The organism is Rhodoferax ferrireducens (genome assembly GCF_031458075.1).
In the GTDB taxonomy this organism is placed as follows: Bacteria; Pseudomonadota; Gammaproteobacteria; order Burkholderiales; family Burkholderiaceae_C; genus Rhodoferax_B; species Rhodoferax_B ferrireducens_A.
The window spans coordinates 738,321-794,861 of record NZ_JAVDXT010000002.1 but is presented as its reverse complement, the minus strand read 5'-3'; the positions used below and the strand labels follow the sequence as shown (position 1 = coordinate 794,861).

At 65.2% G+C, this 56,541-nt stretch carries 52 protein-coding genes (2 of these 52 running past the window's edge); 19 read left to right on the top strand and 33 right to left on the bottom strand.

The window, feature by feature from the left end; all coding sequences use genetic code 11:
* Positions 1-368: the beginning of a hypothetical protein gene (locus J2X19_RS12705; RefSeq protein ID WP_310373573.1), read on the bottom strand. It extends 1,216 nt beyond the left edge of the window; 368 of the gene's 1,584 nt are visible here — the first part of the coding sequence; it begins with the start codon at positions 366-368; its stop codon lies off the left edge, out of view.
* 324 nt (positions 369-692) lie between these two features.
* On the opposite strand from J2X19_RS12705, the gene J2X19_RS12700 reads away from it, so the two are divergent.
* Together J2X19_RS12700 and J2X19_RS12695 are read left to right on the top strand one after the other, a co-directional pair.
* The gene (locus J2X19_RS12700) at positions 693-2,747 is read left to right on the top strand and encodes a sodium-translocating pyrophosphatase (protein WP_116606175.1); all 2,055 of its coding nucleotides are present in this window, start codon (positions 693-695) and stop codon (positions 2,745-2,747) included.
* Between the two features lie 53 nt (positions 2,748-2,800).
* The gene (locus J2X19_RS12695; RefSeq protein ID WP_310373571.1) at positions 2,801-3,763 is read left to right on the top strand and encodes an isoaspartyl peptidase/L-asparaginase family protein; all 963 of its coding nucleotides are present in this window, start codon (positions 2,801-2,803) and stop codon (positions 3,761-3,763) included.
* 171 nt (positions 3,764-3,934) lie between these two features.
* On the opposite strand, the gene J2X19_RS12690 is transcribed toward J2X19_RS12695, so the two are convergent.
* Positions 3,935-4,429, bottom strand: coding sequence for an OmpA family protein (locus J2X19_RS12690; RefSeq protein ID WP_116606553.1), 495 nt, complete (start codon positions 4,427-4,429; stop codon positions 3,935-3,937).
* A gap of 116 nt (positions 4,430-4,545) precedes the next feature.
* Positions 4,546-5,598 (bottom strand): tRNA 2-selenouridine(34) synthase MnmH, encoded by a 1,053-nt coding sequence (gene mnmH / locus J2X19_RS12685; RefSeq protein WP_310373569.1) that lies wholly within the window; start codon positions 5,596-5,598, stop codon positions 4,546-4,548.
* 33 nt (positions 5,599-5,631) lie between these two features.
* On the opposite strand from mnmH, the gene selD reads away from it, so the two are divergent.
* From selD to moeA, 4 genes are read left to right on the top strand one after another with little or no spacing between them, the layout of a single operon-like run.
* Positions 5,632-6,693 carry a selenide, water dikinase SelD gene (gene selD, locus J2X19_RS12680; protein ID WP_310373567.1) on the top strand — a complete coding sequence of 354 codons (1,062 nt, stop codon included), beginning with the start codon at positions 5,632-5,634 and terminating at the stop codon, positions 6,691-6,693.
* A 2-nt stretch (positions 6,694-6,695) separates the two neighbouring features.
* Positions 6,696-7,814: a GTP 3',8-cyclase MoaA gene (gene moaA / locus J2X19_RS12675; RefSeq protein ID WP_310373565.1), complete on the top strand. Its 1,119-nt coding sequence runs from the start codon at positions 6,696-6,698 to the stop codon at positions 7,812-7,814.
* A 1-nt stretch (position 7,815) separates the two neighbouring features.
* The gene (gene mobA, locus J2X19_RS12670; RefSeq protein WP_310374534.1) at positions 7,816-8,418 is read left to right on the top strand and encodes a molybdenum cofactor guanylyltransferase MobA; all 603 of its coding nucleotides are present in this window, start codon (positions 7,816-7,818) and stop codon (positions 8,416-8,418) included.
* The gene (moeA, locus tag J2X19_RS12665) at positions 8,415-9,758 is read left to right on the top strand and encodes a molybdopterin molybdotransferase MoeA (protein WP_310373563.1); all 1,344 of its coding nucleotides are present in this window, start codon (positions 8,415-8,417) and stop codon (positions 9,756-9,758) included. Before mobA ends, moeA begins: the two co-directional genes overlap by 4 nt.
* A gap of 4 nt (positions 9,759-9,762) precedes the next feature.
* Here moeA and J2X19_RS12660 read toward each other — a convergent pair whose 3' ends face one another.
* Positions 9,763-12,069, bottom strand: coding sequence for a putative bifunctional diguanylate cyclase/phosphodiesterase (locus tag J2X19_RS12660; protein WP_310373561.1), 2,307 nt, complete (start codon positions 12,067-12,069; stop codon positions 9,763-9,765).
* A gap of 132 nt (positions 12,070-12,201) precedes the next feature.
* On the opposite strand from J2X19_RS12660, the gene J2X19_RS12655 reads away from it, so the two are divergent.
* From J2X19_RS12655 to J2X19_RS12645, 3 genes are read left to right on the top strand one after another with little or no spacing between them, the layout of a single operon-like run.
* Positions 12,202-14,646 (top strand): VanZ family protein, encoded by a 2,445-nt coding sequence (locus J2X19_RS12655; RefSeq protein WP_310373559.1) that lies wholly within the window; start codon positions 12,202-12,204, stop codon positions 14,644-14,646.
* A gap of 57 nt (positions 14,647-14,703) precedes the next feature.
* Positions 14,704-15,396 (top strand): DUF1345 domain-containing protein, encoded by a 693-nt coding sequence (locus J2X19_RS12650; protein ID WP_310373556.1) that lies wholly within the window; start codon positions 14,704-14,706, stop codon positions 15,394-15,396.
* The gene (locus tag J2X19_RS12645; RefSeq protein ID WP_310373554.1) at positions 15,393-16,499 is read left to right on the top strand and encodes an enoyl-CoA hydratase/isomerase family protein; all 1,107 of its coding nucleotides are present in this window, start codon (positions 15,393-15,395) and stop codon (positions 16,497-16,499) included. Before J2X19_RS12650 ends, J2X19_RS12645 begins: the two co-directional genes overlap by 4 nt.
* Here the strand turns inward: J2X19_RS12645 and ygiD are convergent.
* Positions 16,496-17,407 carry a 4,5-DOPA-extradiol-dioxygenase gene (gene ygiD / locus J2X19_RS12640; protein ID WP_405048644.1) on the bottom strand — a complete coding sequence of 304 codons (912 nt, stop codon included), beginning with the start codon at positions 17,405-17,407 and terminating at the stop codon, positions 16,496-16,498. The genes J2X19_RS12645 and ygiD overlap by 4 nt on opposite strands.
* A gap of 192 nt (positions 17,408-17,599) precedes the next feature.
* Here ygiD and J2X19_RS12635 point away from each other — a divergent pair, with 192 nt between their 5' ends.
* Positions 17,600-19,114: a polyhydroxyalkanoate depolymerase gene (locus J2X19_RS12635; RefSeq protein WP_310373553.1), complete on the top strand. Its 1,515-nt coding sequence runs from the start codon at positions 17,600-17,602 to the stop codon at positions 19,112-19,114.
* 19 nt (positions 19,115-19,133) lie between these two features.
* Positions 19,134-19,784, top strand: coding sequence for an RnfABCDGE type electron transport complex subunit B (locus J2X19_RS12630; RefSeq protein WP_310373551.1), 651 nt, complete (start codon positions 19,134-19,136; stop codon positions 19,782-19,784).
* A gap of 113 nt (positions 19,785-19,897) precedes the next feature.
* Here J2X19_RS12630 and J2X19_RS12625 read toward each other — a convergent pair whose 3' ends face one another.
* The 8 genes from J2X19_RS12625 to scpA are packed head-to-tail and all read right to left on the bottom strand — an operon-like array spanning position 19,898 to position 28,979.
* Complete coding sequence (locus J2X19_RS12625) at positions 19,898-20,371, bottom strand: VOC family protein (protein ID WP_310373549.1); 474 nt, start codon at positions 20,369-20,371, stop codon at positions 19,898-19,900.
* Positions 20,371-21,390, bottom strand: a complete 1,020-nt coding sequence (bioB, locus tag J2X19_RS12620; protein ID WP_310373547.1) for a biotin synthase BioB — start codon at positions 21,388-21,390, stop codon at positions 20,371-20,373. Before bioB ends, J2X19_RS12625 begins: the two co-directional genes overlap by 1 nt.
* Positions 21,391-21,399: 9 nt before the next feature.
* Positions 21,400-23,448 carry an acetyl/propionyl/methylcrotonyl-CoA carboxylase subunit alpha gene (locus tag J2X19_RS12615; protein ID WP_310373545.1) on the bottom strand — a complete coding sequence of 683 codons (2,049 nt, stop codon included), beginning with the start codon at positions 23,446-23,448 and terminating at the stop codon, positions 21,400-21,402.
* Between the two features lie 8 nt (positions 23,449-23,456).
* Complete coding sequence (locus tag J2X19_RS12610; RefSeq protein WP_116606157.1) at positions 23,457-23,747, bottom strand: helix-hairpin-helix domain-containing protein; 291 nt, start codon at positions 23,745-23,747, stop codon at positions 23,457-23,459.
* A 2-nt stretch (positions 23,748-23,749) separates the two neighbouring features.
* A complete protein-coding gene (locus J2X19_RS12605) occupies positions 23,750-25,282 on the bottom strand; it encodes an acyl-CoA carboxylase subunit beta (protein WP_310373542.1) in 1,533 nt (510 codons plus the stop codon).
* Positions 25,283-25,318: 36 nt separating this feature from the next.
* Positions 25,319-26,302, bottom strand: a complete 984-nt coding sequence (gene meaB / locus J2X19_RS12600) for a methylmalonyl Co-A mutase-associated GTPase MeaB (protein WP_310373540.1) — start codon at positions 26,300-26,302, stop codon at positions 25,319-25,321.
* Complete coding sequence (locus J2X19_RS12595; RefSeq protein ID WP_310373538.1) at positions 26,299-26,805, bottom strand: GNAT family N-acetyltransferase; 507 nt, start codon at positions 26,803-26,805, stop codon at positions 26,299-26,301. Before J2X19_RS12595 ends, meaB begins: the two co-directional genes overlap by 4 nt.
* A complete protein-coding gene (gene scpA / locus J2X19_RS12590) occupies positions 26,802-28,979 on the bottom strand; it encodes a methylmalonyl-CoA mutase (protein WP_310373536.1) in 2,178 nt (725 codons plus the stop codon). Before scpA ends, J2X19_RS12595 begins: the two co-directional genes overlap by 4 nt.
* A gap of 88 nt (positions 28,980-29,067) precedes the next feature.
* On the opposite strand from scpA, the gene J2X19_RS12585 reads away from it, so the two are divergent.
* A complete protein-coding gene (locus tag J2X19_RS12585; protein WP_310373534.1) occupies positions 29,068-29,703 on the top strand; it encodes a GntR family transcriptional regulator in 636 nt (211 codons plus the stop codon).
* Positions 29,704-29,766: 63 nt separating this feature from the next.
* Here J2X19_RS12585 and J2X19_RS12580 read toward each other — a convergent pair whose 3' ends face one another.
* From J2X19_RS12580 to J2X19_RS12570, 3 genes are all read right to left on the bottom strand, one after another.
* Entirely contained in the window at positions 29,767-30,456 is a 690-nt protein-coding gene (locus J2X19_RS12580) for a VIT1/CCC1 transporter family protein (protein ID WP_310373532.1), read from the bottom strand.
* 102 nt (positions 30,457-30,558) lie between these two features.
* Positions 30,559-30,690, bottom strand: a complete 132-nt coding sequence (locus tag J2X19_RS12575) for a hypothetical protein (RefSeq protein ID WP_310373530.1) — start codon at positions 30,688-30,690, stop codon at positions 30,559-30,561.
* 31 nt (positions 30,691-30,721) lie between these two features.
* Entirely contained in the window at positions 30,722-31,471 is a 750-nt protein-coding gene (locus tag J2X19_RS12570) for an SDR family oxidoreductase (protein ID WP_310373529.1), read from the bottom strand.
* Between the two features lie 116 nt (positions 31,472-31,587).
* On the opposite strand from J2X19_RS12570, the gene J2X19_RS12565 reads away from it, so the two are divergent.
* Positions 31,588-32,481: a LysR family transcriptional regulator gene (locus J2X19_RS12565; protein ID WP_310373527.1), complete on the top strand. Its 894-nt coding sequence runs from the start codon at positions 31,588-31,590 to the stop codon at positions 32,479-32,481.
* Here the strand turns inward: J2X19_RS12565 and dusA are convergent.
* Entirely contained in the window at positions 32,451-33,455 is a 1,005-nt protein-coding gene (gene dusA / locus J2X19_RS12560; protein ID WP_310373525.1) for a tRNA dihydrouridine(20/20a) synthase DusA, read from the bottom strand. The genes J2X19_RS12565 and dusA overlap by 31 nt on opposite strands.
* Positions 33,456-33,596: 141 nt before the next feature.
* Here dusA and J2X19_RS12555 point away from each other — a divergent pair, with 141 nt between their 5' ends.
* Positions 33,597-35,360: a M14 family metallopeptidase gene (locus tag J2X19_RS12555; protein WP_310373523.1), complete on the top strand. Its 1,764-nt coding sequence runs from the start codon at positions 33,597-33,599 to the stop codon at positions 35,358-35,360.
* A 36-nt stretch (positions 35,361-35,396) separates the two neighbouring features.
* On the opposite strand, the gene J2X19_RS12550 is transcribed toward J2X19_RS12555, so the two are convergent.
* The 13 genes from J2X19_RS12550 to J2X19_RS12490 all read right to left on the bottom strand — a co-directional run bounded on the left by J2X19_RS12550 (position 35,397) and on the right by J2X19_RS12490 (position 49,518).
* The gene (locus J2X19_RS12550; RefSeq protein ID WP_310373521.1) at positions 35,397-36,047 is read right to left on the bottom strand and encodes a hypothetical protein; all 651 of its coding nucleotides are present in this window, start codon (positions 36,045-36,047) and stop codon (positions 35,397-35,399) included.
* Positions 36,044-37,141 carry a cell division protein ZapE gene (gene zapE, locus J2X19_RS12545; RefSeq protein ID WP_116606147.1) on the bottom strand — a complete coding sequence of 366 codons (1,098 nt, stop codon included), beginning with the start codon at positions 37,139-37,141 and terminating at the stop codon, positions 36,044-36,046. Before zapE ends, J2X19_RS12550 begins: the two co-directional genes overlap by 4 nt.
* An 85-nt stretch (positions 37,142-37,226) precedes the next feature.
* On the bottom strand, positions 37,227-38,645 hold the full coding sequence (gene lpdA / locus J2X19_RS12540) for a dihydrolipoyl dehydrogenase (RefSeq protein WP_310373519.1): 1,419 nt from the start codon (positions 38,643-38,645) through the stop codon (positions 37,227-37,229).
* Positions 38,646-38,655: 10 nt separating this feature from the next.
* Positions 38,656-39,021 carry a 5-carboxymethyl-2-hydroxymuconate Delta-isomerase gene (locus J2X19_RS12535; protein WP_310373517.1) on the bottom strand — a complete coding sequence of 122 codons (366 nt, stop codon included), beginning with the start codon at positions 39,019-39,021 and terminating at the stop codon, positions 38,656-38,658.
* A gap of 82 nt (positions 39,022-39,103) precedes the next feature.
* Positions 39,104-40,369 carry a 2-oxoglutarate dehydrogenase complex dihydrolipoyllysine-residue succinyltransferase gene (odhB, locus tag J2X19_RS12530; RefSeq protein WP_310373515.1) on the bottom strand — a complete coding sequence of 422 codons (1,266 nt, stop codon included), beginning with the start codon at positions 40,367-40,369 and terminating at the stop codon, positions 39,104-39,106.
* A gap of 72 nt (positions 40,370-40,441) precedes the next feature.
* Positions 40,442-43,312: a 2-oxoglutarate dehydrogenase E1 component gene (locus J2X19_RS12525; protein ID WP_116606144.1), complete on the bottom strand. Its 2,871-nt coding sequence runs from the start codon at positions 43,310-43,312 to the stop codon at positions 40,442-40,444.
* 271 nt (positions 43,313-43,583) lie between these two features.
* On the bottom strand, positions 43,584-44,186 hold the full coding sequence (locus J2X19_RS12520; protein WP_116606143.1) for an isochorismatase family protein: 603 nt from the start codon (positions 44,184-44,186) through the stop codon (positions 43,584-43,586).
* A gap of 29 nt (positions 44,187-44,215) precedes the next feature.
* Positions 44,216-44,782, bottom strand: a complete 567-nt coding sequence (locus tag J2X19_RS12515) for an RBBP9/YdeN family alpha/beta hydrolase (RefSeq protein WP_310373512.1) — start codon at positions 44,780-44,782, stop codon at positions 44,216-44,218.
* A 165-nt stretch (positions 44,783-44,947) separates the two neighbouring features.
* On the bottom strand, positions 44,948-46,837 hold the full coding sequence (locus tag J2X19_RS12510; protein ID WP_310373511.1) for a family 2A encapsulin nanocompartment cargo protein cysteine desulfurase: 1,890 nt from the start codon (positions 46,835-46,837) through the stop codon (positions 44,948-44,950).
* A 15-nt stretch (positions 46,838-46,852) separates the two neighbouring features.
* On the bottom strand, positions 46,853-47,773 hold the full coding sequence (locus J2X19_RS12505; RefSeq protein WP_092755799.1) for a family 2A encapsulin nanocompartment shell protein: 921 nt from the start codon (positions 47,771-47,773) through the stop codon (positions 46,853-46,855).
* Between the two features lie 79 nt (positions 47,774-47,852).
* On the bottom strand, positions 47,853-48,122 hold the full coding sequence (locus J2X19_RS12500) for a helix-turn-helix domain-containing protein (RefSeq protein WP_092755801.1): 270 nt from the start codon (positions 48,120-48,122) through the stop codon (positions 47,853-47,855).
* On the bottom strand, positions 48,119-49,045 hold the full coding sequence (gene epsC, locus J2X19_RS12495; RefSeq protein ID WP_116606138.1) for a serine O-acetyltransferase EpsC: 927 nt from the start codon (positions 49,043-49,045) through the stop codon (positions 48,119-48,121). The genes J2X19_RS12500 and epsC overlap by 4 nt, the downstream gene beginning before the upstream one ends.
* Positions 49,045-49,518 (bottom strand): rhodanese-like domain-containing protein, encoded by a 474-nt coding sequence (locus J2X19_RS12490; protein ID WP_116606137.1) that lies wholly within the window; start codon positions 49,516-49,518, stop codon positions 49,045-49,047. The genes epsC and J2X19_RS12490 overlap by 1 nt, the downstream gene beginning before the upstream one ends.
* A gap of 144 nt (positions 49,519-49,662) precedes the next feature.
* On the opposite strand from J2X19_RS12490, the gene J2X19_RS12485 reads away from it, so the two are divergent.
* Positions 49,663-50,661, top strand: coding sequence for a GlxA family transcriptional regulator (locus J2X19_RS12485; RefSeq protein WP_310373503.1), 999 nt, complete (start codon positions 49,663-49,665; stop codon positions 50,659-50,661).
* A 6-nt stretch (positions 50,662-50,667) separates the two neighbouring features.
* Here the strand turns inward: J2X19_RS12485 and gfa are convergent, their stop codons facing one another.
* From gfa to cysK, 3 genes are all read right to left on the bottom strand, one after another.
* Positions 50,668-51,237, bottom strand: a complete 570-nt coding sequence (gfa, locus tag J2X19_RS12480) for an S-(hydroxymethyl)glutathione synthase (RefSeq protein ID WP_310373501.1) — start codon at positions 51,235-51,237, stop codon at positions 50,668-50,670.
* Between the two features lie 175 nt (positions 51,238-51,412).
* Positions 51,413-52,531 (bottom strand): S-(hydroxymethyl)glutathione dehydrogenase/class III alcohol dehydrogenase, encoded by a 1,119-nt coding sequence (locus J2X19_RS12475; RefSeq protein ID WP_092756767.1) that lies wholly within the window; start codon positions 52,529-52,531, stop codon positions 51,413-51,415.
* 290 nt (positions 52,532-52,821) lie between these two features.
* The gene (cysK, locus tag J2X19_RS12470; protein ID WP_310373499.1) at positions 52,822-53,796 is read right to left on the bottom strand and encodes a cysteine synthase A; all 975 of its coding nucleotides are present in this window, start codon (positions 53,794-53,796) and stop codon (positions 52,822-52,824) included.
* Between the two features lie 227 nt (positions 53,797-54,023).
* Here cysK and J2X19_RS12465 point away from each other — a divergent pair, with 227 nt between their 5' ends.
* From J2X19_RS12465 to J2X19_RS12450, 4 genes are all read left to right on the top strand, one after another.
* Positions 54,024-54,851: an ABC transporter substrate-binding protein gene (locus J2X19_RS12465; protein ID WP_207776212.1), complete on the top strand. Its 828-nt coding sequence runs from the start codon at positions 54,024-54,026 to the stop codon at positions 54,849-54,851.
* Positions 54,852-54,917: 66 nt separating this feature from the next.
* Positions 54,918-55,613, top strand: a complete 696-nt coding sequence (locus tag J2X19_RS12460; protein ID WP_310373496.1) for an amino acid ABC transporter permease — start codon at positions 54,918-54,920, stop codon at positions 55,611-55,613.
* Between the two features lie 12 nt (positions 55,614-55,625).
* A complete protein-coding gene (locus J2X19_RS12455) occupies positions 55,626-56,321 on the top strand; it encodes an amino acid ABC transporter permease (RefSeq protein WP_310373494.1) in 696 nt (231 codons plus the stop codon).
* On the top strand, positions 56,318-56,541 hold the 5' end (the start) of the coding sequence (locus J2X19_RS12450; RefSeq protein WP_310373493.1) for an amino acid ABC transporter ATP-binding protein. Its footprint extends 520 nt past the window's final position; 224 of the gene's 744 nt are visible here — the first part of the coding sequence; the start codon lies at positions 56,318-56,320; its stop codon lies beyond the right edge, outside the window. The genes J2X19_RS12455 and J2X19_RS12450 overlap by 4 nt, the downstream gene beginning before the upstream one ends.

The window sequence follows — 56,541 nt, the reverse complement described above, 5'->3', positions numbered from 1 at the left end:
CCTACCGGGATCAAGCGGGCCTGGACATCGGTGGTGGTGTCGGCCACCACGTTCGCCACGCGCGCGCCTTCGGCATAGGCCGTGGACTCGAACACCACGGTCACGCGGCTCCCCGCCGTGACGCCGGACAAAGTGAAGCTGCCATCGGCCGCAGTGGTGGTGCTCAGCGAGCCCACGCGCACCGTCACACCAGCAATCCCCAGGCCGGTGCTTTCATCCAGCGCCTTGCCCGAGACTGCTGTCATCGACGTTGCCGGAGGCGGGGTACTGGCCGTACCGCCGCTACCGCCGCCGCATGCCAGCAAGCTGACCGCCGTGAGCAAACCCAGTCCCCACATGCGACAGGATCGCAGTGCATTTTTAGCCATAAGAAAAGTCCCTTGAAAGAAGCCATACGGCCCCCGGATGGACTCCATCCAGGGGGATCAATCTGCACCTACGCCGCGCTCCAGGGCGAGCCCTCGTAAAGCAATCTGGGGTGCGCTGCGGAATGTAGGGTGATCCCTTAGGCTTTACGTACGCTACACAAAGTGTTACCGCAGTTTCCGCCCGATTTATCCTTTATATTGAGGACGTTGGCCAATCGTCTCCGCCCTTTCAAATGTCGGATCCGCGAGGAAGCAACGCAGCGGGAGCCTCGCTAGCGTTGCGCTCCCATCTCGCGAAACAACGACTAAAAAGGAGACCTCCCTATGGCAAGCAACTCAGCGCTGATTCTGGCGCTCGTGTGTGGATTCATCGCGGTGGCTTACGGGTTCTGGGCCCGCAGCTGGATACTGTCCCAAGACGCAGGCAATGCGCGCATGCAGGAAATTGCCGGCGCCATCCAGACGGGCGCTGCCGCCTATCTGGCCCGCCAATACCGCACCATCGCCATCGTCGGCCTGGTACTGGCTATTCTGATTCTGTTTTTTCTGGACGCTCTGTCGGCCATCGGCTTCGTGATTGGCGCAGCCCTGTCGGGCGCCTGTGGCTTCATTGGCATGAATGTGTCGGTACGCGCCAATGTGCGCACCGCGCAAGCGGCCACCAAGGGCATAGGCCCGGCGCTCACCGTGGCGTTCCGCGGCGGTGCCATCACCGGCATGCTGGTGGTCGGCCTGGGCCTGCTGGGCGTGACGGGTTTCTACTGGTTTCTGGTGCCGGACGGCGCCCCCACCGCAGCCCGGTTGAACCCGCTGATCGGCTTTGCCTTTGGCTCGTCGCTGATCTCCATCTTCGCCCGCCTCGGCGGCGGCATCTTCACCAAGGGGGCCGACGTAGGCGCGGATCTGGTGGGCAAGGTCGAGGCCGGCATCCCGGAAGACGACCCGCGCAACCCGGCGGTGATCGCCGACAACGTGGGCGACAACGTGGGCGACTGCGCCGGCATGGCCGCCGACCTGTTCGAGACCTATGCGGTCACGCTGATCGCCACCATGGTGCTGGGCGCCTTGCTGGCCACCGGCGGCGGCGCCAGCACCGTGGTCTATCCGCTGGCGCTGGGTGCGGTGTCCATCGTGGCCTCCATCATCGGCTGCTTCTTCGTCGTCGCCTCACCCGGCATGAAGAACGTGATGCCGGCGCTGTACAAGGGCCTGGCAGTGGCCGGCGTGCTGTCGCTGATCGCCTTCTACTTCGTCACCCAGGCCCTGGTGCCCGACAACGCGCTGGGCGGCACGGGCGCAGCCATGAAGCTGTATGGCGCCTGCGCCGTCGGCCTGGTGCTGACCGCCGCGCTGGTGTGGATCACCGAGTACTACACCGGCACGCAGTACGCACCGGTGCAGCACATCGCCCAGGCATCGACCACCGGCCACGGCACCAACATCATTGCCGGCCTGGGTGTGTCCATGCGCTCCACCGCCTGGCCGGTGATCTTTGTCTGCATCGCCATCTGGACCGCCTTCCATCTGGCCGGCCTGTACGGCATTGCGATTGCCGCCACATCGATGCTGAGCATGGCCGGCATCGTGGTGGCCCTAGACGCCTACGGCCCGATCACCGACAACGCCGGCGGCATTGCCGAAATGGCCGAGATGCCCAAGAGCGTACGCGACGTGACCGACCCGCTGGATGCCGTGGGCAACACCACCAAGGCCGTCACCAAGGGCTATGCCATTGGCTCGGCCGGGTTGGCCGCACTGGTGCTGTTTGCCGACTACACGCACAAGCTTGATGCCTATGGCAGCAAGATCACCTTCGACCTGAGCAATCCGATGGTCATCATCGGCCTGTTCATCGGTGGGCTGATCCCCTACCTGTTCGGGGCGATGGCGATGGAGGCCGTGGGCCGCGCCGCCGGCAGCGTGGTGGTCGAAGTGCGCCGCCAGTTCCGCGAGATCAAGGGCATCATGGAAGGCACAGCCAAGCCCGAATACGGCAAGGCGGTCGACATGCTGACCACCGCGGCGATCAAGGAAATGATGATCCCGTCGCTGCTGCCCGTGGTGGTGCCGATCCTGGTCGGCCTGCTGCTGGGGCCTGCGGCCCTGGGTGGCCTGCTGATGGGCACCATCGTCACCGGCTTGTTCGTCGCCATCTCCATGTGCACCGGTGGCGGCGCCTGGGACAACGCCAAGAAATACATCGAAGACGGCCACCACGGCGGCAAGGGCAGCGAAACCCACAAGGCCGCCGTCACCGGCGACACCGTGGGCGACCCGTACAAGGACACGGCCGGCCCGGCGGTGAATCCGCTGATCAAGATCATCAACATCGTGGCCCTGCTGATCGTGCCGCTGGTGATGCGCATCCACGGCGGCTGATCGCCGTGGGTGGCTGGTAGCATGCCAATCGCACACTACCTGCCACCGACACAATGACACAGCCTACAGCCTTCACCCTCGCCGTCCACGGCGGCGCGGGCACGATTCTGCGCAGCAGCATGAGCCCCGAGCGCGAAGCCGCCTACCACGCCGGCCTGCGCCGGGCCCTGGAAGCCGGGCGCCTGGTACTGGCGGCCGGCGGCGCGGCGCTCGACGCCGTCACCGCTGCGGTGATGGAACTGGAGGACGAGCCGCTGTTCAACGCCGGCCGCGGCGCGGTCTACACCAGCGCCGGCCAGCAGGAGATGGACGCCGCCATCATGGACGGCCGCAACCACGCAGCCGGCGCCGTGGCCGGCATCTGCGGGCCACGCAACCCCATCCTGGCCGCGCGTGCGGTGATGGAGCAATCCGAACACGTATTGCTGATCGGCGACAGCGCCCTCGCCTTCTGCCAGGCCCAGGGCATCGCCATGGAAGATGCCGCCTACTTCTTCACCCAAGCGCGCTGGCAGGCCTTGCAAGAGACTCTGGCCATGCGCCGCAGCGGTACGCAAGACCAGGACGAATCACGCAAGCACGGCACGGTGGGCGCGGTGGCGCGCGACAGGCACGGCCACCTGGCGGCCGCCACCTCCACCGGCGGCATGACCGCCAAGGCGCCGGGGCGCGTGGGCGACAGCCCGGTCATCGGCGCCGGCACCTGGGCCGATGATGCGACTTGCGCGGTATCAGCTACCGGCCATGGGGAAATATTCATCCGCTATGCCGCAGCACATGAAATCGCTTCGCGGCTGCGCCACGCCGGGCAGTCGCTGGATGTGGCTGCGCACGCAGTGGTGGTGGATCTGCTGGCGCCGCAGGGCGGCTCGGGCGGCGTCATTGCAGTAGACAAGGATGGCAATTTTGCACTGCCATTCAACTGCGCGGGCATGTACCGCGGCGTGGTGACTGCCGACGGTGTATTGCGCACCGCCATCTACGACGAACCGTTAGAGGATTACGGGCAGGTTTGATGGTCTGCGGAGCGGGCCGCCGGACACCGTTGGCGAACCCAATTCCAAAACAGCCTCACAGCGCGAATCGACACCTCTTCCAGAGATACCGTGGAACCGGCTTTGCCGGGCCACTGGTATCGCCCCCTGCAAGGGGGTTGGCGAAGACACGAAGTGCGTAGCCTGGGGGTGTTACTGAATCACTACGACTTCGACGCGGCGGGCTTCGGCGTTGCTGCCGCTGCCGGTCAGCATCTCGGGCTTGACCAGCTCGATCTTGTCGGCCACCACACCCAGGCCGACCAGGGTGTCGCGCACTGCCAGGGCGCGCTGCTTGGCCAGTTCTTCGTTCTTCGCCTGGTCGCCCGTGGCGTCGTGGAAGCCGCTGATGCGCAGCGACTTGCCCTCCGAACCCAGCTTCACCACGTCGGCCAAAGCTTCTTTGGCGCCGGCGGCTATATCGGCCTTGGCGGTAGCGAAGTAGAACTTGACCACGCCGTTTTCCACCTTGACGCTGGCGCCATCGATCTCCACCACTTCCGCCGCTGCGGGCGCGGCTTGCTTGGGCATATGGGTTTTGTAGATGCCCAGGCCGATCACCAGGCCAATGACGGCCGCAACCACGCCAAACAAAATCGCCAGTACTACGCCAGGGCCGGTATCGTCGTCAGAAGAAAACATGTTCAGGTCTCCAAGAAAAGAATCGGCCGATTGTAGAGGACCAAGGTGACAGGCCAAAGCCCGCCAGAATTTAGAAGAATAATGGCTCTGGCGCAGGTACTACCTGCGCCAGCAGCTAGCAATTATGTAGCATTTTGTAAGCCCACCACCGCCTGTGCCAGGGCGTCCACGCCAGCCGGCGTCAGATCCTGCGTCTCCAGGCTCTGCCGGGCCGTCCAGGCGCTGAAGTTATTGCTCTGCGAACGGCCATAGTGCGGGTCGTAGTGCAGCGCCATCAGCTCGGCAAACAAGGCTGGCAGATTACCCTCCAGCGCCCAGGCCTGCCAGCGCGCGATCACCTGCTTGCCGTGCAAGTCCTTCAGGTAGCCCAGCTTGTCGGCCAGCAGCTGCGGGGCGTCGCCCAGGTAGGCGTAATCGCGCAGCAGGTAGTCGAGCCGGGCGGCCGGCGTGGCACGGATCTCGATGCAGGGGCTGGCGCGCAAGCGCAGCAGCAGCGGTGTCGGCAGGGTCAGGCGACCGATCTTGCGGCTTTCGCCCTCCACATACAGCGGGCGCGCCGGGTCCAGGTTTTCCAGCACATGGGCGATGCCGGTCTCGAAAGCGGTTTGCGAGGGCTGGGCCTGGCCCGGCACCGCACCCAGGATCGAGCCCTTGTGCACCGCCAGGCCTTCCAGGTCCAGCACCTGGTGGCCTTGCGCGGCCAGCGCCTGCAGCACCCGGGTCTTGGCGCTGCCGGTGGCGCCCACCAGCACCCGCAGCGGCAGGGTCGGGCATTGCGCTTCCAGCGTGTCGATCACATAGCGGCGCCAGGACTTGTAGCCGCCGGCCAGCTGCTGCGCGTCCCAGCCGACCAGGCGCAGCCAGGTCACCATGGAGCCGCTGCGCAGCCCGCCACGCCAGCAGTAGACCAGCGGCTTCCAGTTGGCCGGCTGCTCGGCAAACTGCCCGCGCAAATGCCTGGCCAGGTTCTCCGCCACCATGGCGCCGCCGACCCGCCGCGCCTCGAAAGCGCCCTGCTGCTTGTACAGGGTGCCGACGATGACGCGCTGGGCGTCGTCCAGCACCGGACAGTTGATCGCGCCGGGGATGTGGTCGATGGCGAACTCGGCCGGCGAACGCGCGTCGATCAGCGTGTGGAAGCCATGCCGGTCCACGACCCGGGTAGGGGCTCTCATGCTGTCACCCCCGCTGGCACAATCGGAGTCTCCATGAAACCAACATCAGAACCCATTGCATTGACCCAGTTTTCGCACGGTGGCGGCTGCGGGTGCAAGATTGCGCCCGGCTTGCTGGCGGAGATTTTGGCACGCGCACCCCAGGGCCTGGTGCCGCCCGAGCTGCTGGTCGGCACGGAAACCAGCGATGACGCGGCCGTCTACCGCCTGAACGACACCCAGGCGCTGGTGGCGACCACCGACTTCTTCACCCCCATCGTCGACGATGCTTTTGATTTCGGCCGCATCGCCGCCACCAATGCGCTGAGCGACATCTACGCCATGGGCGGCACGCCCATCATGGCGCTGGCCCTGGTCGGCATGCCCATCGCCAAGCTGCCACCCGAGGTAATCGGCCAGGTGCTGGCCGGTGGCGCCGCGGTCTGCCGCGAAGCCGGCATTCCGATTGCCGGCGGCCATTCCATCGACGTGCTGGAACCGATCTACGGCCTGGTCGGCCTGGGCCTGGTGCACCCCGACAAGGTACGCCGCAACGCCGATGCCCAGGCCGGCGACGTGCTGGTGCTAGGCAAGCCGCTGGGCGTGGGCATTCTGTCGGCGGCGCTGAAAAAAGGCCTGCTGGATGCCGACGGCTATGCGCAGATGGTCCACCACACCACCCAGTTGAACAAGGTCGGCATCACGCTGGCGCAAATCGATGGCGTGCACGCCATGACCGATGTGACCGGCTTCGGCCTGGCCGGCCATTTGCTGGAGATCTGCCGCGGTTCGGGCCTGTCGGCCCAGGTGGATGCCAACACACTGCCGCTGATCGCCAGCGCGGTAGCGTTTGCCCAGCAAGGCATCGCCACCGGCGCGTCGGCGCGCAACTGGGACGGCTATGGCGGCCAAGTGCAATGGACCGGCAGCGACTGGCTGAAAGCCCTGGTCACCGACCCGCAAACCAGCGGCGGCCTGCTGGTCAGCTGCAGCGCCGACGCGGCACCGGCCGTGCTGGCGGCGTTCCACCAGGCCGGCTTTGCCCAGGCCGCGCAGATCGGCCATATGCAAGCCGCAACGCAAGCCACCACCCAGGGGCAGTTGCTGTCGTTTTAAACGTGAACCACCGCGTCATCCCCCTGTTCGACCAGCGCCTGCAGGCGCTGCACACTGCCATGCCTGCGACCATGGCCGACGGCCCTTTGGCCGACCAGTTGGGCCGGCCGCTGCACGACCTGCGCATCAGCGTCACCGACCGCTGCAACTTCCGCTGCAGCTACTGCATGCCGAAAGCGGTGTTCGACAAGGACTACCCCTATCTGCCGCACAGCGCGCTGCTGAGCTTCGAGGAAATCACCCGCGTCGCCAGCGTGTTTGCGGCCCAGGGCGTGCGCAAGATCCGCCTGACCGGCGGCGAGCCGCTGCTGCGCAAGAACATCGAAGTGCTGATTGCCCAGCTGGCCGCGCTGCGCACCCCCGACGGCCAGCCGCTGGACCTGACCCTGACCACCAACGGCGCACTGCTGGCACGCAAGGCCCAGGCCTTGAAAGACGCCGGCCTGCAGCGCCTGACGGTCAGCCTGGACGGGCTCGACGACACGGTGTTTCGCCGCATGAACGACGTGGACTTCCCGGTGCGCGACGTGCTCGACGGGCTGGAGGCCGCGCACAAGGTCGGCCTCGGGCAGAACGGTGGCTTGAAAGTGAACATGGTGGTGCAGCGCGGCACCAACGAGCATGAAATCCTGCCCATGGCCGAACGCTTCAAGGGCACGGGCATGGTGCTGCGCTTCATCGAATACATGGACGTGGGCGCCACCAATGGCTGGCGCATGGACCAGGTCGTGCCCTCGGCCGAAGTCATCCAGACCCTGCAAAACCGCTGGCCGCTGCGCGCGCTGGCGCCCACCGCGCCCGGCGAAACGGCCCAGCGCTGGGCCTATGCCGACGGCAGCGGCGAGGTCGGCGTAATCAGCAGCGTGACCCAGGCGTTTTGCGCCGACTGCAGCCGTGCCCGTCTGTCCACCGACGGCAAACTCTTCCTCTGCTTGTTCGCCAGCCAGGGCCACGACCTGCGCGGTCTGCTGCGCAGCGGCGCCGGCGACGCGGAGCTGGCCAACGCCATCCGCGCCATCTGGCAGGGCCGCAGCGACCGCTACTCCGAGCTCCGCGCCGCCATGGCGCCAGACACCGGTGGCGGCGCGCGGCGGGTGGAGATGAGCTACATCGGTGGCTGAGATGGACCTGCACAGCATCACCGGCCTGGTGCTCGCAGGGGGCCAGGGCACCCGCATGGGCGGGCTGGACAAGGGCTTGCAAAGCTACCGCGGCCAGCCGCTGGCGCTGCACGCGCTGCAGCGGCTGCGGCCGCAGGTTGGCAGCCTGCTGCTCAGCGCCAACCGCCATCTGGACGCCTACGCGGCCTTCGGCGTACCGGTCTGGCCGGATGCGGACAATGACTTCGCCGGCCCGCTGGCCGGTCTGCTGGCCGGGCTCAGCCACTGCACCACGCCCTACCTGGCCAGCGTGCCCTGCGATGCCCCCCTGTTCCCCACCGACCTGGTGGCGCGGCTGGCCGCAGCCCAGAGCGCTGCCGATGCCGACATCGCCATGGCCAGCGCGCCCGACGCCCACGGCGTGTTGCGCACCCAACCGGTGTTCTGCCTGCTGCGCACCAGCCTGCGGCGCAGCCTGGCGCAGTTTCTGGCCGTAGGCGGCCGCAAGGTCGGGCTCTGGACGGCGCTGCACCATTGCGTGACCGTGCCGTTCACCGAGACCCAGGATACCCAGGCCTTTTTCAACGCGAATACGCTGGCCGAACTGCACGGCCTCGAACCATGAACACCCTAGCCCAGATCGCCGCCAGCCTGCCCGGCTACCAGCCGCAGAACCTGTCCGTCAGCGCCGCCAGCGCCTTTCTGGCGGCGCTGGCCACACCAGTGGACGGCGTGGAAAGGGTGGGTATTTGGGACGCCCTGGGCCGGGTGCTGGCGCAAGACATCGTCTCGCCCATCAGCGTGCCGCCGCACGACAACTCGGCCATGGACGGCTATGCCTATGCATCCGCCAGCAGTACCCTGCCGAGCAGCGCCCCGGTCCTGCTGCAGGTGGTCGGCAGCGTGCTGGCCGGCCAGGCCTGGCAAGGGGCGCTGCAGGCCGGGCAGTGCCTGAAGATCATGACCGGCGCCGCCCTGCCCGCCGGGCTGGACACGGTGGTGCCGTTCGAAGCCGTCACGCTGCAGGGCGAACACATCAGCTTCGCCCCGCTGCGCCCCGGCGCAAACCGGCGCCGCGCGGGTGAAGACCTGCTGCAAGGCCAGGCCGCGCTACGCCAGGGTGACCGCCTGACGCCCGCCGCGCTGGGCCTGCTGGCCAGCCTGGGCCTGGCCACGGTGCCGGTGCTGCGCCGGCTGCGCGTCGCCTATTTTTCCACCGGCGACGAAATCCTCAGCCTGGGCGAGGCGCCGCGCGCCGGCGCGGTGTTCGACAGCAACCGCTACACCGTGACCGGCCTGCTCCGCCAGCTGGGCGTGGAGGTGCTGGACCTGGGCGTGGTGCGCGACGACCCGGCCCTGCTGCAGGCCGCGCTGCACAGCGCCGCCCAGCAGGCCGACGCCATCCTGACCAGCGGCGGCATGAGCGCCGGCGACGCCGACCACACCCGCAGCATGCTGGGCACACTGGGCGAGGTGGTGTTCTGGCAGCTGGCGATCAAACCCGGGCGGCCGATGGCGGTCGGCCGCATGGCGGCCAATTTACAAACCAAAACCGGCTCTAGCGCAGATTCCACCAGCGCAAGAAGCTACACAAACCATAGCAAACCACCCGCCGTGCTGTTCGGCCTGCCGGGCAATCCGGTGGCGGTGATGGTGGTGTTTCTGGCCCTGGTGCGCCCGGCCCTGCTGCAGATGATGGGCTGCAACGCGGCCAGCAGCGCCGCCGCGCCGTTGCAGCAGGTACGCAGCGCCCAGGCGATCCGCAAGCGGCCGGGCCGCACCGAATACCTGCGCGGCATCGTCGAGACTGCGGCCGATGGCAGCCTGTGGGTGCGGCTGACCGGCCACCAGGGATCGGGCATGCTGAGTTCCATGGTGCAGGCGAATGGCCTGCTGGTGCTGGCCGAGGCCCAGGGCGATGTGGCCGAGGGCGATACCGTCAGCGTCATGCCGCTGAACGCTTAGGCGCCTAGGCCCGTAAAGCCTGCTCGGCCCGCTGCTCCAGCCAGGCCAGCACCTGGGCCAGCGGCATAGGCCGGGCCAGCCAGTAGCCCTGCATCAAATAGCAGCCCAGCGCCCGCAGCTGCTCGTACTCCTGTTCGGTTTCTATGCCTTCGGCAATCACGTCCAGGCCAAGTTCGGCGCCCAGCGCGATGATCACCTTGGCGATGCGGGCGTCGCCGTGGCCGAGCTGGATGACGAAGGAACGGTCGAGCTTGAGGGTGGAAAACGGCAGGCTCTGCAGCCGGTGCAGCGACGAATAGCCAGTACCGAAGTCGTCCAGGTGCAGATGGAAGCCGGCCCGCGCCAGCGCCTGCAGCTGCAGCTGGGCCAGCTCCGAGTCCTTGGCCACTGCGGTTTCGGTCAGCTCGAAATGCACGCAGGAGCGCGGCAGATCGGCCTGGTCGACCAGCGCGCACATTTCCTCGACCAGGGTGGTGCTCATCAGTTGCTTGGCCGACAGGTTGATGTTGACCACCTGCCGCGACTCTAGCTCCAGCAGCGCGGGCAAGGCCACCACCACCTTGCGGGCAATGGCCATGCCCAGGGCCATGATCAGGCCCGATTCCTCGGCTATCGGGATGAACTTGTCGGGCGGGCAGAAACCGCCGTCCAGCGGCCAGCGGGCCAGGGCCTCGAGCATGGGCGTGGCGCCGTTGCGCACGTCGACGATGGGCTGGAACCACACCTCCAGCTGGTCGTTCAGCAGGCATTCGCGCAGGCGCTGCTCCAGCAGCATGCGCTCCTGCACATTGCCCAGCATGGTGTCGGTGTAGTAGCTGCAGCGGCCTTTGCCAGCGCGCTTGGCGTCGTACATGGCCAGGTCGGCATTGCGCATCAGGCTGTCCTTGTCGGCCTGGCCGCTTGCAAAACTGACGCCAATGGAGCAACTGACGGTGAGGTTCGAGCCCTGGTACTGGCGGGTCCGGGCAATGGTTTCCTGCACCCGCTCGGCAAAATGCCGTACCCCCAGCGCATCCGAATGGCCGACATACAGCAACGCGAATTCGTCGCCGCCCAGGCGCACCACCAGGTCGCTGCCGCGGATCAGCTGCTCCAGCGAGCGGGCAATCGCCACCAGCAGAAAGTCGCCGGCCTCGTGGCCCAGCGAGTCGTTGATGAGTTTGAAGTCGTCCAGGTCGACCAGCAGCACGGCCAAGGTCAGCTCGGGCTGGCGGGCCTGCTGGGCCAGCAGGCGATCGAGTTGCTCGTACAGCAGGCGGCGGTTGCCCAGGTCGGTCAGCGCATCGGTGCGCACATCGCGCTCCAGCCCCTTACGCGCCACCCCCAAGGCCGAGACCATGGTGTTCAGCGATACCGCCAGCGCATCCAGCTCGTCTTCGCCGTGCACCGGCCACTGCCGGGTGGATGCCAGGTCGCTGCTGCGCTGGCTGCGGGCCAGCCGGGCGAACAGGCCCAGGCGCTTGAGGATCAGCCGGTCCAGCAGCACCACCACCGCCACCGCGCCCAGCAGCGCCATCACCAGGGCGTTGGCCAGCAACAGCAGTTTGCTGGTGGTTTTGTGCTCGCCCAGCACATGCGGCGCCTCGACCAGCAGACGCACCGCGCCGGGGCCGCGCACATCCGCCAATGTGGCGGGCGCGGGCTGGGGCAGCTCGCCCGCAATCGCCGGACCCACCGCGCCCGGGCCCAGCAAGTGGAAGCGGCTGCCGGTGAGCTGCATCATCCGCGACAAGCGGGCCGACTGCCATTCGCGGCCCATCAGCATCCAGCCCACGACGGGCGCGCCCGGCTGGCGCATGCGCACCGGGCTGAACACCACCAGCACCGGCTGGCCGTCCAGCCAGAGCTTGAAGTCGCCACCGCTCTCGCGCTGCTCCACCGGGATGGCCATCAGCGCGGGAATAGTCTCGACCAGCACGGGATCGCTGGCCCGCAGCGGCTCCACCAGGCCCCGCCGCACGTCCACGCTGGAATGCAGCCGCCCCTCGGGGGTCAAGAAAGCGATGTAGTCGACATCGAGGTTGTGCAGCGCTTCGACGGTGAAGGTCTGCCACAGGTACTGGGCCAGAAAGCTCTGCAGGTGGGCGGCCGTGTCGTCCCAGATGCCGTAGTCGAGCACCGTGCGCTGCAGCGACGCCACCTCTTCGCGCAAACCCAGGTCTACCCGCAGAAACTGGTCGTGGGCCGCACGCTCCTCGTAGGCCGCCAGGCTGCGGTCCATCAGTGCCGCGCTCACCATGAAGCTGACCGCCCCCACTACAAACAGCAGCAGAGCCAGTAGCCCCAGAATTCGGGCACGCAGGCTGTTCATGGGTTCATGCGGTGATCGCCGTCGAGGAAAACGAGTTGCGCCTATCGTAAGGGCAAACCCCAAAGCATGCCGCACAATTGTCGACATTGGTAGAGCCCCCGATGCGGGCCATTTTTTAAGAGGATTCAGCGCATGGCAGCACGGCATAGCACCCAAGGCCAGTCGGCCATCACCCTGCAGCGGTGGTTGTTCCTGGGGTATCTGGTGTTCGTCATCTACGGCAGCCTGGTGCCGCTGGACTTCGTAGCCCACCCGGTGGATGCCGCGCTGGCCGATCTGCTGGCGCTGCGCGACCTGCCGCTGGACTTTTCCTCGCGCTCCGACTGGGCGACCAATCTGGTGCTGTTCATCCCGCTGACCTTTCTGGCCTTGCAAAGCCTGGGCCTGCGCGGCCTGGGTCGCCTGCCGGCCGGGGTGCTGGTGGCGCTGGCGGCCAGCGCGCTGGCGGTGGCTATCGAGTTCACCCAGATGTTCTTTCCGCCGCGCACGCCGTCGCAGAACGACATCGTGGCCTTGAGCATCAGCGGCGCCATCGGCGTGCTGGCGCAGTGGGCGGCTGGCGCGCGGGTGCAGGCCTGGCTGACCGGCTACTGGCACTACGAGAAGCAAAGCGACAAGATTTCGCGCCTGCTCAAGGCCTATTTGTTCGTGCTGTTCGCCTTCAATGTGATGCCGCTGGACCTGGCGATCAGCCCGGTGGAGATCTTCCACAAATGGCGCGACGGCCACCTGATTTTGCTGCCGTTTGGCGGGCTCAAGGGCTCGCCCGCCGAGATGCTGTACCAGGTGCTGAGCGACATCCTGATCTGGGTGCCGGCCGGCGCGCTGTGGGCCTTGCGGCCCGGCCATGGCATCTGGCGGGTGGCACGCAAAGGCTTGCTGGCGGCGGCCACGGTGGAGTTTCTGCAGCTGTTCGTGATGTCGCGCACCACCGATGTCACCTCGGTCGGCCTGGCAGCGCTGGGCTGCGCGCTGGGCGCCGTCGGCGTGCTGCGTGTGGCGCACAAGACCCTGGGGCTATCGCATGTGGCCTCGAATACCTGGCTGGCCTGGTGGGGCGGCTGGCTGCTGGCCACCCTGGCCGTGTTCTGGCTGCCCTTCGACTTCGACACCGCCCGCCTGAGCTGGGCCGCGGTGGTCGAGGCCTTTACCCGCACGCCGTTGAACAACTACTACTTCGAGTCCGAGTTCATGGCGCTCAACGAGGTGCTGCGCAAGATCGGCTTCTTCATCCCCGGCGGGCTGCTGCTGGCGCTGTCCGGCCTGGCACCGCATACCGGTGGGCGCAAGCCCTCGGCACGGCCGGTATGGGTGTTGTTTCTGTGTGCCTTGCTGATCGAATCCGGCCAATTGCTGCTGCCCGAACGGGTGGCCGACCTGACCGACTTTTTATTGGAGTCCCTGGGCGGCCTGATAGGGTACAAAATAGCCTACTGGATCGGTCAACCTCGTATACACCCCACGCCCATGACCTCTACACCCGCCCCCCATACCGCGCCCGCCGCGCTGGCGCCGCACAGCGCCTCGACCCCCTTGTCACCCCTGGACAGCGGACACATGGCGCTGTACGCCGTGCCCAAGCCGCCCATAGGCTACAAGACGCATCTGCTGTGGTGGGCCTTGACCGCGGTGCTGCTGGGCGTGCTGCTGAACCTGCCGTTCGTCCCCTACAACCTGCGCGAACTGGTGGAGCCCGGCGCCTGGGGCGTGGTGTCGGTGGCCGGCCTGGCGCTGGCCCTGCACTGGATCGCCAATGCCCCGTTCCTGCTGCTGCCGGCCCAGCGCCGCCCCTACCTGCTGGCGCTGCCGCTGACACTGCTGGGGCATGGCCTGGTCACCTGGGTGCTGCTGCGGATTTCCGTGCCGCTGGAGAGCATTTACGACGTTGCCGGCTCGCCGGTGCTCGGCTGGCCCTGGGAATGGGAGCTGATGGGCCGCTACCTGGGCCTGCACGTGGCGGTGATGCTGCAGGTGCTGGGCGCGGTGCTGCTGGTGCGCACGCTGCAGCGCACCAGCACCTTGTCCGACGTGGTGTACTGGCTGATGGTCAGCCTGATACTGGCCTGGCCGCTGTACACGCTGAACGTCACCTGGGCCGATACCGACAACCTGGTCGAGCTGATGGGCGACCACGCCAGCTTCAGCGCCGCATCGGCCATGGCCGCCGGCCTGCTGATGGCCTGCCTGGCGGGTACGGCGCTGTCGGCCGCTGCAGTGCGCGGCTGCCCCAAGCGCTGGCGCCTGCTGGGCGTATCGGTGTTTTCCGCCGGCACCGCCACCCTGCTGTTCTGGGCCGGCGCCGAGCACCTGATCGTCAAGTACGGGCAGGCGTTCTCGGCCTTCCAGTTCCTGCTGAGCAGCGACCGCGAACACTACGCCCATGGCCTGAACCTGGCGCTGCGCTATGCGCTGGCTTTTGCCGGTGTCACCGGTGGCCTGGCCATGGTGCAGTGGATGGCCTGGCGCGACTGGCTACGCCAGGACCTGGCCCGCGCCATGGCCCGGCGGGCCAAGCAGAGCGGTGCCACCCGGCCGATGCCGCTGCAAGCCAGGGATTCAAGCCAAATCGGCCTCTAGCGCTTATAAAACTTGCGCGAGCAGCTATTTAAAACATAGCGCTCGCGGTTCTACTGCATGCCCAAAACCTCGATCGCGCACGCTGTGCAGCACTTTTTTCTGGTCCGCCATATCCGCATCCGGCCACGCCTGTTTGCGGCGGCGCTGTTCGGCACCGTGGTGGCGCTGCTGCTCTGCAACTGGCCCGAGGTACTGACCGTGACCCGCCTGGTCATAGGCTGGAACAGCTTTGCCTGCCTGTACCTGCTGCTGACCGCCCACATGGTGCTGCAATCCGACCACGACCGCATGCGCAGCCGGGCCCCACAGCAGGACGAAGGCCGCCGCACCGTGCTGGCCCTGGTGGTGCTGGCCGCGCTGGCCACGCTGGGTGCGATCCTGGCCGAGCTGTCGGTGGTGAAAGACCTGCAAGGCGCCGAACGCTATGTCCACATCGGCCTGGCCGGTCTGACCATCGTCACCTCCTGGGCGTTTACCCAGGTGATGTTCGCCCTGCACTATGCCCATGACTACTACTCGGCCCAGGTCCGCGGCCAAGACGCCGGCCTGCAGTTCCCCGGCACCGACAAGCCCGACTACGGCGACTTCCTGTACTTCGCCTGCATCATCGGCACCTCGGCCCAGACGGCGGACGTCAGCTTCAGCTCGTCGGCCATGCGGCGCACCGGCTTGCTGCACTGCGTGCTGGCCTTCTTCTTCAACACCACCCTGGTGGCGCTGACCATCAATATCGCGTCGGGGCTGCTGTGAACGCACCCGTGCTGCTGGACAGCCTGGCGACCCGCAGCGGCCTGCGCTGGGGCGTGGCCACCCTGCATGCGCCAAGCCGGCTGAACGCGCTGTCCCTGCCCATGCTGCAGGCGCTGGCCCCGCAGCTGGCCGTCTGGGCCGCCGACCCGGCTATCGCCGGTGTGCTGCTGCAGGCCAGCGGCGACAAGGCCTTTTGCGCCGGTGGCGATATCCGCGGCATGTACCACAGCATGCAGGCCAGCGGCACCGGGCCGAACCTGGAGGCGCAGGCCTTTTTCGCCACCCAGTACCGGCTGGACCATGCGGTCCACAGCTACCCCAAGCCCATGCTCTGTTGGGGCCACGGCGTCGCCATGGGCGGCGGCCTGGGGCTGATGGCCGGCGCCTCGCACCGGGTCGTCACCCCGGCCAGCCGCCTGGCCATGCCAGAGATCAGCATAGGCCTGTACCCGGACGTCGGCGGCAGCTGGTTTCTGCGCCGCCTGCCGGGCCGGGTCGGCCTGTTCCTGGCACTGACGGGCGCCCCGCTGAACCCGGCCGACGCGCTGTTCTGTGGCCTGGCGGACTACGGCATCGACCATGCAGACAAGCCCACGGTGCTGGCGCAGCTGGCGGATGCCGATTGGACCGGCGATGCCCCGCAGAACCGCGCCACGCTGTCGCGCCTGTTGGCCACACACAGCTGCAGCCTGCCGGCATCACCGGTACGCGCGCATTTCGACAAGATCCAGCAGCTGCTGACCGGCGACGACCTCATGGACATGGATACCAGACTGCGCGCCCTGCATAGCGGCGACGCCTGGCTGGACAGCGCCGCCGCCAGCTACGCCCAGGGCTCGCCGACCAGCGCCGCGCTGGCGTTCGCGCTCTGGCAGCGCGTGCCGCGCATGTCGCTGGCCGAGGTGCTGCGGCTGGAATACCAGGTCTCGCTGGGCTGCTGCGCACACCCCGACTTTGCCGAAGGCGTGCGCGCCCTGCTGATCGACAAGGACCGCCAACCACGCTGGTCGCCGGCCCGGCTTGCCGATGTCAGCCCGGAATGGATAGCGGATCACTTCCAGCCCCGGCATACGGGCGTGCACCCGCTGGCCGACCTGGTTTAGCCCCAGACCACCGAGCGCATCGAAATGGATGCCGACTGGAAGCTGGTGTTGAAAAAGCGCGGTGCCTCGCTGGCGTCGACCGCACCCGCCGCGTACAGCAAAGGCAGGTAGTGGTCATGCGAGGGATGGGCCATCTGGGCCACCCGGCCCAGCGACTGGAAGCCGGCCAAGGCGGCCAGATCGCCCTTTTGCAGATAGCCGCCAATGGTTTGGTCGAATTCCAGCGCCCAATCGTAGGCCTGGTCGGCCGCCGCCTGGCGCTGGGTGGCGCGCAGGTTGTGCACGATGTTGCCACTGCCGACCACCAGCACGCCGCGTTGGCGCAAAGCTTTCAGCTGCTGGCCCAGCTGGTAGTGCTCCGCCGGCAGCCGGCCGTAGTCCATGCTGAGCTGCAGCACCGGGATCTCGGCCTGCGGGAACATGGGCTTGAGCACCGACCAAGTGCCGTGGTCCAGGCCCCATTCCTCCTTGTCCAGGCCCACCGCCACGGGCCCAGCCGGGCGCAAACCGGCGGCGATCTGCTGGGCCAGCTGGGGCGCGCCGGGCGCCGGGTACTGCTGGTCAAACAGCGCCTGGGGGAAACCGCCGAAGTCGTGGATGGTCTTGGGTTGGGCCATGCCGGTAAGCCACCAGCCGCGCGTCAGCCAGTGGGCCGAGATGCACAGGATCAGCTGCGGCCGCGGCAAGGTCTTGCCGAATTCCTGGCCCAGCGCCTGCCAGCTGCGGCGGTAGGCGTTGTCGTCGATGGCGTTCATCGGGCTACCGTGGCCCAGAAACAGCACCGGCATGCGTGGCGACGGCTGCAGCGTCGCCAGCAGGCTGCGGGCATCGGCTACGGGCGAGAAATTCACCAGGGTTCCGGCTGCGGCGGCCGTTCCGCCCAGGCTTAAAAGGGTTCTACGTTGCATGGCGTGGCAGATTCCATAAAAACGCCAAAAGTTTCTACATTGGTGCGGATTTCGAACAATATGCCAAAATTCTGTGCGAAGGGGCACAGACTGAACGCCCTATCGCGGCGCATATTGGTGTTTCCTCTCCATTTATATGCCGTCTACAACTGCTATATTGCACTGCAACATTTTCCCCACGTTTAGGTCGCCATGCTTTACCAAATCTACGAAACCCAACGCTCGCTGATGGAGCCTTTTGCGGATTTTGCGCAAGCTGCCGCCAAACTCTACGGTAGTTCACAGTCTCCATTCGGCAAGAACACCTTGTCGCAGCGCATGTCAGCCGGCTACGACCTGCTGTACCGCCTGGGCAAAGACTACGAAAAGCCCACCTTCGGCCTGCAAACCATCAACGCCGACGGCGTCGATATTGCGATCCAGGAACGTGTGGAGATTGACAAGCCCTTCTGCGAGCTGCGCCGCTTCAAGCGCTTCACCGACGATGTGAACACGCTGACCAAGCTCAAAGGCCAGCCCGCGGTGCTGATCGTCGCCCCCTTGTCAGGCCACTACGCCACCCTGCTGCGCGACACGGTGAAAACCATGCTGAAAGACCACAAGGTCTACATCACCGACTGGAAGAATGCGCGCCTGGTCCCGTTGAGCGAAGGCGAGTTCCACCTCGACGACTATGTGAACTACGTGCAGGAGTTCATCCGCCACCTGCAAGGCATTTACGGCAACTGCCATGTGATGAGCGTCTGCCAGCCCACGGTACCGGTGCTGGCCGCTGTCTCGCTGATGGCCTCGCGCGGCGACCTCACGCCCCTGAGCATGACCATGATGGGTGGCCCGATCGACGCCCGCAAATCGCCCACCGCGGTGAACAACCTGGCCATGAACAAGAGCTACGAGTGGTTCGAGAACAATGTGATCTACAAGGTGCCGGCCAGCTTCCCGGGTGCCGGCCGCAAGGTCTACCCCGGATTTCTGCAGCACACCGGCTTCGTGGCCATGAACCCGCAGCACCACGCCAAGAGCCACTTCGACTACTTCAAGGATCTGATCAAGGGTGACGACGTGAGCGCCGAAGTGCACCGCAAGTTCTACGACGAATACAACGCCGTACTGGACATGGACGCGCATTACTACCTGGAAACCATCGCCACCGTGTTCCAGGACTTCAAGCTGGTCAATGGCACCTGGGAGGTGCGCGGCATCGACGGCAAGATCGAGCTGGTCAAGCCGCAAGACATCACCGCCAGCGCCTTGCTAACGGTGGAAGGCGAGCTGGACGACATCTCGGGCTCGGGCCAAACCCGTGCCGCGCACGACCTGTGCACCGGCATCGTGGCCAAGGAACAGCACCACATGGAAGTGCCGGGCGCAGGCCATTACGGCATCTTCAGCGGCCGGCGTTGGCGCGATCTGGTCTACCCGCATGTCAAGGCCTTCATCCAGGCGCACAACACCGTGGCGGCAGCCCCCAAGGCCGAGGCGGCCACTCCCGCACCCGTGGCAGCCGCCCCGGTAGCGGCCAAACCCAAGGAAGCGCCTGTAGCGGCCGCAAAACCCAAAGCCGTGCGCGCCAAACCCAAGGCTGTGGCAGCTAAACCGGCTGTGGTGGTGGTTGCTGCGCCCACTGCCCCGGCAGTCAAGCTGACGGCGGTTGCCAGCCCCGCGCCCAAAGCAGTGGCCACCAAGCCCGTCGTACGCAAGGCCTGAGACCGGGCTAGAGCGCAACTTGCTGTCTGTTCCAAGCCTGGCCGAGCGCATCAACGCGGCACTGCCGCAAACCCAGTGCACGCGCTGCGGCTACCCGGATTGCGCGGCCTACGCCGAGGCCATCGCCAGCGCTGCAGCGCCGATCAACCAGTGCCCACCCGGCGGCGCCGAAGGCATACAGCGGCTGGCACAGATCACCGGCCGGCCCGCACTGCCACTGAGTGCCGAGCACGGCGTGGAGGCGCCGCGCATGCTGGCGGTGATCGACGAAGCCTGGTGCATAGGCTGCACGCTGTGCATCGCTGCCTGCCCGACCGATGCCATCCTGGGCAGCAACAAGCGCATGCACACCGTCATCAGCGCGCACTGCACCGGCTGCGAGCTGTGCATTCCTGTGTGCCCGGTAGACTGCATCCAGCTGGAAAATGCCAGCGGCGTGCGGACCGGCTGGAGCGCCTGGTCAGACGCGCAAGCCGACAAAGCCCGCGAACGCTATGAATTTCATAGCTTGCGGCACAATGCGGACGAGCGCCAGGGGCTTAAAAAGCTGGAAGAATTAGACGATGCCGACAGCAACACCGCTGACAGCCCGGCACCCGACGCCAAGAAAGCCCTGATCGCCGCCGCCCTGGCCCGCTCGCGCGCCCAGCGCGCGGCCAAGCCGTCCTGAGCAAGCCCTTATTCCAATTTCAGATCCATACGAGATTAGGCGCGAAGCCGCAGACAGTGCTTTAGCACGGCAAGGCGAAGCAACGACATATTCGGATGGATCTGGAAATGGAATTAGCCTGCAGCCAGACGGCTGAACGCGTCCACCACCGCCGGCGGCGCCTGCACCAGCTCCACCAGCACGCCCTCGCCGGCAATCGGAAACTCTTCGCTGGCCTTGGGGTGCAAGAAGCAGATGTCAAAACCCGCCGCACCCGGGCGGATACCGCCGGGCGCAAAGCGCACGCCCTGGGCCGTCAGCCATGCCACCGCCGCCGGCAGATCGTCGATCCACAGACCGACGTGGTTTAGCGGCGTGGTGTGCACCGCCGGCTTCATCGAAGGGTCCAGCGGCTGCATCAGATCGACCTCCACCTTGAACGGGCCGCTGCCAATCGCGCAGATGTCTTCATCGACGTTCTCGCGTTCGCTTACATAGTTGCCGGTGACCTCCAGGCCCAGCATGTCGACCCACAGCGTACGCAGCCGCTGCTTGTCCAGCCCACCAATGGCGATCTGCTGGACGCCCAGCACTTTGAAGGGCCGCATCAGGCTGCCAGCATGCCGCTGGTCGGCAAGCCCAGCTTGGCCAGCAGCTGGCGATCCGCCTCCACATCCGGGTTGCCGGTGACCAACAGCTTGTCGCCGTAGAAGATCGAATTCGCGCCGGCCAGGAAGCACATGGCCTGCACGGCTTCGCCCATTTGCTGGCGGCCGGCGGACAGGCGTACGCGGGCGGTCGGCATGGTGATGCGGGCCACGGCGATCACGCGCACGAACTCCAGCGGGTCCAGCGGTGGCGCATCGGCCAGCGGCGTGCCGGCCACGCGCACCAGGTTGTTCACCGGTACCGATTCGGGATAGCTGGGCTCCAGATTCGCCAGTTGGGCCACCAGGCCGGCGCGCTGGGCCCGGGTTTCGCCCATGCCGACGATGCCGCCGCTGCAGACCTTGACGCCGGCGCCGCGCACGCGGTCCAGCGTGTCCAGCCGGTCCTGGTAGACGCGGGTGTCGATGATGTCGCCGTAGAAGTCGGGCGCGGTGTCCAGGTTGTGGTTGTAGTAGTCCAGGCCGGCGTCGCGCAGCTGGGCGGCGTGGCCGTCTTCCAGCATGCCCAGGGTGGCGCAGGTTTCCATACCCAGGGCCTTTACGGCCTTCACCAGCTCGGCCACGTTGTCCACGTCGCGGTCCTTCGGGCTGCGCCAGGCCGCGCCCATGCAGAAACGCGTGGCACCGGCCTCCTGCGCGGCCTTGGCGGCGGCCACCACCACGTCCACGCCCAGCATCTTGGTGGCGGTGACGCCGGTGTCGTAGTGCACCGACTGCGGGCAGTAGCCGCAGTCTTCCGGGCAGCCGCCGGTCTTGATCGACAGCAGGGTCGACAGCTGCACGTCGCCCGCCGGGAAGTTCTCGCGGTGCACGGTTTGCGCACGGTGCATCAGCTCCAGGAAAGGCAGCTCGAACAGCGCCTCGACTTCGGCCAGCGGCCAGCGCTCGTCGGGATTCGCAACCGGCTTGGGAGTGGCGCGGTGCAAGGTGATCGGCTGTTCTAGGGTCGCAGTATTCATGGATATTTCTTATGCAAAACGGACAATGGGCTGGTCTACCGACAGGGATTCTCCCTGCTTGGCCAGCACCTCGGCAACGACGCCATCATTGGTGGCGAACAGCGCATTTTCCATCTTCATGGCCTCGATCACGGCAACCCGCTCGCCGGCCTGCACTTTTTGCCCGGCCACCACCCCCACATGGACCAGCAAACCCGGCATCGGCGACAACACAAAACGGCTCATATCGGGCGGCGCCTTGTGCGGCATCAAGGCATGTAGCTCGGCCGCGCGCGGCGACAGCACCAGCGCATCCAACTGGCGGCCGTTGTGGGCAATGCGCAGCGCCAATGGGTTCTTGTGCGCGGCCCGTTCCACCTGGGCGGTGAACGGTAGGCCGTTGCATGTGCCGTGGATGCGGACCGATCCCAAGCGCGATCCGCTACACAATTGATAGCTCTTAGCGCCCACAGATACTGCGCTGGAGCCGGTTTTTTCTTGAAAATCAACCACGCTGACTGCCGTCTGCGCATGCTCGCCGTCCGCGCCCAGCGCCACCACGGTGAAGGCTTCGCCGACTTCCATCTCATGGCCGGCGACCTGGCCGCTGATGCCGCTGGCCCGGCTCAGGTAGCGGCGGTGCACAAAGGCCGCCAGCGCCAGCAGGAAGGCGGGGTCGTCGTGCGGCACATCCTCGGCATGGAAGCCCTGGCCGTAGTTTTCGGCGATGAAGCCGGTATTGAAGTCGCCGGCCACAAATTTCGGATGCGCGAGCAGCGCCGCCTGGAACGGGATATTGCTGGACACGCCACGGATCACAAAGCCGTTCAGCGCCTCGCGCATCTTGGCAATCGCGTCCAGCCGGTCTGTGCCGTGGACGATCAGCTTGGCGATCATCGAGTCGTAATACATCGGGATCTCGCCGCCATCCTGCACGCCGGTGTCGACGCGCACGCCATACAGCTCCTGCGTGTTCGCCTGGAACATGGTTTCCTTCGGCGGCTGGAAGCGCACCAGGCGGCCGGTGCTGGGCAGAAAGTTGCGGAACGGGTCTTCGGCATTGATGCGGCACTCTATCGCCCAGCCATTGCGCTGCACCTCGGCCTGCGCCAACGGCAGCTTCTCGCCCGCCGCCACGCGGATCATCAGTTCCACCAGGTCCAGGCCGGTGATGGCTTCGGTCACCGGGTGCTCGACCTGCAAACGGGTGTTCATCTCCAGAAAGTAAAAGCTCTGGTCCTTGCCGACCACGAACTCCACCGTGCCCGCGCTCTGGTAGTTGACCGCCTTGGCCAGCGCCACCGCCTGCTCGCCCATGGCTTTGCGCGTGGCATCGCTGATGAAGGGGCTGGGCGCTTCCTCGATCACCTTCTGGTGCCGGCGCTGGATCGAGCATTCGCGCTCGTTCAGATAGATCACGTTGCCATGGCTGTCGCCCAGCAGCTGGATCTCGATATGCCGCGGCTCTTCGACAAACTTCTCGATAAACACCCGGTCGTCGCCAAAGCTGTTGCGCGCCTCGTTGCGGCAGCTGGTGAAGCCCTCAAAGGCTTCCTTGTCGTTGAAGGCCACGCGCAAGCCCTTGCCGCCACCGCCGGCACTGGCCTTGATCATCACCGGGTAGCCTATGCCTTTGGCGATCTCGATCGCGCGCTCAGCGGTGTCAATCGCGTCGTTCACCCCGGGGATACAGTTCACACCGGCCGCGCCGGCCAGCTTCTTGGATTCGATCTTGTCGCCCATGGCCGCAATCGAATGGTGCTTGGGTCCGATGAAGACGATACCCTCCTCTTCCACCCGCTTGGCAAAGCCGGCGTTTTCGCTGAGGAAGCCATAACCCGGGTGCACCGCCTGCGCGCCCGTGGCCTTGCAGGCGGCAATGATCTTGTCGGCCTGCAGATAGCTGTCGCGGCTGGGTGCTGCGCCGATGTGCACGGCCTCATCGGCCAGCCCCACATGGCGGGCTTCCTTGTCGGCGTCGGAGTAGACGGCGACGGTCAGGATGCCCATCTTCTTGGCGGTGGCAATCACCCTGCAGGCGATCTCGCCGCGGTTCGCAATCAGTATTTTGGTGAACATGGATCGTCCTATTTTTGTGTTTTCAGCAGGGCTTTGCGCTGCGCGGTGAAGTTCCACCAGGGCTGGCGCGGCCCGCCTTGCATGAAGGCGTGGGCGGCCATGAAGGTGTCCAGCACGCAAGGGTCATGGCGCTGGCCCATCGGTCCGCGCAACGCCTCGTAGACCTGCAGCGGGTCCATCTTCGCCACGTCCGCGGGGGTCTGGATGCCCAGGCCACGAAGGTCTTTGGCGATGGAAGCACCGATATTCGGAATATCGGTCAGCACGCGGGCCTGGGCGGCGGTGTCGGCTTTGGGCATGGCTAGAGCGGGATATTGCCGTGCTTGCGCCACGGGTTTTCCACCTTCTTGCTGGCCAGCATCACCAGGCTGCGGCAGATGCGCTTGCGGGTCTCGTGCGGGAGGATTACGTCGTCGATGTAGCCGCGGGCGCCGGCCACGAAGGGGTTGGCGAAGCGCGCCTTGTACTCGGCCTCTTTGGCGGCCAGCTTGGCCGGGTCGCCCTTGTCTTCGCGGAAGATGATTTCCACCGCGCCCTTGGCGCCCATCACCGCGATCTCGGCGTTCGGCCAGGCGAAGTTGACGTCGCCGCGCAGATGCTTGGAGGCCATCACGTCATACGCGCCGCCGTAGGCCTTGCGGGTGATGATGGTGACCTTGGGCACGGTGCATTCGGCGTAGGCAAACAGCAGCTTGGCGCCGTGCTTGATGATGCCGCCGTACTCCTGGCTGGTGCCGGGCATGAAGCCGGGCACGTCAACAAAGGTGATCACCGGGATGTTGAAGGCGTCGCAGAAGCGGATAAAGCGCGCGGCCTTGATGCTGGACTTGATGTCCAGGCAGCCGGCCAGCACCAGCGGCTGGTTCGCCACGATACCGACCGTCTGGCCTTCCATGCGGGCGAAGCAGATGACGATGTTCTTCGCGTATTCGGGCTGGATCTCGAAGAAGTCGCCATCGTCCACGGTCTTGGCGATCAGCTCCTTCATGTCGTAGGGCTTGTTCGGGTTGTCGGGCACCAGGGTGTCCAGGCTGTAGTCCATGCGGTCGGCGCGGTCGCCGCTGGGGCGCACCGGGGCTTTTTCGCGGTTGTTCAACGGCAGGTAGTTGAACAAGCGGCGCAGCATCAGCAGCGCTTCCACATCGTTGTCAAACGCCAGGTCGGCCACGCCGCTCTGCGTGGTGTGGGTGATGGCGCCGCCGAGTTGCTCGGCCGTTACCTCTTCGTGCGTCACAGTCTTCACCACCTCGGGGCCGGTAACGAACATATAGCTGCTGTCCTTGACCATGAAGATGAAGTCGGTCATCGCCGGGCTGTACACCGCGCCACCGGCGCACGGCCCCATCACCATGCTGATCTGCGGCACAACTCCACTGGCCATGGCGTTCTTCAGAAACACGTCGGCATAGCCGCCCAGGCTGGCCACGCCCTCCTGGATGCGCGCGCCGCCCGAGTCGTTCAGGCCGATGATGGGCGCGCCGACCTTCATGGCCTGGTCCATGATCTTGCAGATCTTCTCGGCATGGGCCTCGCTCAAAGCGCCGCCGAACACCGTGAAGTCCTGGCTGAAGACGAACACCAGCCGGCCGTTGACCATGCCGTAGCCGGTGACCACGCCGTCGCCGGGAATCTTGTTGTCGGCCATGCCGAAATCGGTGCAGCGGTGCTCGACGAACATGTCCCATTCCTCGAACGTGCCCTCGTCCAGCAGCAGCTCCAGGCGCTCGCGCGCCGTCAGCTTACCCTTGCTGTGCTGCGCGTCGATGCGCTTTTGCCCGCCGCCCATGCGGGCCTGTTCGCGCTTGGCTTCCAGCTGTTCCAGAATATCTTGCATAGGTGATAACGCTCCGTTATTGATAGCTGCTTGTGCTTATGGATACTGCGCTGACAGTAGATTGCGTGCCGCAGTCGAAGCCGGGATTCGGCCGGCCGCCACGTCTTGCAACAGCTGCGGCAGCAGGGCCTGCACCTGCGGATGCTGGCGAAACGCCTGCTTCAGGCCGGCATCGACCCGCTCCCACATCCAGGCCAGCGACTGCTGCTGGCGCCGCGCCTGCCAGTTGCCGTTGGCCGTCTGTAATCTTTGGAACTGCTGGGCCGCGGCCCAGAAGCCGTCTATGCCCTGCCCGCCCAGCGCGCTGAGCAGCAGCGCCTGCGGCCGCCAATGTGCGTCGTCATGCGGGCCGAACAGGCCCAGCAGCTGCATCGCCGAGGTGATCTGCAGCTGCGCGCGCTGCGCCGCCAGCGCATCGATATCGGCCTTGTTGATTGCCACCAGATCGGCCAGCTCCATCACACCCTTCTTGATCGCCTGCAGGTCGTCGCCGGCATTCGGCAGCTGCATCAGCACGAACATATCGGTCATGCCGGCCACTGCCGTTTCGCTCTGGCCCACACCCACGGTTTCCACAATCACCACGTCGTAGCCCGCGGCCTCGCAGACCAGCATCGCCTCGCGGGTCTTCTCTGCGACTCCGCCCAAGGTGCCGCTGCTGGGGCTGGGTCGGATGTAGGCCTGCGGATGCACCGACAGCTGTTCCATGCGCGTTTTGTCGCCCAGGATGGAGCCGCCGGACACGGTGCTCGACGGGTCGATGGTCAGCACCGCCACGCGGTGCCCCAGGGCGATCAGGTACAGGCCCAGCACCTCGATGAAGGTCGACTTGCCCACGCCGGGCACGCCGCTGATGCCCAGGCGGAACGACTGCCCGGTGTGCGGCAGCAAGGCCGTCAGCAATTCATCCGCCTGCGCGCGGTGCTCGGCACGGGTGGATTCGAGCAGGGTAATGGCTTTCGCAATGGCGCGGCGCTGGCTGGCGCCTGGTGGCCCGATCACATCTGGGTAGAGATTCATCCCACAGCCTCCACAGGAGCGCGCTCGAAAGACGGGCTCCAGCGGTATTCCAGATCGAACTCCTGCTCTTCCACCAATTGGAAGCCGTGGCGCAGGTAAAACCGGTTGGCGGCACTGCCCCGCAAGGCTCCCAGCGTGATGTCGCAGGCCTGCGCAATGGCCTGCGCTTTTGCCCATTGCAGCGCCCAGGCCCCAGCGCCGCGTCCTTGCTGGCCGGGCCGGATGTAGAGATGGTGCAAGCGCATGGCTGAAGCCTGAGCCTGGGGAGCCAGGGTCAGGTAGCCAATGCGCTGGCCAATCCACACGATGTGCCGCATGCACGTGGGTACAAAGGCGCTGCGCAGGCGCTCGCGTACGCGCACCGGGTCGAAGCGGCCCAGCTGCTCCAGGCTTTCCCGCAGGGCCTCGGCACGCAAGTCGGCCATGGCCTCGAAGTCCGTCTCCTGGACGGCTTCCAGCCGCAGCACAGGGGTCGAGGTCCGCGGAAATCCCGCCATCTTCATGCAGCGACCGCCTTCTTGATCTGCTCCAGCACGTCCCTGGCGCTCACCGGAATCGGCGTGCCGGGGCCGTAGATGCCCTTCACGCCGGCCGCGTACAGCATGTCGTAGTCCTGCCGTGGGATCACGCCGCCGACGAAGACGATGATGTCGTCCGCGCCCTGCTTCTTGAGTTCTTCGATGATGGCCGGTACCAGGGTTTTGTGGCCGGCCGCCAAGGTCGATACACCCACGGCATGCACATCATTTTCAATCGCCTGGCGCGCGCATTCCTCGGGGGTCTGGAACAGCGGGCCCATGTCCACGTCGAAGCCCAGGTCGGCGAAGGCGGTGGCCACCACCTTGGCGCCGCGGTCGTGGCCGTCCTGGCCGAGCTTGCTGACCATCACCCGGGGGCGGCGGCCGTATGCATCGGCAAAGGCGGCGATGTCGGCCTTCAAGGCGTTCCAGTATTCCATGGTGTCCCCTTCGTTGGCCGAATCGTAAGCCGCAGCGTAGATGCCGGTGACCTTTTGCGTATCGGCGCGGTGCCGGCCGAAGGCTTGTTCCAGTGCGTCGCTGACTTCGCCCACCGTGGCGCGCGCGCGGATCGCTTCCACGCTCAGCGCCAGCAGGTTGCCGGAACCATGGCCTGCTGCAAAAGTGATAGCTGCCAGCGCACGCTCCACCTGCGCGGAGTCGCGTTTTTGCTTGATAAGCTGCAAGCGGGCAATCTGGCCGTCGCGCACTGCCACGTTGTCGATGTCGCGGCTTTCGATCGCGTCCTCGGTCTGCAGCTTGTACTTGTTAACGCCGACGATCACGTCCTGGCCCGAGTCGATGCGCGCCTGCTTCTCGGCCGCGGCAGCCTCGATCTTCAGCTTGGCCCAGCCGCTGTCCACGGCCTTGACCATGCCGCCCATGGCGTCGACTTCTTCGATGATTTTCCAGGCGGCATCGGCCATGTCCTGGGTCAGCTTTTCCATCATGTAGCTGCCGGCCCAGGGGTCGATCACACTGGTGATGTGGGTTTCTTCCTGGATGATCAGCTGGGTGTTGCGGGCGATGCGGGCGCTGAACTCGGTGGGCAGCGCGATGGCTTCGTCGAAGCTGTTGGTGTGCAGGCTTTGGGTGCCGCCAAACACCGCGGCCATGGCCTCGATGGTGGTGCGCACCACGTTGTTGTACGGATCTTGCTCGGTCAGACTCCAGCCGCTGGTCTGGCTGTGGGTGCGCAGCATCAGGCTCTTGGGGCTCTTGGCGTCAAAGCCTTGCATGATGCGGCACCACAGCAGGCGCGCGGCGCGCATCTTGGCGACTTCCAGGTAGAAGTTCATGCCCACGGCCCAGAAGAAGCTCAGGCGACCGGCAAATGCGTCCACGTCCAGGCCCTTGGCCAGCGCGGTCTTCACGTATTCCTTGCCGTCGGCCAGGGTGAAGGCCAGCTCCAGCGCCTGGTTGGCGCCGGCTTCCTGCATGTGGTAGCCGCTGATGCTGATGGAGTTGAACTTCGGCATGTGCTCTGCCGTGTACGCAATGATGTCGCCAATGATGCGCATGCTGGGCGCGGGCGGGTAGATGTAGGTGTTGCGCACCATGAACTCTTTGAGCACATCGTTCTGGATGGTGCCGCTGAGCAGGGCCTGGGCCACGCCCTGCTCTTCGGCCGCCACGATGTAACCGGCCAGCACCGGCAGCACGGCGCCGTTCATGGTCATGCTGACACTCACCTTGTCGAGCGGAATCTGGTCGAACAGGATCTTCATGTCCTCCACCGAATCGATGGCGACGCCGGCCTTGCCCACATCGCCGGTCACGCGCGGGTGGTCGCTGTCGTAGCCGCGGTGGGTTGCCAAGTCAAACGCCACGCTGACGCCCTGGCCGCCGGCCGCCAGCGCCTTGCGATAGAAGGCATTGGACTCTTCGGCGGTGGAAAAGCCCGCGTACTGGCGGATGGTCCAGGGCCGCACCGCGTACATCGTGGCCTGCGGGCCGCGGATATAGGGCGCGAAGCCGGGCAAGGTATTGGTGTGCGGCAGGCCCGCCGTGTCTTCGGCGGTGTACAGCGGCTTGACGGTGATGCCGTCGGGCGTATGCCAGTCAAGTGCCGACACATCGCCGCCCGGCGCCGACTTGGCGGCGGCTTTGGCCCATTGTGCGAGGTTGGCGGGGCTGGATTCAGGTGCGTTGGGGCTCATAAAACTTCGGGCTTGGCTGTGTTGCTGGGCAGTTTACTGCATTCATAATTATAAATTCAGAATTATTTCCTGGCGTAGAATCCGCTCCATGGCTGTCACCACCCTCACCCCTCGCGCGCTCTACGAAGAAGTGGCCGAGCTGCTGCGCCAGCGCATTTTTGCGCGCACGCTGGAGCCCGGCAGCTGGATCGACGAGCTCAAGCTGGCCGAGGAATACGGCATCAGCCGCACCCCCCTGCGCGAGGCGCTGAAGGTGCTGGCGACCGAAGGCCTGGTGACGATGAAGGTGCGGCGTGGCGCCTATGTGACCGAGGTGTCGGAGACCGACCTGGCCGATGTCTACCACCTGCTGGCCTTACTCGAATCCGATGCCGCCGGCGTGGTGGCCACCCGCGCCACGGCCGAGCAGCGCGCCGAGCTGCAGGCCTTGCACGATGCGCTGGAAGCCGCGGTGGACAACCGCGAGCAGTTCTTCGCCATCAACGAGCAGTTCCATATGCGCCTGCTGGCGATTGCCAACAACCGCTGGCGCGACCAGATGGTGGCCGATTTGCGCAAGGTGATGAAGCTGAACCGGCACAACTCGCTGCTGAAGGCCGGCCGCATCCAGGAGTCGCTGCAGGAGCACCGGGCGCTGATGGCCGCGCTGGCCGCGCAAGACGCGCCTGCCGCCGTGCAGCGCATGCGCGAACACTTCAGCAACGGGCTGGAAGCCGCGGCCTGATCCCTGTTTACAGGTAATTTAGGTCTCTAGCGCAGGTACTGCCTGCGCAGGCTGCTATCAATTTTATAAAACAGCACCAAAAATACTGCCCACGCCGGCCGTCACCGCCATGGCCAGCGCGCCCCAGAAAGTCACCCGCCAGGCGCCCAGCAGCGGGCTGGCACCACCGACCCGCGCGGCCACACCACCCAGGCTGGCCAGGAACAGCAGCGAGGTCAGGGCGATCCACAGAATCAAATCCTTCTCGGGCGCCAGCGCGGCCACCGCCAGCGGCAGCACCGCGCCCAGTGCAAAGCTGCCGGCCGACGCCAAGGCCGCCTGGATCGGACGCGCGCTGACCACCTCGGAGATGCCCAGCTCGTCGCGCGCATGGGCGCCGATGGCGTCGTGCGCCGCCAGTTGCTCGGCCACCTGGGACGCCAGCTGGTACGACAGACCGCGGCCCACGTAGATGGCGGTCAGCTCGCGGTGCTCGGCGGCCGGGTCGGCAACCAGCTCGGCGCGTTCGCGCGCCAGGTCGGCCTCTTCGGTATCGGCCTGGGAATGCACCGACACATATTCCCCCGCCGCCATCGACATGGCGCCGGCCACCAGCCCGGCCACGCCGGTCACCAGAATGCTGCCGTGGCTGGCCTGGGCCGCGGCAATGCCGACGATCAGGCTGGCGGTAGAGACGATGCCGTCGTTGGCGCCCAGCACCGAAGCGCGCATCCAGCCTATGTGTTGTGTTCTGTGTCGCTCGATATGCCGCATCCGCACCCTTTTGGCTAAAACTGTCTCAGACCGCTGCATGCAACTTCGCTGAATATGGATGAAATACGAGTTTTACGCATATTTCATCAGCGCAGGCAGCTATTAAATACGCAGCATTTCGGTCGTCCAACAAAGCACGCCGGCCAACGCCGCAAGCACACCATACACCAGCAACCGGGCCGCACGGTGCACCACAGCGCCATGGCGCGCTATTGCCAGGATGGTGGATGGCATGCTGCGTCCTTGGTACGTTGGGAGCGAAAAGTCAGGCCAGTCCGCCATTGGCGCGCAGCACCTGGCCATTGACCCAGGCGGCTTGCGGGCCGGCCAGGAAGGACACTACCCGGGCAATGTCGTCGGGCTGGCCCAGGCGCTCCAGCGGCGGCATCTTGGAGAAAGCCTGGATCTGCTCGGGCGTCTTGCCGTTCAAAAACAGCTCGGTCGCCACGGGGCCGGGCGCGACCGCATTCACGGTGATGTTGCGGCCGCGCAGCTCCTTGGCGAACACGTGGGTCAGGGCCTCCACCGCGGCCTTGCTAGCGTTGTAGACCGCGTAGCCCGGCAGGTTCAGCGCCAGGGCGGTGCTGGAGAAATTGACGATGCGCCCTCCGTCGTTCATGCGCCGCGCGGCTTCGCGCAAGGTGTTAAAGGTACCCCGGGTGTTGATCGCCAGGGTCTGGTCGAACAGCTCGTCGCTGGTATCGGCCAGCGGCATGGTCTTCAAAATGCCGGCGTTGTTCACCAGCACGTCGACCTTGCCCAGGGCTTGTTCGGTGGCGTCGAACAGGGCGCGCACTTCGGCCGAGTGGGCCACGTTGGCCTGGATCGCCACCGCCTGGTGGCCCTGGGCCTGCAGTGTGGCCACCAGGGCGTCGGCCTCGGCGGCGCTGCTGGCGTAGTTGACGGCGATGGCAAAGCCGTCTTCGGCCAGGCGCTGGGCGATGGCGGCGCCGATGCCGCGCGATGCGCCGGTGACGATGGCAACTTTTTGTGCGGTGCTTTGGGTGGTGTTCATGCTGGTTCCTTGGGGTTCAGTGGTTGGGATGGCTGGATCATGAACCCCTGCTCAACAAAGATAATCACCCTAAAATTGCCATCACTATTCGATAAACACCAACAATCAAAGAACCCATGGACCGACTGGAAGAAATGCGGGTGTTTGTGCGCATCGTCGAGCGGCGCAGCTTCACCCAGGCCGCCGACGACCTGCAGCTGCCGCGCGCCACCGTGACCAACGCCATCCAGCGGTTGGAAACCCGGCTCGGCGCACGCCTGCTGGAGCGCACCACACGCCAGGTCAGCCCGACCCTGGACGGCGACAGCTATTACCAGCGCTGCCTGCGCCTACTGGCCGACATGGAGGAAGCCGAGGAATCCTTCCGCAACACCACGCCCAAGGGTTTGCTGCGGGTGAACCTGCAGGGCACGCTGGCACGCAATTTCGTCGTCCCCGCCCTGCCGGCTTTTCTGCAGCGCTACCCGGGCATAGAGCTCCATATCGGCGAGGGCGACCGGCTGGTGGACCTGGTGCGCGAAGGCGTGGACTGCGTGCTGCGCGCCGGCACGCTGCAGGACTCATCGATGGTCGGCCGGCGGGTGGCGAATCTGGAGCAGATCACCTGCGCCAGCCCGGCCTATCTGGCGCAGTTCGGTGTGCCGGCCGACCTGCAGGCGCTGGCCCGGCACCGGGCGGTGAACTACCTGTCCACCGCCACCGGCCGCGCGCTGCCACTGGAGTTCATGGTCGACGGCAAGCTGCAGACGCTGAACCTGCCAGGCAGCGTGTCGGTGACCGGCGCCGATGTGTACACCGCGTCGGCGATTGCCGGTCTCGGCCTGGTGCAGGTGCCGCGCTACCGGGTGACCGCCGAGCTGGCCGCCGGCAGCCTGCAGCAGGTGCTGCCCGAGCTGCCACCGCCCGCCCTGCCGGTGTCGGTGCTGTATCCGCAGAGCCGCCAGCTATCGGCACGGGTGCGGCTGTTTGCCGACTGGCTTCAGGCGCTCTTCGCCTCGTCGAAGCCGTAGCGGATGTGCGCCAGCGCCATCACCTCGCGCGGTGGCGTGGTCTTGAGCCGGTGGTCGCTCCACACCTGGCGCCAGCGGCGTGCGCCCGGCAAGCCGTGGCGCAAGCCCAGCATGTGGCGGGCAATGCCGTACCAGCCCGTGCCCTGCTCGGCCGCCATGCGCTCCATGTAGACCACCATCTGCTCTTCTATGCTTTCGCGCGTGGCCTCGCTGGGTGCGGCGCCGAAGAAGGCCTGGTCCCAGCCCGCCATGGTCCAGGGGTTGTGGTAGGCCTCGCGGCCGACCATCACGCCGTCCACATGCACCAGCTGTTGCGCCACCTGTTCGTGACTGGTAATGCCGCCGTTGATGGCGATGGTCAGCGCCGGAAAGTCCTGTTTCAGCTGGTGCACCAGCTCGTAGCGCAGCGGCGGGATCTCGCGGTTTTCCTTCGGGCTCAGGCCTTTGAGCCAGGCATTGCGCGCATGCACGATAAAGGTAGAGCAACCGGCCTCGGCCACCGTGCCCACAAAGTCGCGCACGAACGCATAGCTCTCGACCTTGTCCACGCCGATACGGTGCTTGACGGTGACCGGCACCTCCACCGCGTCGACCATGGCCTTCACGCAGTCGGCCACCAGCGGCGCCTCGCTCATCAAACAGGCGCCAAACGCACCGCGCTGCACCCGCTCGCTCGGGCAGCCGCAGTTGATGTTGATCTCGTCGTAGCCCCAATCCTCACCCAGCTTTGCGCAGCGCGCCAGATCCGCGGGCTCGCTGCCACCCAGCTGCAGCGCCACCGGGTGTTCTTCGGTGTTGAAGCGCAGATGCCGCGGCACGTCGCCGTGCAGCAAAGCGCCGGTAGTCACCATCTCGGTGTAGAGCAAGGCGTGGCGGGACAGCAGGCGGTGGAAATAGCGGCAATGCGCATCGGTCCAATCCATCATGGGCGCGACAGACAGCGTCCAGGGGTTGGTGGTTAATGTCGGGGTCATCCCAGGATTATCCCAGCCCGGCTGCAGCCAAGGAGTTCACCTGCCAGCCCGTGGGCGCGGGTAACATGCCGTCTCTTACTCCAACGGATGAGCACGACCGCTATGCCGCACACCACGCCCCCTCAGCCCCGTCCTGTACGCATGCGCTCCGCCCACTCGCTACCCAGCTGGACCAGCGTGGCCGCGGCCATCCTGCTGCTGACGGCCTGCAGCTCCACCCCGCTGCCGCCCTGGCGAGCCCCGGCCGCCACCGCGCCGGTGCCCAAGCCCGCAGTCGTTGCGCCCGCACCCAAGGTGGAAGCACCGGCGGCCGTAGCCCAAGCCGTGCCGCAGGCCAGCATCACCCCGCAGGAGGCAGGTAGTGCAGCCCCCTACAGCGCGGCGGTGGCAGCACGCTTCCCCGACCCGGCCATCGCCTACAGCACACCTGGCCTGCAAGCCGGGCGCACCAGCTATAGCTCGAACGCCGAAATCTCCACCTGGCTGCGCAACCTGGCGGCCCACCCCAACGCCGGCGCCAAGGTCAGCGTGCTGTCCATCGGCCAGTCGCAACAGGGCACGCCGCTGGAGGCGCTGTTGCTGACCCGCGCCACCAGCCCGGATGCGCCCAGCGTGCTGGCCACCGGCCGGCCCACCGTCTTGCTGGTTGGCCAGCAGCACGGCAACGAGCCGGCGGGCAGCGAAGCCTTGCTGGTGGTGGCCCGCGAACTGGCCCAGGGGCTGCTGGAGCCGCTGCTGGACAAGGTCAACGTGCTGGTGGTGCCGCGCGCCAACCCCGACGGTGCGGCTGCCGACCAGCGCGCCACCGCCAACGGCATCGACATGAACCGTGACCACCTGCTGCTGCAAACCCCCGAGGCCCGCGCCCTGGCCCAACTGGCGCGCGACTACCAGCCCACGGTGGTGCTGGACGCCCATGAGTACACGGTGGTGGGCCGTTATCTGCAAAAGTATGGTGCGGTACAGAAGTACGACGCGCTGCTGCAGTACGCGATGACGGCCAATATGCCGGAGTTCCTGACCCGTGCTTCCGAGGAGTGGTTTCGGCGCCCGCTGATCACCGCGCTGAAGAACCAGAAGCTGAGCAGCGAGTGGTACTACACCACATCGACCGCGCTGGACGACCTGCAGGTCTCCATGGGCGGCACCCAGCCCGATACCGGGCGCAATGTGAATGGCCTGAAGAACGCGGTCAGCATGCTGATTGAAACCCGGGGCGTGGGCATAGGCCGCATGCACTTGCAGCGCCGGGTCCACACCCAGGTCACCGCCATGGTCAGCATGCTGCAAAGCACCGCTACCCGCGCCGAGCAGCTGGGCCAGTTGCGCTCATTTATCGACCGCGAAACCAGCAGTCTGGCCTGCCGCGGCAAGGCCACCATTGCCGCCGGCCCGACCAAGGTGCAGTACGAGCTGACCATGCTCGACCCCGCCACCGGCAACGACAAACAGCTCACCGTGGACTGGAATTCGGCGCTGGAGCTGCAAACCCTGAACAGCCGCCCGCGGCCCTGCGGCTACTGGTTGTCGGCCAACTCCACCAGCGCGGTCGAGCGGCTGCAGCTGCTGGGCGTACAGGTGCTGCGGATAGCCGAGCCCGGCTCGCTGCTGGGCGACCTGTACAAGGAAACGGCCCGCTCCTCGGGTACCCGGCAAGATGTGCGCGGCGGCATCAGCGATGCGGCCCTCATCATCAAGACCGAAGTGGCGCTGACGCGCAGCCTGGTGGATATCTCTGCGGGCAGCTTCTACGTGCCGCTGGGCCAGCCGCTGGGCAATCTGGTGCTGGCCGCGCTGGAGCCGGACACGCAGAACAGCTACTTCGCCAACCACCTGCTGGGCACGCTGGACGACACCGTGCGGGTGATGACCGAACCCACCGTGCGGATGGAAAGGCTGCCCTGACCGCCGTGGGCCGCGAACTGCCTAGAGGGCTTGGACCTAAGGCTTGGGCTCTGGCAGCGGCGCCGCCTTGGGCTTGCTGGCGGCATTGCGTTGGCGGGTCTGCTCCTTGTGGGCAGCCGCTTCCTGCAGCTTCTTCTCGTAGCGGGCGCGTTCGTCCGGGGCGGTAGCCTCGCGGGTGGCACGCGCAGCCTGTTCCTGCTGGTTGGCGCGGCTCTTTTTCTCCAGCGTGGCCTTGCGCTCGGCCTGGGCGCGGGCCGCCTGGGCCGGATCGTGCGGTTGGCGCGGCGCGGCCGGGGTGCGTACACGCACAGCGGGCTTAGGCTCGGAGCTGGCGGCACTGGCCGCGGGCGCGGGGCTGTCGTGGGCCTGGCTTTGCTCCATGCGCTGTAGCTGCAGCGCGCCCTTGCGCTTGCGTTCCGCATCGTTGAGCAGGATTTCCTGGCGCCGCAGATCGGCCAACTCGGCCCGGCGCCGCGCGCGGCTTTCGTTGCGGCAGTCGTTGACGGCAAACTTCTGGAAGCAGGCCGCTTCTTCCTGGTTGAAGCGTTGTTCGATCTGCTGGCGCTCGGTGGCGATGCGCTGCTGCTCGGCCTGCACGGCCAGGCCGCCATCTTCGGTTTGCGCCTGCGCGGCGGCGCTGCCGAACTGAGCCAGCAGGCAACACAGGGCGATCAAATGCTTGTTCATGTCAGGTGGGTATCCACAACGCGCCGCTCCAGCGCCAAAAACTCGGCCGATTGCATTTCGTTCAAACGCGACACCGTACGCGGGAACTCATGCGCCATCGGACCCTCGGTATATAACTCTTCAGGCTGCACAGCGGCCGACATGATGAGCTTGACCCGGCGGTCGTACAGCACGTCCACCAGCCAGGTAAAGCGCCGCGCCTCGGAGGCCAGCCGGATCGACATCGCCGGCACATCGCTGAGCAGCACGGTATGGAACTGGGTGGCGATCTCCAGGTAGTCGTTTTGCGAGCGCGGCCCGCCGCACAGCGCCTTGAAGTCGAACCACACCACCCCGCCGGCCTTGCGCCGGGAGCGGATCTCGCGGGCCTCGATGTGCAGCACCGGGTCTTCGTCCTGGGTTTCGGCCAGGCGGTTGAAGGCCTCGGTCATCTCCTGGTCGGCCTGCGGGCCCAAGGGCGTGTGGTAGATCTTGACCTGCTCCAGCGTGCGGCGCCGGTAGTCGGTGCCGTTGTCCACGCTCAGCACTTCCAGCTTCTGGTTCAGCAAGGCAATCGCCGGCAGGATGCGGTCGCGGTGCAGGCCGTTCGGGTACAGGTCGTCAGGCTTGAAGTTGGAGGTGGTGACAAAGCCCACGCCGTTGGCAAACAGCGCATCCAGCAGCCGGTGCAGGATCATCGCGTCGGTGATGTCGGCCACATGGAATTCGTCGAAACAGATCAGCCGGTAGCGCTTGGAGATGCGCAGGCCCAGCTCGTCCAGCGGGTTCACCGTGCCCTGCAGGTCGGCCAGCTCGCGGTGGACTTCGCGCATGAACTCATGGAAGTGCAGCCGCACCTTGCGCTTCAAAGGCACGGCGTTGAAGAAGCAGTCCATCAGAAAGCTTTTTCCCCGCCCCACCCCACCGTACATATAGACGCCGCGCGGGATCTCGGGCCGGTTGATGAGTTTCTTGAAGGCGTTGGAACGCTTTTCTTTGAACGCTGCCCACTCCGAAGCACAGCGCTCCAGCGCATCGACGGCACGCAGCTGCGCCGGGTCGGCGGTAAAGCCGCGCTGGGCCAGCTCGGCCTCGTAGGCTTGTTTGACGCTCAAAGCAAAGAACTCCAGATGCTACAAATTAAATAGCTGCTAGCGCAGGTAGTACCTGCGCTAGCAGCCTATTTTTCATAAATTTCGTTTAGAAATTCAGAGTGCGCTTGTCGACCGCCAGAGCAGCTTCCTTGGTCGATTCGCTCAGCGACGGATGGGCGTGGCAGATGCGGGCGATGTCTTCCGCGCTGGCACGGAATTCCATGGCCATCACGCATTCGGCGATCAGCTCGCTGGCCTGTGGGCCGACGATGTGCACGCCCAGGATTTCGTCCGTGGTCGCATCGGCCAGCATCTTCACCATGCCGGTGGTGTCGCCCAGGGCACGCGCACGGCCGTTGGCCAGGAACGGGAAGGTACCGGCCTTGTAGGCACGGCCTGCGCCCTTGAGCTGCTGCTCGGTCTGGCCGACCCAGGCGATCTCGGGGTTGGTGTAGATCACCCAAGGCACGGTGTTGAAGTTCACATGGCCGTGTTGCCCAGCAATACGCTCGGCCACGGCAACGCCTTCTTCCTCCGCCTTGTGCGCCAGCATCGGGCCGCGCACCACGTCACCGATAGCCCACACGTTAGGCAAGTTGGTCTTGCAGTCGCCGTCGACCACGATCGCACCGCGCTCGTCCAAGGCCAGGCCGACCGCGTCTGCGCCCAGGCCAATGGTGTTGGGCACGCGGCCGATGGAGACGATCAGTTTGTCCACGTCCAGCGACTGGGCTTCGCCCTTGGCATCGGTGTAGGCGATATTCACACCCTTCTTGCCTGTCTTGATCTCGCCGACCTTCACGCCGAGGTTGATCTTCAGGCCTTGCTTGTCGAAAGCCTTCTTGGCTTCTTTGGCGATCTGCTCGTCCACCGCGCCCAGGAAGGTCGGCAGACCTTCGAGGATGGTGACCTCAGAACCCAGGCGGCGCCAGACCGAACCCATTTCCAGGCCGATCACGCCGGAGCCGATCAGGCCCAGCTTCTTGGGCACCGCGCCGACGCGCAAAGCGCCGTCGTTGGACAGCACCAACTCTTCGTCGAACGGCGTGCCGGGCAGTGCACGGGCGTTGGAACCCGTGGCCACGATCACGTGCTTGCCGACCAGCGACTCCTCGCCCACGGTCAGCTCATAGCCGCCGTCCTTGGCTGCGACAAACGTGCCGCGGCCATGGAAAAAGGTGACCTTGTTCTTCTTGAACAGGTACTGGATGCCGTCGTTGTTCTGTTTGACCACGATGTCCTTGCGGGCGATCATCTTGGCCACATCCATCTCCAGGCCGGAGACGGAAATACCGTGGTCGGCGAAATGGTGGCTGGCCTGGTCGAAATGCTCACTGGACTGCAGCAGCGCCTTGGAGGGGATGCAGCCGACGTTGGTGCAGGTACCGCCCAGAGCGGGGCCGCCCTTGGCGTTCTTCCACTCGTCGATACAGGCCACGTTGAAGCCCAGCTGGGCTGCACGGATGGCGGCAATATAGCCACCGGGGCCTCCGCCGATGACAATCACGTCAAAATTCTTGCTCATAAGTTTCTTTTCATTCAATGTAAATTGCTTTGGAATAGCAATCGCGGTTCATCTCACGGATATCGCAGCTAACTTGCACAGGAAAACCAATTCCGCGCGGCAACGCAGCAACCAATGCAGCTACCACAGCCTGAGATAACTGCTGTCGGACAAGCTCGGTCCGACCTGCCAAGAGTTCCAGAGAGGCATGCACAAAACCTTCGGGTTGGGTACCGACTCCGATGCGAAATGCAATTTGCTGCACCACCCGGCTCTTAACGTCCGGTCCATCGAAAACACCAGACGCCAAGAGGGCTTGGTGCGTAGCGTTCAATAACTCAGACGCAGCCACCCGCAACTCAAGATTTGCACTTACTTCTATCGTCAGATGCGGCATGGTTTAAATCAGGAGGTAAAGCGCATGGAGAGCATCAAGTCCAGTTAGTCGGTGACCGCAATCAACTTGATGCAGGCGAGGCTTAGATATCGAACAGCAAGCGGGCTGGATCTTCCAGCGCTTCCTTCATGGCGACCAGGCCCAGCACGGCTTCGCGGCCGTCGATGATGCGGTGGTCATAGCTCATGGCGAAGTAGTTCATTGGGCGCACCACGACCTGGCCGTTTTCGACCACAGCGCGGTCCTTGGTGGCATGGATGCCCAGGATGGCCGATTGCGGTGGGTTGATGATGGGGGTCGACAGCATGGAGCCAAAGGTACCGCCGTTCGAGATGGAGAAGGTGCCGCCGGTCATGTCTTCGATGCCCAGCTTGCCGTCACGGGCCTTCTGGCCGTATTCGGCGATCTTCTTCTCGATGTCGGCAAAGCTCATCTGGTCGGCGTTGCGCAGAATCGGCACCACCAGGCCACGTGGCGAACCCACAGCGATACCGATGTCGAAGTAGCCGTGGTAGACGATGTCGTTGCCGTCCACGCTGGCGTTCAGCACGGGGAATTTCTTCAGGGCGTGCACTGCCGCCTTGACGAAGAAGCTCATGAAGCCCAGCTTCACGCCGTGTTCCTTCTCGAAACGCTCTTGCATGCGCTTGCGCATGTCCATGACCGGGGCCATGTTGATTTCGTTGAAGGTGGTCAGGATGGCGTTGGTGGACTGCGATTGCAGCAGACGCTCGGCCACGCGGGCACGCAGGCGGCTCATGGGCACGCGCTGCTCAGGGCGGTCGCCCAGGTCAGGAGCCAGGGTGGCGACTTGCGGCAGCGACTTGGTCGGCACGCCGGTCGGGATCACGGCAGCAGGCGCAGTCTTGGGTGCGGCCACGGCAGCCAGCACATCACCCTTGGTGACGCGGCCGTCCTTGCCGGTGCCGGCCACGGAGCCAGCCGCCAGGGCGTTGTCGGCCATCAACTTGGCAGCAGCAGGCATGGCCACGCCAGCCATCGAGCTGCTGGCAGCAGCAGGCGCAGGAGCCGGTGCGGCGGCAGCGGCGGTGGTTGCGGCAGCAGCAGCCACCGAACCGGCGACAGGCGCAGCGGCCCCGGCCTTGCCTTCGGTATCGATACGGGCAATCAGTTGCTCAGCTTTGACGGTGCCGCCATCGGCGACCAGCAGTTCGGTGATCACGCCGCCGGAAGGCGCGGGCACTTCCAGCACCACTTTGTCGGTTTCGATCTCGATCAGGATTTCGTCCACCGCAACCACGTCACCCACCTTTTTCTTCCACTGCAACATGGTCGCTTCTTCGACGGACTCGGACAGTTGCGGAACCTTCACTTCTACGATAGCCATTTAGTTTTCTCCAATTCTTCCAACGAGGGGTGCGGCCGCCGCGCTCCCGCGCAGCGGCTCGGCACTGCTTATTTATTTCGACAGAACAAAGCCCTTGAGCTTGCCAAACGCGCCGTCCACCAGCGCCTTTTGCTGGTCCTGGTGCAGGTGCGAATAGCCGGCTGCCGGCGAGGCCGAAGCCGCGCGGCCCGAGTAGCCCAGCTTTTGGCCTTCGACCATGTTTTCATGCAGGTAGTGCTGCACGAAGAACCAGGCGCCCTGGTTCTGCGGCTCGTCCTGGCACCACACGACCTCGGTAGCATTGGGGTACTTCTTGAGCTCGGTGGCAAACGCCTTGTGTGGGAACGGATAGAGCTGTTCCACACGCAGGATCGCCACGTCGTCGGCGCCCTTTTCTTCGCGCTTCTTGGCCAGGTCGTAGTAGACCTTGCCCGAGCAGGCGATGACGCGCTTGACCTTGTCGGCCTTGAGCTCCTTGCTCTCTGGAATCACGGTCTGGAAACCGCCCTTGGTGAATTCGCTCAGCGGAGAAGCTGCATCCTTGGCGCGCAAGAGGGACTTGGGCGTCATGATGACCAGTGGCTTGCGCAGGTTGCGCACCATCTGGCGGCGCAACAAGTGGAAGATCTGGCTGGCGGTGGTGGGCTGCACCACTTGCATATTGGTGTCGGCGCTCAGTTGCATGAAGCGCTCCAGGCGCGCCGAGCTGTGCTCGGGGCCTTGGCCTTCGTAGCCGTGCGGCAGCATCAAGGTGATGCCGTTGACGCGGCCCCACTTGACTTCGCCGGAGGCGATGAACTGGTCGATCACCACCTGGGCGCCGTTGGCGAAGTCGCCGAACTGGGCTTCCCAGATTACGAAGGTGTTGGGGTCGTTCGAGGCATAGCCGTATTCAAACGCCAGCACCGCTTCTTCCGACAGGATGGAATCGATAACGGTGAAGGGAGCCTGGTTTTCCGCCACGTTCTGCAACGGGGTGTAGGTGCCTTCGTCGAACTTTTCACGGTTCTGGTCATGGATCACCGCATGGCGGTGGGTGAAGGTACCGCGGCCGCAGTCTTCACCGCTCAGGCGCACGGGGTAGCCACTGGCCACCAGCGAGGCAAACGCCATGTGCTCGCCCATGCCCCAGTCCACCGGAATGTCGCCACGGCCCATCGCTGCGCGGTCGTCGTACACCTTCTTCACCAGTTGGTGAGGGGTAACGCTGGCGGGGATGGTGGTGATCTTCTCGGCCAGGCGCTTCCACTCCACCAGGGGAATGGCTGTGTCGCCGGCGTCGGTCCACTTGCGGTTCAGGTACGGCGACCAATCCACCGCGTACTTGCCCTTGAAGTTGGTCAGCACGGGGTTGAAGGTGTTCTTGCCGGCGTCGAGTGCGGCGCGCATGGCCTTGACCATGTCGTCGCCCAGCGTTTCGCCGAAGCCCTGGGCCGACAGCTTGTCGGCGTACAGCTTGCGTGTGCCGGGGTGCTTGGCGATCTTCTTGTACATCAGCGGCTGGGTCAGCGCCGGTGTATCTTGTTCGTTGTGGCCGAGCTTGCGGAAGCAGATGATGTCGACCACCACGTCGCGTTGGAACTCCATGCGGTAGTCCAGCGCGATTTGGGTTGCCAGCACCACGGCTTCAGGATCGTCACCGTTGACGTGCAACACCGGGGCTTCGATCATCTTGACGACGTCCGAGCAGTACAGCGTCGAGCGGCTGTCGCGCGGGTCGCTGGTGGTGAAGCCGATCTGGTTGTTGATCACGATGTGCACCGTGCCGCCCGTGAAGTAGCCACGGGTTTCGGCCAGCGCCAGGGTTTCCATCACCACGCCTTGGCCGGCAAAGGCCGCGTCGCCGTGCACCAGCACTGGCAGCACTTGCTTGCCCAGCGGGTCGCCGCGGCGGTCCATGCGCGACCGCACCGAACCTTCGACCACGGGGTTCACGATTTCCAGGTGCGAGGGGTTGAAGGCCAGCGTCAGATGCACCGGGCCGCCAGGGGTGGACACATCCGAGCTGAAGCCCTGGTGGTATTTCACGTCGCCCGATGGCAGGTCTTCAGGCGCCGTGTGGTCGAACTCGGCGAACAGATCGGCAGGCACCTTGCCCAGCGAGTTCACCAGCACGTTCAGACGGCCGCGGTGGGCCATGCCGATCACGATTTCTTGCAGGCCCTTGGCGCCGCCAGCCTGGATCAGCTCGTCCATCGAAGCGATGAAGGATTCGCCGCCTTCCAGCGAGAAGCGCTTCTGGCCGACGAACTTGGTGTGCAGGAAGCGCTCCAGGCCTTCGGCTGCGGTCACGCGGTCCAGGATGTGCAGCTTCTTCTCTTTGGAGAAATTCGGCTTGCTGCGGATGCTTTCCAGCTTTTGCTGCCACCAACGCTTCTTGGTCTGGTCGCTGGTGTACATGTACTCGGCACCGATGGTGCCGCAGTAGGTTTCACGCAGCGCATTCATCAGGTCACGCAAAGACATGGTGTCTTTGCCGAAGAAGGTGTTGCTGGTGTTGAACACGGTTTCCTGGTCGGCATCGGTGAAGCCGTAGAAGGAAGGGTCGAGTTCAGGGATGTTTTCGCGCTCGGTGCGCTTCAGCGGGTCCAGATCGGCCCAACGCACGCCGACGTTGCGGTAGGCGGCAATCAGCTGCTGCACCGCGGTGCGCTTGCGGCCCATTTCGGAGTCGGCGCTGGCGACGACCACCTTGGTCTGGCCTTGCTTGGCGCGTTCGGCAAACGCATTGACCACCGGCAGATGCGGCACGTCTTTGGCATTGCTGCCGTCCACGGCGGGCACATTCTGCAGCGCGTCAAAGTAGTCGCGCCAGTTGTCGGGCACGCTGCCAGGATTGCTCAGGTAGTTTTCGTAGAGCTCTTCAACATAGGGGGCGTTGCCACCGAAGAGGTAGGTGTTGCCTTGGTAGGCTTGGTACACCGAAGACACTGGATCACTCATATTCCGCTGACCTCCGTTTCCCTGCAGGAAACATTAGCTGGTTAAAGCTGGGTTTAATTAACCTTCCGCGACACGGCTGGACCGATTGGCGGATGCGACTGTGGCAGGAAGGGCCTAGTACGGGCAGGATTATCTACCCAATATGGGGCGGGCGACGGCAAGTTACCAGCGAGGAACATGCATACGCTCCCATTTCTATAGCTACAAGCGCAATATAGATATGCGCCAGCAGCTGTTTTTGTTTAAATTTTTATGTGGTGCAGGAGAAACATTACTTTACCAAGGCCTGCACCGTTTTGAAGTCGGCGTGCTCTGCTGTGCGCAGCCATTCGAACAAAACCATCTCGGTGGTCACCAGTTCGGCGCCAGCGCCGGCCAGGCGGTCGAAGGCGGCGTCGCGGTTGCGCTCGGTGCGCGAGCTGCAGGCATCGGTCACCACCCAGACGTCGAACTCGTCTTCCAGCAGGTCCAGCGCAGTCTGCAGCAGGCAGATGTGGGCTTCCAGCCCGGCGATCACGATGGTGCCGCGCTCGGGTTCGGCATTTTGTGGCTTTTGCAGGTGCTTGGGCAGACTGCGGGCATTGCCTTGCACCGGCTTGGCCGGCGGCCGCAGCCATTCGCCCAGGCCTTCTTCAACACCGCTGAAATGCATCTTGCTCAGCGTGTTGCGGCACAGGGCCCGCAGTTCGGGCGGGTTCTGGCCGAGTTTGGAGGGGTTTTGTTCGGTGCCCCAGACCGGAACGTCCAGCAAGTCGGCGGCCTGTGCCAGGCGCAAGGCGTTGGCAACGACGGCGGCGTGGTCGTGGATGGCGGGGAGAAGGCGGGCTTGGTAATCGACCAGCACCAGCTGGGATTCGGAGGCGTCGAGCAACATGGGTTTCCTAAGGGCAAAGCAGCCCCAGATTAAACCGCAGTTGCCGCCTCCTCCCACTTGGTTGACAAAGGCGCACCCGTCAGGGATTGCAGCAAAGCCAGGCCCAGCGGCCAGTCGCCGTGACCGGAGGCAATATTGATATGCCCCGCATCCTGCATGCGCACCAGCTCGCTGCCCCAGGCGCGCGCATAGGCACCGGCCAGGCGTACCGGGCAATACGGGTCGTTGCTGCTGGCCACCAGCACACTGCGGTACGGCAGCTTGGCATAGGGCACGGGCGCGAAATCGCTGAGGATAGCCCGGCGCTCGGGATCGGCCGGCGCCACCAGCAAGGCACCCTGGATGCGCTGCACGGCTTCGTCCGGCAGATGCGTGGTGGCGATACAGCCCAGGCTGTGCGCTACCACCACCACCGGCCCGGGCTGGGCCAGGATGGCCTGGCTGATGGAGGCAACCCAGGCACTGCGCGAAGGCGTGATCCAGTCGTCCTGGTCGACCCGCTCCACCCCGGCAAAGCGCTCGGCCCACAGGCTCTGCCAATGGCCGGGACCGGAATTGCGCCAGCCGGGAACGATGAGTATGCGTGCTTGCGTCATGCCCGGATTGTCAGCAGATGCAAGGCAAATTCAAACGACTGAATGGCAGTTTGTTTATGCGCATTTGCTAACAAGCAAATGATCTAAGCCGCGCGCCCAGCGCGCATAAAAAAAGAGCTGCCAGCGCAGGTGGAATCTGCGCTGGCAGCTCTCAATTCAATAGCATCAACCGTTGCGGCGGGCAGATGCCAGGCGTTTCACCACCGTGACCAATAGGTCGATCTCGGCAAAGGTGTTGTAGAAGGCCAGTGACGGCCGCACCGTGGTCTCCACACCCATGCGCCGCAAGATCGGCTGGGCGCAGTGGTGGCCGGTGCGCACCGCAATGCCCTCCTCGTTCAAGGCCTTGCCGACCTCTTCGGTGCTGTAGCCGGCCAGGGTAAAGGACATCACACTGGCTTTGTCGGCTGCGGTACCGATGAGACGCACGCCGGGGATCGCACCCAGCTGCTGCATGCCGTAGACCAGCAACTCGTGCTCGTAGCGGGCAATGTTTTCAATGCCCACCTTGTTCACGTAGTCGATGGCCGCGCCCAGGCCCACCGCGTCGGCGATATTGCCAGTGCCGGCCTCGAACTTGTTCGGGATCGGCTGGAACACGGTTTTCTCGAAGGTCACGTCGGCAATCATGTTGCCGCCGCCCTGCCAGGGTGGCATGTCTTCCAGCACTTCGCGCTTGCCCCAGACCACGCCGATGCCGGTCGGGCCGAACACCTTGTGGCCGGAGAACACGAAGAAGTCGGCGCCGATGTCCTGCACGTCGACCCGCATGTGCGAGATCGACTGCGCGCCATCGACCAGTGCCTTGGCGCCGGCACGGTGTGCCAGTTCGACGATTTCCTTCACCGGCACCACGGTACCGAGTGCGTTCGACACCTGGGTCACGGCGACGATCTTGGTCCGGTCATTCAGCAGCTTGCGGTATTCGTCCAGCAGCACCTGGCCTTTGTCGTCCACCGGGATTACGCGCAGCTTGGCGCCCTTGGCGGCAGCCAGCTGCTGCCAGGGCACGATGTTGGCGTGGTGTTCCAGGTTCGACACGATGATCTCGTCGCCCTCGCCCACATGCTGGCCGCCCCAGCTCTTGGCCACCAGGTTGATGGCCTCGGTGGTGCCGCGCACGAAGATCACCTCGTTCACATCCGGCGCGTTGATGAACTTCTTCACCCGCTCCCGCGCGCCTTCGTAGGCGTCGGTAGCGCGGGCGGCCAGTTCATGGGCGGCGCGGTGGATGTTGGAGTTCTCGTGCTCGTAGAAGTAGGCGATGCGGTCGATCACCGACTGCGGCTTGTGCGTGGTGGCGGCGTTGTCGAACCACACCAGCTGCTTGCCGTTGACCCGCTCCTGCAGGATAGGGAAGTCGCGGCGCACGGCATGCACGTCGAAGGCCGGATGGGCCGAACCTGCATACGCAGGCACGTCGTCACGACCCGCTTTGGCGGGGGTGACATAGCCATTCGGCAAGGTCACCGCATCGACAAAGTAGAACGCGGGCGTGGTCTGCGGCACCGGTGGCGTGGGCAAAGCGGCTGGCCGTGCTGCGTCGCTGGGCGGCACGAACGGCAAACGGCTCAGGTCGTCCAGACTGGAGCCACCGGCCTGCGGCGCCGAGGGCGCTGGATGGCCGGCACCCGGGTTCAGGAAGTAGAACGGCGACGCGCTTTCCGGCACGCCCTGCACGGCACCGCCACTACGCGGCTCGTAGGCCGGCAGCTCGCTGACCACGCGGTCCGGCAGGCCATTGCTGGCCTGGGCGTGCGGTTGCAAGGCCGGAGCCCGGTTGGCCAGGCTCAGTACCGAGGTGGGCGATGCCGGGATCAGGTTGCTGCCGGGCACCTGCCCGATGGGAATCGGCGTGCCCGGCACGCTGGGGCCGAAGCCGGCCGGGCTGGCCAGCGGCGAACCCGGCGGCGCAATATTGCCCGGCGCTTGCACGCCAGGCACGGCAGCCGACTCACCCGGCAGGGCCGAGAACAGCGCAGTCGCCATGCGAGCCAGCGTGGCCGGATCGGGCAAGCCCGCCGGCAACGTGGGTTGTGGAACAACGGTAGTCATAGGGACAGTACCGCTTTACTTGTAGGTGTCCGGATAGTCGTGGTACTTGCCGATTTCCACATCGTCCAGCACGGCCAGCGCGTCGGTGGTCAACACCGCCAGCGAGCAGTACAGCGAGATCAGGTAGGAAGCAATCGCCTGGTCATTGATGCCCATGAAGCGCACCGACAGGCCGGGAGCCTGCTCGCCTGGCAGGCCGGGCTGGAACAGGCCGACCACGCCCTGGCGCTTGTCGCCCACGCGCAGCAGCAAAATCTTGCTCTTGCCATCGGCCACCGGCACCTTGTTGCTAGGGATCAGCGGAATGCCGCGCCAGGTGATGAATTGCGAACCGAACAGGCTGACGGTAGGCGGCGGCGTGCCGCGGCGCGTGGCTTCGCGGCCAAAGGCGGCGATGGCCAGAGGGTGGGCCAGGAAGAAGGCTGGCTCTTTCCAGACCTTGGTCAGCAGCTCGTCCAGGTCGTCGGGCGTCGGCGCGCCGGTCAGCGGGAAGATGCGCTGCTCGTCCGTCACCTGGGACAACAAGCCGTAGTCGGGGTTGTTGATCAGTTCGCTTTCCTGGTTTTCCTTGATAGTTTCGATGGTCAGGCGCAGCTGCTCCTTGATCTGGTCATGCGGGCTGCTGTACAGGTCGGAGATGCGGGTGTGCACGTCGAGGATGGTGCTGACGGCGTTCAGGAAGTATTCGCGCGGCTGATCTTCGTAGTCCACAAAGGTGCGCGGCAGCTGGTTTTCCGACTGGCGGGCGGTGCAGGTGACCTTGATGGATTCGGGGTTCTTCACCTTGTTCAGGCGGTAGATGCCGGCTTCCACCGGCGTCCACTGCAGCAAATGGGTCAGCCAGCGCGGCGAGATGGTTTCCAGTTGGGGAACGGTCTTGGTCGCATTGGCAAGCTGGCGTGCGGCGCTATCGCCGAGGGTGGTGATTTGGGTCAAGAAGAACTCCGTTGATGAGAAAAAAGGAAAGAAGAAAGAATCACAACGGCCCGCAGTGTCAGATGCCTACAGGCATCTTTCAACATGCTATAGCCGCCAATCGGATGTGCTGCGCCTGGCGGCGCTGGGCAATGTGTTCGCAATCGGCCAGCAGCACCGGCAGCGATATGCCGAGCGCGCGGGCCAGCTTTTCCACCGTGACGATGGAGGCAATGGTGCGGCCGCGCTCGATCTCGCCCACATACGAGCGGTTCAGGTCCGAATGTTCGGCCAGCTGCTCCTGCGACCAGCCGCGGGCTTCGCGCAGCTGGCGCACCACCAGGCCCAGGCTCTCTACCAGCGCCGTCATGCAAGCGCATGCTCAGGCAGCGCCGGGCTGGCTGCGCGCGGCTCTTGGCGCGAGCTGGCCTGGGTCACATGGGCGCCAGGCGCCACGTCCTGCGTGAGCCAGACATTGCCGCCTATAGTCGCGCCCTGCCCCAGCCGCACCCGGCCAAGCACAGTGGCGCCTGCATAGATCACCACATCGTCTTCCACGATGGGATGGCGCGGCTGGCCTTTTTCCAGGTGACCCTGGGCATCGGTGGTGAAGCGCTTGGCGCCCAGGGTGACGTTCTGGTACAGCCGCACCCGTTCGCCGATCAAGGTGGTCTCGCCGATCACCACGCCGGTGCCGTGGTCGATGAAGAAGCCCGCGCCTATGGTGGCGCCGGGGTGGATGTCGATGCCGGTTGCGCTGTGCGCCAGCTCGGCGACGATGCGTGCCAGCAACGGCAGACCTTGCCGGTACAGCTGGTGCGCCAGCCGGTGGTGCACCATGGCCAGGATGCCGGGATAGCAAAGCAATACCTCGTCCACGCTGCGCGCCGCCGGGTCGCCGTGGAAGGCGGCCAGCACATCGCTGTCGAGCAGGCGGCGGATGCCGGGCAAGGCCTGGGCAAACTGCTGCACCACCTGGGTCGGCTGGGTGCCGGCGGGCACGTCGTCGACCAGGCGCAGCTCCAGCCGCACCTGGGCCAGCAGGCCATGCAGGGCCGCGTCCAGCGTATAGCCTACGTAAAAGTCTTCGCTCTCCTGGCGCAGGTCCACCGGCCCCAGGCGCATCGGAAACAGCACGCCTTTCAGCGACTCGACAATCCCGGCCAGCGCGTTGCGCGACGGGAACTCGCGCCCGCCGGGCTCGGTGGAGCGCCCTTGGGCAGCCCGCCATTCGCTGCGCACGCCGTGCAGGGCCTGGACCACGTGGCCCACGTCAAATACCGGCGCGGCCATCAGTCCTGCACCCAGGGCAGGCTGTGGAAACGCCAGCCGTCGGCAGCACCGCGGTGCTGCTGACCGTCGATCTCGCCCTCAAAGCCTTCCAGCACATTGAAGACACGGGTAAAACCGGCCTTGGCGGCGGCCTCGGCCGCCTGCGCCGAGCGCTTGCCGCTGCGGCACAACAGCAAGACGGTTGCGTCCTTGCTGCCCACCTTGGCCTCCAGCTCGCGCACAAAGCGCGGATTGCGCGTCAGGCTGGTGCCGGTAGCCCAGGCCACATGGGCGCTGCCCGGCACGTGACCGACAAACTTGCGTTCTTCAAAGGTCCGCACGTCAACCAACTGGGCGGCACCCGCTTCAAACAAACGCCATGCCGCTGCAGGGCTGACACCGCCCGCATAGGGCAAATTGGTGGACAGAGCGACCGCGCGGGCAGACTCCAGTTCAGGGGGCAGGCTGATCAGTTCAGCGGTGGCGGTAGGCATGGCAACTCCTGTGGCTTGGACCCGGCACACCAGCGTGCGGGATTGGTTGGAAGCCACTTTAGGAGCATCACGCTCTATCGCAAACTACTTAAAAATCAGTTCTTAACAACGGAAACATCTTTAGCGCCCGAAGGACAATGCGGCATGCACAAGCTCAGCAACCAAGACACCCGCCGGGTCGACGTGGTGGTTTACCCCGGCTTCAAAGCCATCGAGGCCATAGGCGCGATGAGCGTGTTCGAGTACGCCAACCTGCATCTGACCCAGCAAGGCCGGCCGCCCGGCTACCAGCTGCACATCGTCTCCGTCGCGGCCGGCCCGGTGGCGTCGGACACCCACATGCAGCTGCAAGCCGCCGCAGCCTTGCGCACCGACGAGCTACCGCACACGGCCATCATCGTCGGCGCCCGGCAGATCGAAACCGCCCTGACCGCAAACACCGCCATCGTCGACTGGGCGGCTGCCGTGGCACCGCGCATCGAGCGGCTGGTGGCCTTGTGCTCGGGCAGCTTCTTCCTGGCCGCGGCCGGCGTGCTGGACGGCCTGACCGCCACCACCCACTGGAGCGTGGCCGCCTTGCTGAAAGAGAAGTTCCCGGCGGTGCAGGTGCAAGCCGATGCCATCTACCTGCGCTCGGGCCGGCTCTGGACCTCGGCCGGGGTCACGGCGGGCATCGACCTGGCGCTGGCCCTGGTGGAAGACGACCATGGCCGCGGCCTGGCGCTGCAGGTGGCGCGCGACCTGGTGGTGTATTTGAAGCGGCCCGGCGGCCAGTCGCAGTTCAGCATGCACCTGAACAGCCAGAACACCAGCCACCCTGGCATCCGTGCAACCCAGGAATGGCTGCTGTCGAATCTGTCGCTGCCGCTGGACGTGTCGGTGCTGGCCGGCCGCGCGGCCATGAGCGAGCGCAACTTCCGCCGGGTGTTTGCCAAAGAGGTGGGCAGCAGCCCGCTGCAGTTCATCGAATCGGCCCGGCTCGAAGCCGGCCGCCGCCTGCTGGAAGAAGGCGACCTGCCACTGAAGTCGATTGCCGGGCGCATAGGCTTTGCGTCCGAGCAATCGCTGCGCAAGCTGTTTATGAAGCGCCTGGGCGTCGGCCCGCAGGCCTACCGTGAACGCTTCGGCGGCGCGCGGCCTTAATTTGGATCAGGCCGCTTTGCGCAGCTTGGCGACCTGGGTGGCCAGAACGTCCATCAGCGTGGGCGACAAGCAGTCATAGGGCTCGAGCCCAGCCTCGCGCAGCTCCTGGCGTATGCCGGCCATCTGCTCGGGTGGCGTGCCGGTTTCGATGATGGACGAAACAAAGGCCGCGAACTCCGGCCCGGCCCAGCCGGTGTCGCTGGACAGCTCGGTGTGGATGAAGTCCAGGCCGTAGAACCCATGGTCTTTGTTCTCAATCCGGCCAAACATGTGCACGCCGCAGGCCTTGCAGGCGTGGCGCTGGATCGTGGCACTGGGGTCGACAACCTGCAATTTCTCGGGACGCGAGGTCACATGCACCTTGTCGCGCGAAACCACGCCGACAATGGAAAACAGCGCATGGGCCGGCTTCCAGCACTTGCTGCAGCCGCAGGCGTGGTTGTGCGCCACTTGCGCATCCACCTTCACCACCACCGGGTCGTGGCTGCAATGGCAGGTCAGCGTGCCGCCGCTGAAACCCGGCGCGCCCGGCTTCTTGCCCTGGCCTATGGCCGGATGCAATGCAGAAAGAGTCATTTTTGTCTCCTGAAGGTCCACGCGGAACGGCCGCGCACCGTTTGCAAAAAAGAACACCCCCAGGCTGCAGCGCTACGCGTCTTCCGCCAACCCCCTTGCAGGGGGCGATACCAGCGGCCCGGCTAAGCCGGTTCCGCGGTATCTCTGGGGCAGACAGGCTAAACCAGGAAGATCGTTAAAACAGCACCACACCTCTGATAGATTCACCGCGTTTCATCAAATCAAAGCCCTTGTTGATGTCCTCCAGCGGCATGGTGTGGGTGATCAGCGGGTCGATGCTGATCTTGCCCTCCATGTACCAGTCCACGATCTTGGGCACGTCGGTACGGCCTCTGGCGCCGCCGAAGGCCGAGCCTTCCCATTTGCGGCCGGTGACCAGCTGGAACGGACGGGTGCTGATCTCGGCACCGGCCTCGGCCACACCGATGATGATGCTGCGACCCCAGCCCTTGTGGGTGCATTCCAGGGCCTGGCGCATGACCTTGGTGTTGCCTATGCACTCGAAGCTGTAGTCGGCACCGCCGTCGGTCAGCTGGACAATCGCGTCGACGATGTTGCCGCCAGCGGCTTCGATGTCCTTGGGGTTCAAAAAGTGGGTCATGCCGAAGCTGCGGGCCATGGCTTCACGGGCCGGGTTCAGGTCGACGCCGATGATCTTGTCGGCACCCACCATCTTGGCGCCCTGGATCACGTTCAGGCCGATGCCACCGAGTCCGAAGACCACCACATTGGCGCCGGCTTCGACCTTGGCGGTGAACAGCACGGCGCCGATGCCGGTGGTGACGCCGCAGCCGATGTAGCAGACCTTGTCGAACGGGGCGTCCTTGCGGATCTTGGCCAGGCTGATTTCCGGCGCCACGGTGTAGTTGCTGAAGGTGCTGGTGCCCATGTAGTGGAAGATGGGCTGGCCGCCCAGGCTGAAGCGGCTGGTGGCGTCGGGCATGAGGCCCTTGCCCTGGGTGCCACGGATCAGCTGGCACAGGTTGGTCTTGCGGCTCAGGCAGAACTTGCACTGCCGGCATTCGGGGGTGTACAGGGGGATGACGTGGTCGCCCTTCTGCAATGTCGTCACGCCGGGGCCGACATCGACCACAATGCCGGCGCCTTCATGGCCGAGGATGGCGGGGAAGATGCCTTCAGGGTCGGCGCCACTGAGGGTGTAGTAGTCGGTGTGGCAGATGCCGGTGGCTTTGATCTCGACCAGCACTTCGCCGAACTTGGGGCCTTCCAGGTCCACGGTTTCTATGGTCAGGGGGGTGCCGGCTTTCCAGGCGACTGCGGCTTTGGTTTTCATGTTCGGGTTCTCTCGCGGTGTGCAGGGTTCTGCAGGGTTCGGGTCTGGCAAGCTGCTGCCATGGCCGCGAATGTAATGCTGCATCGCGCTGCACCCCGTGGCAACAGGGCGCTCCCTAGATTGAATGGCCGTCCTGGGGCGCAAGTTGGCCGAATTGAACCCCTGGCCACAGGGTGGCAGCGTTTGTGCGGAGCTTGCCGCACAAACGGTATTTGCTATTTATTCAATAGCTGTCTGCGCACAGAGAATAAGCGCTAGAGGCCTATTTCTTACAAAGAATTACCGCGGGGCTAAGCAGCCAGGCCGGCGCTGTCAAACACGCCCTCAAACAGCGCCGAGCTCAGGTAACGCTCACCCGAATCCGGCAGGATCACCACGATGGTCTTGCCCTCGCTCTCCAGCTTGTTCGCCCAGCGCACCGCGGCGGCCACCGCGGCGCCGCAGGAGATGCCGGCCAAAATGCCTTCGTCGCGGGCCAGGCGGCGCGCGTAGTCCAGCGCCTCCTCGTTGCTGACCTGCTCGATCGCGTCGACCAGCGACAAATCCAGCACATCGGGCACGAAGCCCGCGCCTATGCCCTGGATCTTGTGCGGCGCGGGCTTCAGCTCTTCGCCCGCGCGCTTCTGCGTCAGCACTGGGCTGGCCGTGGGCTCCACCGCCACCGAGATGATGGCCTTGCCCTGGATCTGCTTGATGTAGCGCGACACACCGGTGATGGTGCCGCCCGTGCCCACGCCGGACACCAGGATGTCGATCTTGCCATCGGTGTCCTGCCAGATTTCCGGCCCGGTGGTGGTGGCGTGGATCGCCGGATTGGCCGGGTTCTTGAACTGCTGCAGCAGCACGTACTTGGGGTCGCTGGCCGCGATTTCCTCGGCCTTGGCGATCGCGCCCTTCATGCCCTTGGCGCCCTCAGTCAACACCAGGGTGGCGCCGTAGGCCAGCAGGATCTTGCGTCGCTCGATGCTCATGGTCTCGGGCATGGTCAGGGTGATGGGTATGCCTTTGGCTGCAGCCACGAAGGCCAGCGCGATGCCGGTATTGCCGCTGGTCGGTTCGACGATTTCCTTGCCCGCCCCCAGCAGACCACGCTTTTCTGCGTCCCAGATCAGCGCGGCGCCGATGCGGCATTTCACCGAATACGCCGGGTTGCGGCCCTCGATCTTGGCCAGCACCGTGGCCTTGGCCCCATGGGTGATGCGGTTCAGGCGGACCAGCGGGGTGCGGCCAATCGACAAGGAGTTGTCGGCGTAAATCGAAGACATGGTGCGGCTTTCTGCTGAGCTAAAAGCGGCCACTCTAGGGCGGAAGCCGAGTCCGGCGAACGAATTAAAAATCAGCTGCAAACAAGCAATCTGTCTAAGAACGTTTTTGGCTCTCTACACGAGCTGGTTATGCGGTTTTCCAGCTTGCATATCCCAAATGCTTCGTTCACGACGGCGATGTGTCTCTCTACATTCGGGCTCCTCATCACTTACAGGTAGCTCTCACAATGCAGTTCCGCCCCTCCGTTCTTTTGGCCGCAGTGCTGGCCACCTCCATGTTTGCCCAGGCCGCCTTGGCCGACCAGCTGGACGACATCAAGAAGAAAGGCGAGATCGTCATCGGCGTGCTCGGCACCGACGAGCCCAACAGCTTTGTCGACCCCAAGACCCGCGAGATCGTGGGCTACGAGGTGGATATTGGCAATGCCATCGCCAAGAAGCTGGGTGTGAAGCCGGTGTTCAAGCAGCTGGCCGTGGCCGCGCGCATCCCCGAGCTGCAGCAAGGCCGGGTCGACATCCTGGCCGCATCGTTGACCCACAACAAGGAGCGCGAAGCCCAGATCGACTTCTCGCTGACCACCTTCGTCACCGGCCAGAAGGTGCTGGTCAAGACCAGCAGCGGCATCACCGATCTGCCCCAGCTGGGCGGCAAGAAGGTGCTGACCGTCAAGGGCGGCACGCAAGAGCCGAACATCCGCAAGGCCGTGCCGAATGTCGACGTGGTAACTTTTGAGACCACGCAACAGGCCTTCCTGGCGCTGCAGCAGGGCAAGGGCGTGGGCTATGTGAACGACGAAGCCTCGCTGATCAACGACCACGCCAAGCTCGGCGCCGCCAAGAAGGACTACGCCATCCTGCCGCAAAACATCAGCGTAGAGCCGCTGGCTCTGGGCCTGAAGAAAGGCGAAAAAGGCCTGAAGACCCTGGTCGACGGCGTGCTGCGCGACCTGGAAAGCTCGGGCGACGCCAACAAGCTGTTCGTCAAATGGTATGGGCCTGAAACCAAGCTGCAGTTCGAAAAACGCAGCTTCAAGATCGACAGCGACCAGATTTAACAGCGGCTTCGTGTTTGTCCGCACCACCTTAACGGGTGGTGCGGATTCTTTTTTTGCTTTTTGCCCATGTTGAATTTTGATCTGAACCTGCTGCTGACCGGCCAGTACCACGACTGGTTGCTCAGCGGCCTGGCCTTGTCGCTGCAACTGGCCGGCACCACCCTGGTGCTGGCGCTGCCGCTGGGGGCGCTGATCGCCTTGCTGCGCCTGTCGCCGTTGAAATTGCTGCGTAGCCTGGGCTGGCTGTATGTGGAAGTGATACGCAATGTGCCGCTGCTCGCGCACCTGCTGTTCTGGTATTTCGGTGCACCCGAGCTGCTGCCCGAGCCGGTCAAGCAATGGCTGTACGCCGGCAATATCGAAGCCATCAGCGCGGTGGTAGCGCTGACGCTGTACACCGCGGCCTATATGGCCGAAGACATACGCAGCGGTATCCGCGCGATCCCCACGGTGCAGACCGAGGCGAGCCGTGCACTCGGTTTCGGCTTTCTGGCCACCATGCGCCTGGTGGTGCTGCCCCAGGCCTTGCGCATCACCGTGCCGCCACTGCTGTCGCAAACCCTGAACCTGTGGAAGGACACCAGCGTGGCCACCGTGATCGGCGTGGCCGAGCTGATGTACCAGGCGGCCAAGGTCGAGTCGGCCAGCTTCCGCAGCGCGGAAGCCTTTGCCTTCGCCACCAGCGCCTACCTGCTGGTGTCGCTGGCCATCACCGGGGCCGGCGCCTGGTACCACCAGCGCTACCCCGTGCGCACTCTCTAAGGCAGGCATTCGATGTTGGAGCTTATCCAGACCTACTGGGTCTATTTTCTGGTCGGGCAGTACCCGAACGGGGCGTTGGGCGGGCTGGCACTGACCGTGCTGCTGGCCGGGCTGGCGCTGGTGCTGGCCTTGCCGCTAGGCCTGCTGCTGGGCCTGGCCCGGGTCAGCCCGTACCGCTGGGTCTACTGGCCGGCCACGGTCTTCGTCTTCGTGCTGCGCGGCGTGCCGCTGCTGATGGTGATCTTCTGGGCCTACTTCTTCCTGCCCAGCCTTACCGGCCACAAGACCGACCAGTTCAGCACCATGCTGATGGCGCTGGTGGTGTTCGACAGCGTCTACCTGGCCGAGATCGTGCGCGCCGGCATCTTGGGCATTCCCAAGGGCCAGGTGGAAAGCGCGCGCTCGCTGGGCTTCAGCTACCTGGCGACGATGCGCCTGGTGGTGCTGCCCCAGGGCCTGCGCCACATGCTGCCTTCGCTGGTCAACCAGTTCATTGCCACCATCAAGGCCACCTCGCTCGGCTACATCATCGGCCTGACCGAGGTGTCGTTCATCGCCGCGCAGATCAACACCCAGGTGTTCACCCGCAGCACCGAGGTCTACGCGCTGCTGGCGTTCAGCTATTTTGTTTTGTGTTTCGGTTTGTCGCGCCTGGCCTTCTGGCTGGAGCAGCGCAGCCAGGCACGTCCTTTGAAAGTATCCGCATGATCCACCTGGACCAGGTCAACAAATGGTACGGCGCCTACCACGCGCTGGTCGATGTCAGCGAAAGCATAGGCCGTGGCGAGGTGGTGGTGGTCTGCGGGCCGTCGGGCTCGGGCAAGTCCACCCTGATCCGCACCCTGAACCGGCTGGAGGCCATCCAATCCGGCCAGATCCAGATCGACGGCCAGGACATCCACCGCAAGGGCCTGGACGTGAACGCCTT

Bases quoted from the DNA above. Each gene is read 5' to 3' on its own strand.
- J2X19_RS12700 (WP_116606175.1), top strand. From the start codon at position 693: ATGGCAAGCAACTCAGCGCTGATTCTGGCGCTCGTGTGTGGATTCATC.
- J2X19_RS12695 (WP_310373571.1), top strand. From the start codon at position 2,801: ATGACACAGCCTACAGCCTTCACCCTCGCCGTCCACGGCGGCGCGGGC.
- mnmH (WP_310373569.1), bottom strand. From the start codon at position 5,598: ATGAGAGCCCCTACCCGGGTCGTGGACCGGCATGGCTTCCACACGCTG.
- selD (WP_310373567.1), top strand. From the start codon at position 5,632: ATGAAACCAACATCAGAACCCATTGCATTGACCCAGTTTTCGCACGGT.
- mobA (WP_310374534.1), top strand. From the start codon at position 7,816: ATGGACCTGCACAGCATCACCGGCCTGGTGCTCGCAGGGGGCCAGGGC.
- moeA (WP_310373563.1), top strand. From the start codon at position 8,415: ATGAACACCCTAGCCCAGATCGCCGCCAGCCTGCCCGGCTACCAGCCG.
- J2X19_RS12660 (WP_310373561.1), bottom strand. From the start codon at position 12,069: ATGAACAGCCTGCGTGCCCGAATTCTGGGGCTACTGGCTCTGCTGCTG.
- J2X19_RS12655 (WP_310373559.1), top strand. From the start codon at position 12,202: ATGGCAGCACGGCATAGCACCCAAGGCCAGTCGGCCATCACCCTGCAG.
- J2X19_RS12650 (WP_310373556.1), top strand. From the start codon at position 14,704: ATGCCCAAAACCTCGATCGCGCACGCTGTGCAGCACTTTTTTCTGGTC.
- ygiD (WP_405048644.1), bottom strand. From the start codon at position 17,407: ATGCAACGTAGAACCCTTTTAAGCCTGGGCGGAACGGCCGCCGCAGCC.
- J2X19_RS12635 (WP_310373553.1), top strand. From the start codon at position 17,600: ATGCTTTACCAAATCTACGAAACCCAACGCTCGCTGATGGAGCCTTTT.
- J2X19_RS12625 (WP_310373549.1), bottom strand. From the start codon at position 20,371: ATGCGGCCCTTCAAAGTGCTGGGCGTCCAGCAGATCGCCATTGGTGGG.
- bioB (WP_310373547.1), bottom strand. From the start codon at position 21,390: ATGAATACTGCGACCCTAGAACAGCCGATCACCTTGCACCGCGCCACT.
- J2X19_RS12615 (WP_310373545.1), bottom strand. From the start codon at position 23,448: ATGTTCACCAAAATACTGATTGCGAACCGCGGCGAGATCGCCTGCAGG.
- J2X19_RS12610 (WP_116606157.1), bottom strand. From the start codon at position 23,747: ATGCCCAAAGCCGACACCGCCGCCCAGGCCCGCGTGCTGACCGATATT.
- J2X19_RS12605 (WP_310373542.1), bottom strand. From the start codon at position 25,282: ATGCAAGATATTCTGGAACAGCTGGAAGCCAAGCGCGAACAGGCCCGC.
- meaB (WP_310373540.1), bottom strand. From the start codon at position 26,302: ATGAATCTCTACCCAGATGTGATCGGGCCACCAGGCGCCAGCCAGCGC.
- J2X19_RS12595 (WP_310373538.1), bottom strand. From the start codon at position 26,805: ATGAAGATGGCGGGATTTCCGCGGACCTCGACCCCTGTGCTGCGGCTG.
- scpA (WP_310373536.1), bottom strand. From the start codon at position 28,979: ATGAGCCCCAACGCACCTGAATCCAGCCCCGCCAACCTCGCACAATGG.
- J2X19_RS12585 (WP_310373534.1), top strand. From the start codon at position 29,068: ATGGCTGTCACCACCCTCACCCCTCGCGCGCTCTACGAAGAAGTGGCC.
- J2X19_RS12580 (WP_310373532.1), bottom strand. From the start codon at position 30,456: ATGCGGCATATCGAGCGACACAGAACACAACACATAGGCTGGATGCGC.
- J2X19_RS12575 (WP_310373530.1), bottom strand. From the start codon at position 30,690: ATGCCATCCACCATCCTGGCAATAGCGCGCCATGGCGCTGTGGTGCAC.
- J2X19_RS12570 (WP_310373529.1), bottom strand. From the start codon at position 31,471: ATGAACACCACCCAAAGCACCGCACAAAAAGTTGCCATCGTCACCGGC.
- J2X19_RS12565 (WP_310373527.1), top strand. From the start codon at position 31,588: ATGGACCGACTGGAAGAAATGCGGGTGTTTGTGCGCATCGTCGAGCGG.
- dusA (WP_310373525.1), bottom strand. From the start codon at position 33,455: ATGACCCCGACATTAACCACCAACCCCTGGACGCTGTCTGTCGCGCCC.
- J2X19_RS12555 (WP_310373523.1), top strand. From the start codon at position 33,597: ATGCGCTCCGCCCACTCGCTACCCAGCTGGACCAGCGTGGCCGCGGCC.
- J2X19_RS12550 (WP_310373521.1), bottom strand. From the start codon at position 36,047: ATGAACAAGCATTTGATCGCCCTGTGTTGCCTGCTGGCTCAGTTCGGC.
- lpdA (WP_310373519.1), bottom strand. From the start codon at position 38,645: ATGAGCAAGAATTTTGACGTGATTGTCATCGGCGGAGGCCCCGGTGGC.
- J2X19_RS12535 (WP_310373517.1), bottom strand. From the start codon at position 39,021: ATGCCGCATCTGACGATAGAAGTAAGTGCAAATCTTGAGTTGCGGGTG.
- odhB (WP_310373515.1), bottom strand. From the start codon at position 40,369: ATGGCTATCGTAGAAGTGAAGGTTCCGCAACTGTCCGAGTCCGTCGAA.
- J2X19_RS12525 (WP_116606144.1), bottom strand. From the start codon at position 43,312: ATGAGTGATCCAGTGTCTTCGGTGTACCAAGCCTACCAAGGCAACACC.
- J2X19_RS12520 (WP_116606143.1), bottom strand. From the start codon at position 44,186: ATGTTGCTCGACGCCTCCGAATCCCAGCTGGTGCTGGTCGATTACCAA.
- J2X19_RS12515 (WP_310373512.1), bottom strand. From the start codon at position 44,782: ATGACGCAAGCACGCATACTCATCGTTCCCGGCTGGCGCAATTCCGGT.
- J2X19_RS12510 (WP_310373511.1), bottom strand. From the start codon at position 46,837: ATGACTACCGTTGTTCCACAACCCACGTTGCCGGCGGGCTTGCCCGAT.
- J2X19_RS12500 (WP_092755801.1), bottom strand. From the start codon at position 48,122: ATGACGGCGCTGGTAGAGAGCCTGGGCCTGGTGGTGCGCCAGCTGCGC.
- epsC (WP_116606138.1), bottom strand. From the start codon at position 49,045: ATGGCCGCGCCGGTATTTGACGTGGGCCACGTGGTCCAGGCCCTGCAC.
- J2X19_RS12490 (WP_116606137.1), bottom strand. From the start codon at position 49,518: ATGCCTACCGCCACCGCTGAACTGATCAGCCTGCCCCCTGAACTGGAG.
- J2X19_RS12485 (WP_310373503.1), top strand. From the start codon at position 49,663: ATGCACAAGCTCAGCAACCAAGACACCCGCCGGGTCGACGTGGTGGTT.
- gfa (WP_310373501.1), bottom strand. From the start codon at position 51,237: ATGACTCTTTCTGCATTGCATCCGGCCATAGGCCAGGGCAAGAAGCCG.
- J2X19_RS12475 (WP_092756767.1), bottom strand. From the start codon at position 52,531: ATGAAAACCAAAGCCGCAGTCGCCTGGAAAGCCGGCACCCCCCTGACC.
- cysK (WP_310373499.1), bottom strand. From the start codon at position 53,796: ATGTCTTCGATTTACGCCGACAACTCCTTGTCGATTGGCCGCACCCCG.
- J2X19_RS12465 (WP_207776212.1), top strand. From the start codon at position 54,024: ATGCAGTTCCGCCCCTCCGTTCTTTTGGCCGCAGTGCTGGCCACCTCC.
- J2X19_RS12460 (WP_310373496.1), top strand. From the start codon at position 54,918: ATGTTGAATTTTGATCTGAACCTGCTGCTGACCGGCCAGTACCACGAC.
- J2X19_RS12455 (WP_310373494.1), top strand. From the start codon at position 55,626: ATGTTGGAGCTTATCCAGACCTACTGGGTCTATTTTCTGGTCGGGCAG.